Annotated in this window: 45 protein-coding genes and 3 pseudogenes (2 of these 48 running past the window's edge); 21 read left to right on the top strand and 27 right to left on the bottom strand. The window is 58.1% G+C overall.

What is annotated here, in order from left to right:
• The 6 genes from AC1DHT_RS19045 to AC1DHT_RS19020 form a co-directional block, all read right to left on the bottom strand.
• Positions 1 to 74, bottom strand: partial view of an efflux transporter outer membrane subunit gene (locus AC1DHT_RS19045; protein ID WP_427536941.1) — the beginning only. 1,420 nt of this gene lie to the left of the window's left edge; 74 of the gene's 1,494 nt are visible here — the first part of the coding sequence; its start codon is at positions 72 to 74; its stop codon lies off the left edge, out of view.
• Positions 71 to 3,178: an efflux RND transporter permease subunit gene (locus AC1DHT_RS19040; RefSeq protein ID WP_427536943.1), complete on the bottom strand. Its 3,108-nt coding sequence runs from the start codon at positions 3,176 to 3,178 to the stop codon at positions 71 to 73. Before AC1DHT_RS19040 ends, AC1DHT_RS19045 begins: the two co-directional genes overlap by 4 nt.
• Complete coding sequence (locus AC1DHT_RS19035; protein ID WP_427536945.1) at positions 3,175 to 6,279, bottom strand: MdtB/MuxB family multidrug efflux RND transporter permease subunit; 3,105 nt, start codon at positions 6,277 to 6,279, stop codon at positions 3,175 to 3,177. Before AC1DHT_RS19035 ends, AC1DHT_RS19040 begins: the two co-directional genes overlap by 4 nt.
• On the bottom strand, positions 6,276 to 7,598 hold the full coding sequence (locus AC1DHT_RS19030; RefSeq protein WP_427536947.1) for an MdtA/MuxA family multidrug efflux RND transporter periplasmic adaptor subunit: 1,323 nt from the start codon (positions 7,596 to 7,598) through the stop codon (positions 6,276 to 6,278). Before AC1DHT_RS19030 ends, AC1DHT_RS19035 begins: the two co-directional genes overlap by 4 nt.
• Positions 7,599 to 7,777: 179 nt before the next feature.
• Positions 7,778 to 8,278 (bottom strand): thiol peroxidase, encoded by a 501-nt coding sequence (tpx, locus tag AC1DHT_RS19025; protein ID WP_019690760.1) that lies wholly within the window; start codon positions 8,276 to 8,278, stop codon positions 7,778 to 7,780.
• Between the two features lie 269 nt (positions 8,279 to 8,547).
• Positions 8,548 to 8,991: an SRPBCC family protein gene (locus tag AC1DHT_RS19020; RefSeq protein ID WP_427536949.1), complete on the bottom strand. Its 444-nt coding sequence runs from the start codon at positions 8,989 to 8,991 to the stop codon at positions 8,548 to 8,550.
• A 271-nt stretch (positions 8,992 to 9,262) separates the two neighbouring features.
• Between AC1DHT_RS19020 and AC1DHT_RS19015 the strand changes: the two genes are divergently transcribed.
• Entirely contained in the window at positions 9,263 to 10,669 is a 1,407-nt protein-coding gene (locus tag AC1DHT_RS19015) for a DUF1254 domain-containing protein (RefSeq protein WP_427536951.1), read from the top strand.
• Between the two features lie 77 nt (positions 10,670 to 10,746).
• Here the strand turns inward: AC1DHT_RS19015 and AC1DHT_RS19010 are convergent, their stop codons facing one another.
• Both AC1DHT_RS19010 and AC1DHT_RS19005 read right to left on the bottom strand, forming a co-directional pair.
• Entirely contained in the window at positions 10,747 to 11,241 is a 495-nt protein-coding gene (locus AC1DHT_RS19010; protein WP_427536953.1) for a DUF934 domain-containing protein, read from the bottom strand.
• The gene (locus AC1DHT_RS19005; RefSeq protein WP_427536955.1) at positions 11,238 to 12,911 is read right to left on the bottom strand and encodes a nitrite/sulfite reductase; all 1,674 of its coding nucleotides are present in this window, start codon (positions 12,909 to 12,911) and stop codon (positions 11,238 to 11,240) included. Before AC1DHT_RS19005 ends, AC1DHT_RS19010 begins: the two co-directional genes overlap by 4 nt.
• 318 nt (positions 12,912 to 13,229) lie before the next feature.
• Between AC1DHT_RS19005 and ccoN the strand changes: the two genes are divergently transcribed.
• The 3 genes from ccoN (at position 13,230) to AC1DHT_RS18990 (ending at position 15,639) form a co-directional block, all read left to right on the top strand.
• Positions 13,230 to 14,657, top strand: a complete 1,428-nt coding sequence (ccoN, locus tag AC1DHT_RS19000) for a cytochrome-c oxidase, cbb3-type subunit I (RefSeq protein WP_427529169.1) — start codon at positions 13,230 to 13,232, stop codon at positions 14,655 to 14,657.
• Between the two features lie 58 nt (positions 14,658 to 14,715).
• Positions 14,716 to 14,937, top strand: coding sequence for a cbb3-type cytochrome c oxidase subunit 3 (locus tag AC1DHT_RS18995; protein WP_427536957.1), 222 nt, complete (start codon positions 14,716 to 14,718; stop codon positions 14,935 to 14,937).
• 180 nt (positions 14,938 to 15,117) lie between these two features.
• Positions 15,118 to 15,639: a GNAT family N-acetyltransferase gene (locus AC1DHT_RS18990; protein ID WP_427537205.1), complete on the top strand. Its 522-nt coding sequence runs from the start codon at positions 15,118 to 15,120 to the stop codon at positions 15,637 to 15,639.
• Between the two features lie 179 nt (positions 15,640 to 15,818).
• Here AC1DHT_RS18990 and AC1DHT_RS18985 read toward each other — a convergent pair whose 3' ends face one another.
• The 7 genes and pseudogenes from AC1DHT_RS18985 to AC1DHT_RS18955 all read right to left on the bottom strand — a co-directional run bounded on the left by AC1DHT_RS18985 (position 15,819) and on the right by AC1DHT_RS18955 (position 21,693).
• Entirely contained in the window at positions 15,819 to 17,069 is a 1,251-nt protein-coding gene (locus tag AC1DHT_RS18985; RefSeq protein ID WP_427536959.1) for an ATP-grasp domain-containing protein, read from the bottom strand.
• On the bottom strand, positions 17,066 to 17,992 hold the full coding sequence (locus tag AC1DHT_RS18980; protein WP_427536961.1) for an EamA family transporter: 927 nt from the start codon (positions 17,990 to 17,992) through the stop codon (positions 17,066 to 17,068). The genes AC1DHT_RS18985 and AC1DHT_RS18980 overlap by 4 nt, the downstream gene beginning before the upstream one ends.
• Before the next feature lie 13 nt (positions 17,993 to 18,005).
• Positions 18,006 to 18,677 carry a YggS family pyridoxal phosphate-dependent enzyme gene (locus AC1DHT_RS18975; RefSeq protein WP_427536963.1) on the bottom strand — a complete coding sequence of 224 codons (672 nt, stop codon included), beginning with the start codon at positions 18,675 to 18,677 and terminating at the stop codon, positions 18,006 to 18,008.
• Complete coding sequence (locus AC1DHT_RS18970) at positions 18,677 to 19,240, bottom strand: phosphoribosyltransferase family protein (RefSeq protein WP_427536965.1); 564 nt, start codon at positions 19,238 to 19,240, stop codon at positions 18,677 to 18,679. The genes AC1DHT_RS18975 and AC1DHT_RS18970 overlap by 1 nt, the downstream gene beginning before the upstream one ends.
• A gap of 17 nt (positions 19,241 to 19,257) precedes the next feature.
• A complete protein-coding gene (locus AC1DHT_RS18965) occupies positions 19,258 to 20,208 on the bottom strand; it encodes a cysteine synthase family protein (protein ID WP_427536967.1) in 951 nt (316 codons plus the stop codon).
• Positions 20,209 to 20,572: 364 nt separating this feature from the next.
• The gene (locus AC1DHT_RS18960) at positions 20,573 to 21,067 is read right to left on the bottom strand and encodes a hypothetical protein (RefSeq protein ID WP_427536969.1); all 495 of its coding nucleotides are present in this window, start codon (positions 21,065 to 21,067) and stop codon (positions 20,573 to 20,575) included.
• A 70-nt stretch (positions 21,068 to 21,137) separates the two neighbouring features.
• Positions 21,138 to 21,693, bottom strand: a pseudogene (locus AC1DHT_RS18955) (helix-turn-helix domain-containing protein).
• A 99-nt stretch (positions 21,694 to 21,792) separates the two neighbouring features.
• On the opposite strand from AC1DHT_RS18955, the pseudogene AC1DHT_RS18950 reads away from it, so the two are divergent.
• Positions 21,793 to 22,212: pseudogene (locus tag AC1DHT_RS18950) on the top strand (aspartate/glutamate racemase family protein); the annotation flags it as partial.
• Position 22,213: 1 nt separating this feature from the next.
• Here AC1DHT_RS18950 and AC1DHT_RS18945 read toward each other — a convergent pair.
• A pseudogene (locus AC1DHT_RS18945) lies at positions 22,214 to 22,375 on the bottom strand (GNAT family N-acetyltransferase); the annotation flags it as partial.
• A gap of 181 nt (positions 22,376 to 22,556) precedes the next feature.
• Here AC1DHT_RS18945 and pdxR point away from each other — a divergent pair.
• The 3 genes from pdxR to AC1DHT_RS18930 all read left to right on the top strand — a co-directional run bounded on the left by pdxR (position 22,557) and on the right by AC1DHT_RS18930 (position 25,096).
• Complete coding sequence (pdxR, locus tag AC1DHT_RS18940) at positions 22,557 to 23,990, top strand: MocR-like pyridoxine biosynthesis transcription factor PdxR (RefSeq protein WP_427536970.1); 1,434 nt, start codon at positions 22,557 to 22,559, stop codon at positions 23,988 to 23,990.
• Between the two features lie 126 nt (positions 23,991 to 24,116).
• A complete protein-coding gene (locus AC1DHT_RS18935; protein WP_427536972.1) occupies positions 24,117 to 24,410 on the top strand; it encodes a putative quinol monooxygenase in 294 nt (97 codons plus the stop codon).
• Between the two features lie 245 nt (positions 24,411 to 24,655).
• A complete protein-coding gene (locus AC1DHT_RS18930; RefSeq protein WP_427536974.1) occupies positions 24,656 to 25,096 on the top strand; it encodes a hypothetical protein in 441 nt (146 codons plus the stop codon).
• A gap of 188 nt (positions 25,097 to 25,284) precedes the next feature.
• Here AC1DHT_RS18930 and AC1DHT_RS18925 read toward each other — a convergent pair whose 3' ends face one another.
• Entirely contained in the window at positions 25,285 to 30,186 is a 4,902-nt protein-coding gene (locus tag AC1DHT_RS18925; protein ID WP_477761430.1) for an NAD-glutamate dehydrogenase, read from the bottom strand.
• Between the two features lie 504 nt (positions 30,187 to 30,690).
• Between AC1DHT_RS18925 and AC1DHT_RS18920 the strand changes: the two genes are divergently transcribed.
• Complete coding sequence (locus tag AC1DHT_RS18920) at positions 30,691 to 31,047, top strand: hypothetical protein (RefSeq protein ID WP_216742252.1); 357 nt, start codon at positions 30,691 to 30,693, stop codon at positions 31,045 to 31,047.
• 74 nt (positions 31,048 to 31,121) lie between these two features.
• Positions 31,122 to 31,340 (top strand): DUF2970 domain-containing protein, encoded by a 219-nt coding sequence (locus AC1DHT_RS18915; RefSeq protein WP_414907169.1) that lies wholly within the window; start codon positions 31,122 to 31,124, stop codon positions 31,338 to 31,340.
• 10 nt (positions 31,341 to 31,350) lie between these two features.
• Here the strand turns inward: AC1DHT_RS18915 and AC1DHT_RS18910 are convergent, their stop codons facing one another.
• Entirely contained in the window at positions 31,351 to 32,436 is a 1,086-nt protein-coding gene (locus AC1DHT_RS18910; RefSeq protein WP_427536979.1) for an ABC transporter substrate-binding protein, read from the bottom strand.
• A gap of 521 nt (positions 32,437 to 32,957) precedes the next feature.
• Between AC1DHT_RS18910 and AC1DHT_RS18905 the strand changes: the two genes are divergently transcribed.
• The gene (locus AC1DHT_RS18905; protein WP_477761429.1) at positions 32,958 to 34,616 is read left to right on the top strand and encodes a nitrite/sulfite reductase; all 1,659 of its coding nucleotides are present in this window, start codon (positions 32,958 to 32,960) and stop codon (positions 34,614 to 34,616) included.
• Positions 34,600 to 35,094 (top strand): DUF934 domain-containing protein, encoded by a 495-nt coding sequence (locus AC1DHT_RS18900; protein WP_427529192.1) that lies wholly within the window; start codon positions 34,600 to 34,602, stop codon positions 35,092 to 35,094. Before AC1DHT_RS18905 ends, AC1DHT_RS18900 begins: the two co-directional genes overlap by 17 nt.
• 80 nt (positions 35,095 to 35,174) lie before the next feature.
• Here AC1DHT_RS18900 and AC1DHT_RS18895 read toward each other — a convergent pair whose 3' ends face one another.
• A complete protein-coding gene (locus AC1DHT_RS18895) occupies positions 35,175 to 39,008 on the bottom strand; it encodes a leucine-rich repeat domain-containing protein (RefSeq protein ID WP_427536983.1) in 3,834 nt (1,277 codons plus the stop codon).
• Between the two features lie 211 nt (positions 39,009 to 39,219).
• Positions 39,220 to 40,242: a protease SohB gene (gene sohB / locus AC1DHT_RS18890; protein WP_427533864.1), complete on the bottom strand. Its 1,023-nt coding sequence runs from the start codon at positions 40,240 to 40,242 to the stop codon at positions 39,220 to 39,222.
• 205 nt (positions 40,243 to 40,447) lie between these two features.
• On the opposite strand from sohB, the gene AC1DHT_RS18885 reads away from it, so the two are divergent.
• From AC1DHT_RS18885 to AC1DHT_RS18875, 3 genes are all read left to right on the top strand, one after another.
• Positions 40,448 to 41,158 carry a histidine phosphatase family protein gene (locus tag AC1DHT_RS18885; RefSeq protein WP_427536985.1) on the top strand — a complete coding sequence of 237 codons (711 nt, stop codon included), beginning with the start codon at positions 40,448 to 40,450 and terminating at the stop codon, positions 41,156 to 41,158.
• A gap of 50 nt (positions 41,159 to 41,208) precedes the next feature.
• A complete protein-coding gene (locus AC1DHT_RS18880) occupies positions 41,209 to 41,523 on the top strand; it encodes an SCP2 sterol-binding domain-containing protein (RefSeq protein ID WP_427536987.1) in 315 nt (104 codons plus the stop codon).
• A gap of 307 nt (positions 41,524 to 41,830) precedes the next feature.
• Positions 41,831 to 43,678 carry an amidohydrolase gene (locus AC1DHT_RS18875; protein WP_427537208.1) on the top strand — a complete coding sequence of 616 codons (1,848 nt, stop codon included), beginning with the start codon at positions 41,831 to 41,833 and terminating at the stop codon, positions 43,676 to 43,678.
• Between the two features lie 51 nt (positions 43,679 to 43,729).
• Here the strand turns inward: AC1DHT_RS18875 and AC1DHT_RS18870 are convergent, their stop codons facing one another.
• Positions 43,730 to 44,704, bottom strand: a complete 975-nt coding sequence (locus AC1DHT_RS18870; protein WP_427536989.1) for a zeta toxin family protein — start codon at positions 44,702 to 44,704, stop codon at positions 43,730 to 43,732.
• Between the two features lie 667 nt (positions 44,705 to 45,371).
• On the opposite strand from AC1DHT_RS18870, the gene AC1DHT_RS18865 reads away from it, so the two are divergent.
• Positions 45,372 to 45,737, top strand: coding sequence for a DUF6124 family protein (locus AC1DHT_RS18865; protein ID WP_401120431.1), 366 nt, complete (start codon positions 45,372 to 45,374; stop codon positions 45,735 to 45,737).
• A gap of 207 nt (positions 45,738 to 45,944) precedes the next feature.
• On the opposite strand, the gene glsB is transcribed toward AC1DHT_RS18865, so the two are convergent.
• Positions 45,945 to 46,853 (bottom strand): glutaminase B, encoded by a 909-nt coding sequence (gene glsB / locus AC1DHT_RS18860; protein WP_054597690.1) that lies wholly within the window; start codon positions 46,851 to 46,853, stop codon positions 45,945 to 45,947.
• Positions 46,854 to 47,019: 166 nt separating this feature from the next.
• On the opposite strand from glsB, the gene AC1DHT_RS18855 reads away from it, so the two are divergent.
• The gene (locus tag AC1DHT_RS18855; RefSeq protein ID WP_427536991.1) at positions 47,020 to 47,883 is read left to right on the top strand and encodes an NAD-dependent protein deacetylase; all 864 of its coding nucleotides are present in this window, start codon (positions 47,020 to 47,022) and stop codon (positions 47,881 to 47,883) included.
• Here AC1DHT_RS18855 and hcnC read toward each other — a convergent pair.
• Genes hcnC through hcnA form a run of 3 tightly spaced genes read right to left on the bottom strand, consistent with a single transcriptional unit; the run spans position 47,861 to position 50,833 of the window.
• Positions 47,861 to 49,120 carry a cyanide-forming glycine dehydrogenase subunit HcnC gene (hcnC, locus tag AC1DHT_RS18850; RefSeq protein ID WP_427536993.1) on the bottom strand — a complete coding sequence of 420 codons (1,260 nt, stop codon included), beginning with the start codon at positions 49,118 to 49,120 and terminating at the stop codon, positions 47,861 to 47,863. The genes AC1DHT_RS18855 and hcnC overlap by 23 nt on opposite strands.
• Positions 49,113 to 50,522, bottom strand: a complete 1,410-nt coding sequence (hcnB, locus tag AC1DHT_RS18845) for a cyanide-forming glycine dehydrogenase subunit HcnB (protein ID WP_477761428.1) — start codon at positions 50,520 to 50,522, stop codon at positions 49,113 to 49,115. Before hcnB ends, hcnC begins: the two co-directional genes overlap by 8 nt.
• Positions 50,519 to 50,833 carry a cyanide-forming glycine dehydrogenase subunit HcnA gene (hcnA, locus tag AC1DHT_RS18840; protein WP_427536997.1) on the bottom strand — a complete coding sequence of 105 codons (315 nt, stop codon included), beginning with the start codon at positions 50,831 to 50,833 and terminating at the stop codon, positions 50,519 to 50,521. The genes hcnB and hcnA overlap by 4 nt, the downstream gene beginning before the upstream one ends.
• Positions 50,834 to 51,152: 319 nt before the next feature.
• On the opposite strand from hcnA, the gene AC1DHT_RS18835 reads away from it, so the two are divergent.
• From AC1DHT_RS18835 to pncA, 3 genes are all read left to right on the top strand, one after another.
• Positions 51,153 to 51,836 carry a response regulator transcription factor gene (locus AC1DHT_RS18835; protein WP_427533877.1) on the top strand — a complete coding sequence of 228 codons (684 nt, stop codon included), beginning with the start codon at positions 51,153 to 51,155 and terminating at the stop codon, positions 51,834 to 51,836.
• Positions 51,814 to 53,208, top strand: coding sequence for a sensor histidine kinase (locus tag AC1DHT_RS18830; protein WP_427536999.1), 1,395 nt, complete (start codon positions 51,814 to 51,816; stop codon positions 53,206 to 53,208). Before AC1DHT_RS18835 ends, AC1DHT_RS18830 begins: the two co-directional genes overlap by 23 nt.
• A 217-nt stretch (positions 53,209 to 53,425) precedes the next feature.
• Positions 53,426 to 54,064, top strand: coding sequence for a bifunctional nicotinamidase/pyrazinamidase (gene pncA / locus AC1DHT_RS18825; RefSeq protein ID WP_427537001.1), 639 nt, complete (start codon positions 53,426 to 53,428; stop codon positions 54,062 to 54,064).
• A gap of 227 nt (positions 54,065 to 54,291) precedes the next feature.
• Here the strand turns inward: pncA and AC1DHT_RS18820 are convergent, their stop codons facing one another.
• Positions 54,292 to 55,593 (bottom strand): ATP-binding protein, encoded by a 1,302-nt coding sequence (locus AC1DHT_RS18820; RefSeq protein WP_427537003.1) that lies wholly within the window; start codon positions 55,591 to 55,593, stop codon positions 54,292 to 54,294.
• Positions 55,594 to 55,595: 2 nt separating this feature from the next.
• Positions 55,596 to 56,297, bottom strand: coding sequence for a response regulator (locus tag AC1DHT_RS18815; RefSeq protein ID WP_054597698.1), 702 nt, complete (start codon positions 56,295 to 56,297; stop codon positions 55,596 to 55,598).
• 294 nt (positions 56,298 to 56,591) lie between these two features.
• Between AC1DHT_RS18815 and AC1DHT_RS18810 the strand changes: the two genes are divergently transcribed.
• On the top strand, positions 56,592 to 57,671 hold the 5' portion of the coding sequence (locus tag AC1DHT_RS18810) for an efflux RND transporter periplasmic adaptor subunit (RefSeq protein ID WP_427537005.1). The gene runs 78 nt beyond the window's last position; only the first 1,080 of its 1,158 coding nucleotides appear in the window; the start codon lies at positions 56,592 to 56,594; its stop codon lies beyond the right edge, outside the window.

The following is a 57,671-nucleotide window of genomic DNA, read 5'->3' as shown; positions in this document are numbered from 1 at the left end:
AAACGCGAACCACGGGCCGATACCAGGCGCCGGGCCATCGGTGCGTCGAGGTTGAGTGGGCAACGGTCAGTCATAGCGGAGTTTCCAGAGAAGCATCGGTACGAACCCCACGCCAGCGGTTGACCCGATGGCGCAAACGGTCGAGGTAGAGGTAAACCACCGGGGTGGTGAAAAGCGTCAGCACCTGGCTGAAAATCAACCCGCCGATAATGGTCAGGCCCAGTGGTTGGCGCATTTCCGCGCCTTCGGCGGTGCTGAGCAACAAGGGCAAGGCGCCCAGAATCGCCGCCAGGGTGGTCATCAGAATCGGCCGCAGACGCAACAGACACGCACTGCGAATCGACTCCAGCGGTTCCATGCCCTGATGGCGTTCAAGCTGCAACGCGAGGTCGATCATCAGAATGGCGTTTTTCTTCACCACGCCGATCAGCAAAAACAGCCCGAGCAGCGAAATCAGGCTGAACTCGCCACCCAGCACATAGATCGACAGCAACGCACCGACACCTGCCGAAGGCAACGTCGAGAGGATGGTCAGCGGGTGCACGTAACTTTCGTACAGCACGCCCAGCACCAGATACACCGCCACCAGCGCACCGAGAATCATCCACGGCTGACTCTTCTGGGTCGCCGCGAAAGCGTCGGCAGTGCCGGCCATCTTGGCGATCACTTCTTCCGGCAGCCCCAGCTTGGCAATCGCCCGCTCGATGGCGGCCGAGCCTTGTTCAACGGTGACGCCTTCGGCCATATCAAAAGAGACGCTTTCGGAAGCGAACTGCCCTTCATGGCTGACCCGGTCGTTTTCCAGGCTGTTTTCATAGTGGGCAATCGCTGACAGCGGAATGCGCGCACCGGCAGCGGTAATCACCTGGACCTGATTGAGGGTGATCGGGTCCTGGGCGTATTTCGGATTGACCTCCATCACCACCTGATACTGGTTGAGGCTGTCGTAAATGGTCGAGATCTGGCGCTGGCTATAGGCGTTGTTCAGCACGGCGGTGACCATCGACATGTCGACCCCCAGGCGTTTGGCCTGGTCACGATCGACCACCAGCGTCACCTGCGCAGCACCCCGCCCTTCGCGGGCGTCGATGGCCGTCAGTTCAGGCAGCGCCTTGAGCGCAGCGACGACTTTCGGGTACCACTCGCGCAACGCCGACAAATCGCCGCTTTGCAGGATGTAGGTGTATTGCGAGGTGGTCTGTTCGCGGCCACCGCCAAACTGCAAGTCCTGGTCGGCCATCAGCATCAACTGGGCACCGGCGACCTTGGGCATTTCCTTGCGCAGCCGTTCGATGACCTTCTGCGCAGAAATATTGCGTTCCTTGATCGGCTTCAGGCGCACCAGCATGAAAGCGTTATTGGTACCGTTGGTACCGCCGATAAAACCGGCGACACTTTCCACGGCATCGTCTTTCAACACTGCACGGCGGAAGGTTTCCATTTTCGGCTGCATGACATTGAACGACAGGCCATTGTCGCCGCGGACAAAACCGATCAGTTGACCGGTGTCCTGCTGCGGCAGGAAGGTCTTTGGCACCACCACGTACAAGGCGATGTTGACGCCAATGGTGACAAACAGGCTGAGCAGCGTCAGCCGCTTGTGACGCAGCACCCAATCCAGGCCGCTGGCATAGTGCTTGACCATCCAGTCGTTGGCGCGCCGACTGGCGCGCTGCAAACGGTTTTCTTCGCCGGGTATGTGGGGTTTCAGCCAGCGGGCGCAGAGCATCGGCGTCAGGGTCAGCGAGACCACCAGCGACACCACGATTGACGCTGCAAGCGTTATCGAAAATTCACGGAACAGGCTCTCGATGATCCCGCCCATGAACAGAATCGACAGGAACACCGCCACCAGCGAGACGTTCATCGACAGCAAGGTAAAACCGACTTCCTTGGCGCCCAGGTACGCCGCCTTCATCGGCGCGATCCCTTCGTCGATGTGCCGCGAAATGTTTTCGAGCACCACGATGGCATCGTCCACCACCAGCCCCGTTGCCAGAATCAGCGCCATCAGCGACAGGTTGTTCAGCGAAAAGCCATAGAGGTACATCACCGCGAACGTACCGACCAGCGACACCGGTACCGCCAGCGTCGGGATCAACGACGCGCGGAAGTTACCGAGAAACAGGTAGACCACCAGAATCACCAGTGCCACGGCAATCAGCAGGGTCATTTCCGCTTCGTGCAAGGTCGCCTTGATCACCGGTGAACGGTCCATCGCCAGGTTCAGCTTGACGCTGGCCGGCAACACCGCCTGCAACGCCGGCAACTGCGCCTTGATATCGTTGACCGTTTTAATGATGTTGGCGCCGGCCTGGCGGTTGATCACCAACAGCACTGCCGCGTCGTCGTTGAAGAAACCGCTGTTGTAGCGGTCTTCGACGCTGTCGCGAACCTTGGCCACATCGCCCAGGCGCAATGCCGAGCCATTCTGGTAGCGAATGATCAGCGGTTCATAATCCTTGGCCTTCTCCAACTGGTCGTTGGCCTGGACCTGCCACATCCGCTGATCGTCTTCGATCGAGCCCTTGGGCCGGCGCACGTTGGCGTTGGCGATGGTGTTGCGCACATCATCCAGCGCCACGCCGTACTGGTTCAGCAGTTGCGGTTCGAGTTCGATGCGCACCGCCGGCAACGAACTGCCGCCAATCTGCACCTCGCCGACACCGGGCACCTGAGACAGGCTTTGCGAAAGGATGGTCGAGGCCAGGTCGTAGAGCTGACCTTTTTCCAGCACGTCCGAGGTCAGCGACAGCACCATGATCGGCGCCTGGGACGGGTTGACCTTCTTGTAGGTCGGCATACTGCGCATACCACTGGGCAGCAGGTTGCGCGAGGCGTTGATCGCCGCTTGCACTTCTCGCGCCGCACCATTGATATCGCGGTCCATGTCAAATTGCAGGATCACCCGGGTCGAACCCTGGCTGGATCGGCTGCTCATGGTGTTGACCCCGGCGATGGCGCCGAAGGATCGCTCCAGCGGCGTCGCCACGGTGGAGGCCATGACCTCGGGGCTAGCACCCGGCAGGCTCGCCGACACCACGATCACCGGGAAATCCATTTGCGGCAGCGGCGACACCGGCAGCAAGCCGAAACTCACACCGCCCAGCAACATGATCGCCAGGCTCAGCAGCATCGTCGCTACCGGCCGGCGAATGAAAGGTCCGGACAGGTTCATGGCTGCTCTACCGGCTCCAGACGCTCAGGCGCACGTCGCCAGCGCCGACCGAGGCGGTCGAAGTACAGATAGATCACCGGCGTGGTAAACAGCGTCAGCACCTGGCTCACCAGCAAGCCACCGACCATCACCAGACCCAATGGCTGGCGCAGCTCGGCCCCCGAGCCGGTGGCGAGCATCAACGGCACCGCGCCAAACAGCGCGGCCAGGGTGGTCATCAGGATTGGCCGGAAACGCAGCAGCGCCGCCTGATAGATCGCGGTCGCCGGGTCCATGCCCTGATTACGCTCGGCGTCGAGGGCGAAGTCGATCATCATGATCGCGTTCTTCTTGACGATGCCGATCAGCAAGATGATGCCGATGATTGCGATCATGCCCAGGTCGTTGCCGCTGAGAATCAACGCCAGCAAGGCGCCGACCGCCGCCGATGGCAATGTCGAGAGAATGGTAATCGGGTGAATGTAGCTCTCGTACAGCACGCCGAGCACGATGTACATGGTCACCACCGCCGCCAGAATCAGCAGCAAGGTGCTCGACAGCGAAGCCTCGAACGCCTGGGCCGCACCCTGGAACTGTGTCTGCACGCCAAGCGGCATGCCGATGTCCTGTTGCACCTTGTTGATCAGCTCGACGGCCTGCCCCAGCGCCACGCCGGGCGCGAGGTTGAAGGACATCATTACTGCCGGGAACTGGCCGATATGCGCAATCGCCAATTGCGCCTGGCGCTCTTCGACATGAGCCAGGCTGGACAACCGCACCTGACCGCCATTAGTGGTCTTGACGTGAATCTGTTCCAGCGCCTGCGGGCCGATCTTCTCGCCGTCCTGCGCCTGCATTACCACACGGTATTGGCTGGCCTGGGTGTAAATGGTCGAGATCTGGCGCTGGCCAAAAGCGTCGTACAGCGCGTCGGTGATGTTCGACACCGAAACCCCGATTCGCGAAGCCGCGTCACGGTCGATCACCAGATAGACCTGCAAGCCCTTGTCCTGCAAGTCGCTGGCAACGTCAGTCAGCTCGGGTTGCTTGCGCAGCGCCTCGACCAGTCGCCCGCTCCACAGGCTGAGCATCTCGGCATCCGGCGACGACATGCTGAATTGGTATTGTGTGCGGCTGACCCGGTCTTCGATGGTCAGGTCCTGCACCGGCTGCATGAACAGACGAATGCCCACCAGTTTGTCCAGCTGCGGCTGCAACCGGCTGATCACCTGGGCCGCGCTCAGATCACGCTCTTTGTGCGGCTTGAGATTGATCAGCAAGCGCCCGCTGTTGAGGGTCGCGTTGTCGCCGTCGACTCCGATATAGGACGACAGGCTTTGCACCGCCGGATCGGCCAGGATGACCTTGGCCAGCTCCTGCTGGCGCTGGCTCATGGCGGCGAAGGAAATCGACTGCGGCGCCTCGGAAATACCCTGGATTACCCCGGTGTCCTGCACCGGGAAAAAGCCCTTGGGTACAACGATGTACAGGAACACTGTCAGCCCCAGGGTAGCGATGGCCACCAGCAAGGTCAGCGGCTGATGCTTGAGCACCCACTGCAACTTGCGCCCGTAGGCGGCGATCAGCCAGTCGATCCACGCACCGCTGGCCCGGTAGAAACGGCCCTGTTCTTCTGGCTTGGGTTCACGCTTGAGCAGCCGCGCGCACATCATTGGCGTCAGGGTCAGGGAAACCACCAGGGAAATCAGGATCGCCACCGCCAGGGTAATCGCAAACTCGCGGAACAGCCGCCCCACTACATCGGCCATGAACAACAGTGGAATCAATACCGCAATCAGCGACAACGTCAGCGAGATCAGGGTGAAACCGATCTGCTTGGCGCCCTTGAGCGCCGCCTGCAACGGGCTGTCGCCCTCCTCGATGAAGCGCGAAATGTTTTCCAGCATGACGATCGCGTCGTCCACCACAAAACCGGTGGCAATGGTCAACGCCATCAAGGTCAGGTTGTTGACCGAAAAACCGGCCAGGTACATCACGCCGAAGGTGCCGATCAGCGACAATGGCACCGCGATCGACGGAATGATCGTGGCACTGGCCCGGCGCAAGAACAGGAACGTCACCATCACCACCAGGGCGATGGCGATCAACAGCTCATGCTGCACGTCGGTGACGGACGCCCGGATGGTCTGGGTGCGATCGGTCAGCACGGTAACGTCGAGGCCGGCCGGCAGGTTGTCGGTGATGCTCGGCAACAGGGCCTTGATCCGGTCGACCACCTCGATCACGTTGGCACCCGGCTGGCGCTGGATGTTCAGCAGCACGGCCTGGTTTTCATTGGCCCACGCCGCGAGACGTTCGTTTTCGGCGCCATCGACAATCTGCGCGACGTCCTTGAGTCGCAACGGCGCACCGTTCTTGTAGGCCAGAATCAGTTCGGCGTAGTCCTTGGGCGAGGTCAACTGATCGTTGGCATCGAGCATCGAGACCCGGGTCGGGCCGTCGAAGTTGCCTTTGGGCTGGTTGACGTTGGACGCGCCGATCAAGGTGCGCACGTCCGACAGGTTCAAGCCGTTGGCCGCCAAGGCTTGCGGGTTGACCTTGATCCGCACGGCCTGACGCTGGCCGCCGGCAATGCTGACCATGCCGACGCCACTGATCTGGGCGATTTTCTGCGCCATGCGCGTGTCGACCAAATCATTGAGTTTGGGCAGCAGCATGGTTTTGGAGGTGATCGCCAGGGTCAGCACCGGGGTGTCCGCCGGGTTGACCTTGTTGTACACCGGCGGTGCCGGCAAGTCCTTGGGCAACAGATTGGTCGCCGCGTTGATCGCCGCCTGCACCTGCTGCTCGGCGACGTCCATGTTGATGTCGAGGCTGAAACGCAGGGTCAGTACCGAGGCGCCGCCGGAACTGGTCGAGGCCATTTGGGTCAGGCCGGGCATTTGCCCGAACTGGCGCTCGAGTGGCGCAGTCACCGCACTGGTCATGACATCCGGACTGGCGCCCGGGTACAGGGTCATGACCCGAATGGTCGGGTAATCGACCTGAGGCAGTGCCGAGACCGGCAGCAACTTGTAGGCAATCATGCCGGCCAGAACAATGGCCAGCATGCTCAGGGTGGTCGCTACCGGGCGAAGGATAAACAGCCGCGAGATGTTCATGCGCGACCCTTGTGCGCCTTGCCGGTGGCTTTCGGATCAGTCGTGGCGCTAGTCGATGGGTCCTGGCTTTCGGTCGGGGTCGGGGTCGCGGGGGCGACATTACTACTGTCGTTGACCACCTCGACTTCACTGCCCTCCTTGAGGCGGTCAGTGCCTTCCAGAACCACGCGATCACCGGCTTTCAAGCCTTCCTGGATCACCGTGTTGTCACCATCGCTGGCACCGATCTTCAACGGGCGAATGGTGACTTTCTTGTCACCGTCCAGTACGTAGGCAAAGGTGCCGTTGGTGCCGAACTGAATGGCTGCCGAAGGCGCCAGCACCACGCCTTTGAGGGTATCGGCCAGCAGTCGGACGTTGACGAACTGATTCGGGAACAGTGCCAGATCGCGATTGTCGTAGCGCGCCTTGAACTTCAGTGTGCCGGTGGTGGTGTCGATCTGGTTGTCGAGGCTTTGCAAGACGCCGCTGGCCTGCATTTTGGTATCGCCACGATCCCAGGCTTCAGCCGGCAGTTTGGCACCGGAGTGGTAGCGGGTCAGCACGGTATCGAGGGTGTTTTCCGGCAAGGTAAAGACCACGCTGATCGGCTGGGTCTGGGTAATGACCGCCAGGGACGTGGTGTCATTGGCGGACACCAGGTTGCCAACGTCCAGCTGCCGCAGACCGACACGCCCGGTAATCGGCGCACGGATCTTGGTGAATTCCAGATTGAGTTTGGCGTCGTTGACCGCCGCCTGATTGGTCTTGACCGTGCCCTGGTACTGCCCCACCAACGCAGCGGCGGTGTCGAGGGTCTGTTTGGCGATACTGTCTTGCGCATACAAACCGCGATAGCGTTCCAGATCCACCTGCGCGTTTTTCAACTGAGCCTGGTTCTGCAACAGCGTGCCTTCGGCCTGGAGCAAGGCGTTCTGGTAAGGGCGCGGGTCGATCTCGGCGAGCAGGTCGCCAGCCTTGACCATCTGCCCTTCTTCAAACGCAATCTTCACCAGTTCACCGCCCACACGGCTGCGCACATTGATGGTGTTCAGCGCAGTGACCGTGCCCAGCGCTTTGTAGTACAGCGGGAAATCCCCCACGACAGCAGGCGCGACCCGAACCGGGACCGGTCCTGTGGCGCCGCCAAAACCGGGACGCATCCCGCCAGACTTGCCGACATGCCCGGCCGCGGCTTTTGCTACTGGCGCGGCCTTATGAGTCGCACCGCCTGGCCAGAACTTCCAGCACAGGCCAGCAATGACCAACAGGACCAGCAGGCCAAATAGCCAGCGACGGGAATGACGGGAAGCAGAGGATTGCATGGAATGATCAACCATTGGGCGCGTGTGGGCATCTTTATACGGAAGGCTGAAAGATAAGCACTGACGGCATTTAAGCAAAGCGCCTTTACCGGCAATTTACCTTCAGCCTGCTTTTGCGATTTTTTGCTAAGGCTCTGAAGCACAAATGAAAACGGCCTGGACAGAGCCAGGCCGTTAATAATTGTAAAATGTGGTTACTTCAAAACGGCCAACGCCGCTTCGTAGTTTGGTTCTTCAGCGATTTCTTTAACCAGCTCGCTGTGCAGCACGGTGTCGTTTTCATCGAGTACGACCACTGCACGGGCGGTCAGGCCTTTGAGTGGGCCGTCGGCAATGGCAACGCCGTAGTTTTCGATGAACTCACGACCGCGCAGGGTCGACAGGTTCTGTACGTTTTCCAGACCTTCAGCGCCGCAGAAACGTGCCTGGGCGAACGGCAGGTCAGCCGAGATGCACAGTACAACGGTGTTGGCCACGTCGTTGGCCTGAGCGTTGAACTTGCGTACCGAGGTAGCGCAGGTCGGAGTGTCGATGCTTGGGAAGATGTTCAGCACTTTGCGTTTGCCGGCGAAGCTTGCCAGGGTCACGTCGGACAGATTGCCGGCAACCAGGGAAAAGGCTGGTGCCTTGGAGCCGGCTTGTGGCAGTTGGCCGTTGACTTGAACCGGATTGCCTTTGAGGGTGACTTGAGCCATGAACGGAGTCCTTCTGAACGTTGTTTGGAAAATATCGAAGAGGTCGAAGTTAACCACGAAATTGTCCGACGACCTATGGCCGAACACAAATTGTCATGAGTCGTCACACAACCTGGATACAACACTAACAACCAACACAACACCCTGTGGGAGCGAGCCTGCTCCGGGCGGCGTTCCGACGATGGCGGTGTTACATCCGACATAGATGCTTGAATGTTATGGCCGCATCGCGAGCAGGCTAGCTCCCACAGGGCCGCATACACGCTGCTTCAGCCCAGCAAACGCAGCATATTGCGATGCCGCGCCTCGAAAATCCGCCGCATGTAGGCATTGACCATCAACCACTCGAAAAGTGCACCGCCAATGGCCGCATAGGTCACGCGATCGGTGTACAGCGTCCCGCCCTCCACCGCCGCGACCCGGTGCTCATGACGAAATGCCGCCATCGGCCCCTTGAGCATTTCGTCGATGAAATGGCTGTCGCTGACCTCGCGGATCGTCACGGTCCACGTCGCCGGAATACAGCCGAACATCCAATGACAAAAACTGAATTCGCGGCCTGCTGCGATACGCAAGTCGTTCACGTCGATGTTGCCTAGTGGCGTCACCCGTTCCGGGAAGATTTTCGGGAAGTTGCTGCCTTCAAGGCAAAAATCGAGAACCTGTGCGGGTGTTTGCCCTCTGATCAGCGTGGAGAGTTCCAGAACAGGCATTGACAGTGTCCTTCCTTGAGCACGAATACCGGCAGATTAGCACTCGACATTTACCGTATTACAGCGCTTTTCACATGCAAGCCTGTGAATAGGCTTATTATTTTGACGCACGGAATTTAGGTAACTGTATGCAAAAAGTGACCAGGCAATGACCCGCAATGACGTGCACCTTTGTTCGGTAACGGAAACTTGTTTCGACAAAAACCGCAAACTCGACGACATTACGCCCGTGAAATAACACCTGAATCGCGCTTATCCATAGGACTGTGCAATGACCATCGAAAAACCGACCCGCCTGTTGCTCGCCGGCCTCTCTTTGCTACTGAGCGCCAGCGCCTGGGCAGATTTCAGCGCCAGCCCCGAAGAAGCCCGGGGGATCGCCAAAGACGCGTATCTCTACGGCTTCCCGGTGGTGGAGATGTACAAGACCCTGTACACCCAGGCGGTGGACAAGAACGGTCCGAACTTCAAGGCACCGCTCAACCATATCAGCAATACGGCCAGGGCATTCACCCCCAAGGACACCGCGTTCGTTAGCCCAAACCCGGACACTCCCAGCTCAGTTCTCTGGATGGACCTGCGCGCAGAGCCTGTGGTTGTGACCCTGCCGCAGATCGCCGAAGAGCGTTACTACTCGGTACAACTGGTCGACCTCTATACCCAGAATTTTGCTTACCTGGGCACCCGCAGCACGGGCAACAAGGGCGGGACCTTCATGATTGCCGGTCCCAATTGGCAAGGTCAGCAACCGCTGAAGATCGATCGACTGGTACGTAGCGAAACCAATATTGCCTATGCGCTGTACCGTACCCAGCTGTTTGACGAAAAGGACCTGGAGAAGGTCAAGAAAATCCAGCACGGCTACAAGGTTCAGACGCTGAGCCAGTACCTGGGGCAACCGGCACCGGCCGCCGCACCAAAAATTGACTGGCCAAAGCCAACTCCGACCATGAGCGACAGCCCGGAGCTGTTCCGCTACCTGAACTTCATGCTCGGCTTCGCCCCGGCGCAAGACGTTGAAAAAGACCAACTGGCACGCTTCGCGAAAATCGGCATTGTTGCCGGCCAGCCGTACGACCTCAAAGCCCTCACCGCCGAACAGCGCAAGGCCCTCGACGACGGGATTGCCGATGCCAAGGCCGAGTACGCGGCGTTCAAGAAAGACAAGATCGATACCCATCAGGTCAGCAACGGTGACTTGTTCGGTACCCGCGACCATTTGAACAACAATTATCTGTACCGCTACGCCGGCGCCAACCTGGGGATCTTTGGCAACTCGGCCGATGAAGCAGCCAAATTCAGTTATCTGGTCGACAGCCTGGGCAAACCGGCTAATGGCGCGAGACACAGCTACACCGTGCACTTTGACAAGGATCAGTTGCCACCGGCCGACGCGTTCTGGTCGCTGACCATGTACGACGGCAAGACCAAACTGCTGGTACCCAACCACAAGAAACGCTACCTGCTCAACTCGCGCATGCTGTCCACCTTCAAGCGCGACCCGGACGGCGGCCTGACGCTTTACCTGCAGCACTCCGAGCCGCTCAAGGATCAGCGCAGCAACTGGCTGCCGGCGCCGCACGGTCCGTTCTACGCGATATTGCGCCTGTACCTGCCCCAGCCTCAGGTCGGCAACGGTCAATGGAAACTGCCGCCGCTGACGCCGATCAACCCGTAAGTTGAAGTGATACGCAAACCGTGTGCACCCACGCAACAGTGGGTGCACACATCACCCAGATCTGTTGAACGTATTGATCAGCGTCGGCGAAACAACGGTCGTGGCTCGATCACCGAACGACCGTAATGCACGCTCATCCCCACCAGCCCCTTGAGGGCATCTTCAGCGCATTTGTCTTCACGCACCGCGAACGCATCGAAACCGCATTGGCGCATATGGCTGAGCTGGTCGCGCAGCACATCGCCAATCGCCCGCAACTCCCCCGCCCAGCCCAAACGCGTGCGCAACAGGTAAGCCTGGCTGTAAGCCCGGCCATCGCGGAAACTCGGGAACTCCAGCGCGATCATGGGGATCAGCTTGAGCCACGGCTTGAGACTTTCGACATCGTCATCCGGCCCCAGCCATACCGCGTCTCGTGACGGATGATGTTCAATACGGCGCATCAGCCACAAGGCCAGCGGCAAGATCAGCGGCCCCGTTGGCAGTTCGCTTTCCAGGTCCCTGACCAGTGTCCACGGATCGTCATTGACCTTAAGCGCAACACCTTCCTCCAATCGCAGCAGATTATTCATGCGACGACCTCCAGGCTCTTGGGATAAACGCGCTCCTTGAACGGCTCCAGACCGATGCGCTGCAAGGTATCGACAAACAGTTCTTCACTCTCGCGGTAGCGGACAAAGGTCGCGATGATCCGCTCGATCACCTGCGGTACTTCGGCGGCGCTGAACGACGGGCCGATGACCTTGCCCAACGCGCTGTTCTTGCCCTGTGATCCGCCGAGGGTGATCTGGTACCACTCGCTGCCATTCTTATCGACGCCGAGAATGCCGATATTACCGATGTGGTGATGACCACAGGCATTCATGCAGCCAGAGATGTTGAGGCTGATGTCGCCCAGGTCGTGAAGGTAATCCAGGTCATCGAAGCGTGCCTGGATCGCTTGGGCGATGGGGATCGACTTGGCATTGGCCAGCGCGCAGAAATCGCCGCCGGGGCAGGCAATGATGTCGGTCAGCAAACCGACGTTGGCGCAGCCCAGTCCGTGCTCGCAGGCAAGGCGCCACAATGCGTACAAGTCAGCCTTGGGTACATCCGGCAGGACAATGTTCTGTTCATGGGCAATACGGATTTCACCGAAACCGAACTGCTCGGACCAGTCGGCCACTGCGTCCATCTGCACGCCAGTGACATCACCTGGCGGTGAGGCCATGCCGGGTTTGGTCGACAGCACCACGCTGGTGTAGCCCGGTACTTTGTGCGGCTGCACGTTACGCGCAACCCAACGTGCGAACGCCGGGTTCTCGGTCAGGCGAGTACCGAAGTCCAGGTCGGTGTCGGCCAGTGGCTCATAGGCAGGCGGTACGAACGCGCTGGCGACGCGCTGGTATTCGACGTCGGTCAATTGCGCCGGGCCATCCTTGAGGTGTTGCCACTCCTGTTCGACTTCCTGGGCGAAGGCCTCGATGCCCAGCGCCTTGACCAGAATCTTGATCCGCGCCTTGTACTTGTTGTCACGCCGGCCATGGCGGTTATACACCCGCAACACCGCCTCGACATAAGACAACAAGTGCTGCCACGGCAACCCTTCACGGATCTGCAAGCCGAGGATCGGTGTGCGCCCCAGGCCGCCGCCGACGATCACTCGCAGCAGCATCTGCCCGGCCGCGTCGCGGTAAAGGTAGAGGCCGATGTCATGCATCATGATTGCTGCGCGGTCGTGTTCCGCCGAGCAGATGGCGATCTTGAATTTGCGCGGCAAAAACAGGAATTCGGGGTTGATGGTCGACCACTGCCGGAGGATTTCCGCCAGGGGCCGTGGGTCGATCAGCTCATCCGCCGCCACCCCGGCAAAGGCTTCGGTGGTGATGTTGCGCACGCAGTTGCCGGAGGTCTGGATCGCATGCATTTCGACCTGGGCGAGGCGCTCGAGGATGTCCGGCACCTGGGCCAGTTCGATCCAGTTGAACTGCATGTTCTGCCGGGTGGTGAAGTGCCCGTAACCCCGATCGTAATCCCGGGCGATGCTCGCCAGCGTACGCATCTGCCGGGCACTCAGGGTGCCGTAGGGAATGGCCACTCGCAGCATGTAGGCGTGCTTTTGCATGTACAGGCCGTTCTGCAGGCGCAATGGCAAAAACTCTTCCTCACTCAAGGCTCCAGCCATGAACCGCTCGACCTGATCGCGAAACTGTGCAACCCGTTCAAAGACCAGGGCCCGGTCATAGTCATCGTATTGATACATGGTCCTACCTCATCAGTGCTGACCCCAAACCCACAGAACACGTAGCAGCTGCCGAGCCCGCGAGGCTGCTGCTACGGGTGGGTAACCAGGGTTCTTGTGTGGTGGTGACTATGCAGTAGCGGCTCAGGTGGTTACAGATTCAGCTAAAGACTAAAAAACCATATCAGGGCGCGGCAGATCACCGCAGGCAGGCCCTGCATCTGATCCGTATTAATGCAGTTTTTCTGAGTCTGTTTTGTTTCGACCAGGGTTTCTACAGTTGACCGCATGCCAGACCGGGTGGCCTGGCAAGACTTTGCAACCGTGGAAGCATTGACCATGAGCACAGCAGCAATCGGACAGGCCTATAACTACAAGGTCGTCCGCCAATTCGTCGTGGCAACAGTGGTATGGGGTGTTATCGGGATGGCGATGGGCGTGTGGATCGCCTCGCAACTGGTGTGGCCGGAGGCGAACCTCGATTTGCCCTGGACCACCTTTGGCCGCTTGCGTCCGTTGCACACCAGCCTGGTGATTTTCGGTTTTGCCGGCAGCGCACAATTTGCCGCCAGTTACTACGCGGTGCAGCGCACCTGCCAGGTGCGACTGTACAGCGACAAACTCGCCGCCTTCACCTTCTGGGGCTGGCAATCGGTGATCGTCAGCATGCTGATCACCCTCCCCCTGGGCTACACCACCACCAAGGAATACGCCGAGATCGAATTCTCCGGCGCGGTGTGGATGACGGTGGTCTGGGTCGCCTACGCCATCGTGTTTTTCACCACCGTGGTGCAGCGCAAGACCAAGCACATCTATGTCGGCAACTGGTTCTTCGGTGCGTTCATTGTGGTGATCGCCATGCTGCACGTAGTCAATCACCTGTCGATTCCAGTGGGCTGGTTCAAGTCCTATCCGGTGTATTCCGGAGCTACCGATGCGATGGTGCAGTGGTGGTATGGGCACAACGCGGTGGGCTTCTTCCTCACCACCGGCTTCCTCGGGATGATGTATTACTTCGTGCCGAAACAGGTCGGCCGGCCGGTGTATTCCTATCGGTTGTCGATCGTGCATTTCTGGGCGCTGATCACCCTGTACATCTGGGCCGGCCCGCACCACTTGCACTACACCGCACTGCCGGACTGGGCGCAATCACTGGGCATGGCGATGTCGCTGATCCTGCTGGCGCCGAGCTGGGGCGGCATGATCAACGGCATGATGACGCTCTCGGGCGCCTGGCATAAGCTGCGCACTGACCCGATTCTGCGGTTTTTGGTGCTGTCGCTGGCGTTCTACGGCATGTCGACCTTCGAAGGGCCGATGATGGCGATCAAAACAGTCAATGCCCTCTCCCACTACACCGACTGGACCATCGGCCACGTACACGCCGGTGCACTCGGCTGGGTGGCGATGATCACCTTCGGTTCGCTGTACCACATGATCCCGAAAGTCTTCGGCCGCGAGCAGATGTACAGCATCGGCCTGATCAACACGCACTTTTGGCTCGCCACCATCGGCACCGTGCTCTACATCGCCTCGATGTGGGTCAACGGCATTACCCAGGGCCTGATGTGGCGCGCCATCAACGACGATGGCACGCTGACCTATTCCTTCGTCGAGACTCTGGTGGCCAGCCATCCTGGCTTCATCGTGCGTTTCGTCGGCGGTGTGTTCTTCCTCAGCGGCATGTTGCTGATGGCTTACAACACCTGGCGCACCGTGCGGGTCGCCGACCTGAAAATCGCTGAGCAAGAAGCACAGATCGCTTGATCCGGCCCATGACGCAAGCCGCACCGGCTTGCGTCTCTCACCTCAGGAATTGTTCGTCATGATCGAAGTCATGTTGGATCTGTTGGGCGTGGCGTGCCTGTATTTATCGGTGGAGTACTGCTTGCGGCACCAGTCGGCCGAGAGCCTGGACGATGCCAGCCTGATCCCGTTTGCCGATGACCCGGAAGTGGCACGGCGGGTGGAGTTGGCGACGGGCAAGACGGTGAAAGCCGTTGCGCCGGAGGAGGCGAAGGAAGGTTGGGGGAATGTCGAGATTTGAGACTCGCCACAGTGCAGGTTTTGGGATAGAGAGGGATTAATAACCGGATCACCGCCCCCTGATCGAAAGCTGGCTATGCTGTAATTTCGATTGTGGGATCGACCCAATGCCAAACCTCAGTACGGATGGACGAAGCGCATGGCTCTGGTTAATGATCCTCTACAGCTTGTAGGGAAGAATATGATCAACATTCGTGAGGCCACCAAGACCGACCTTGATACTCTACGTAGAATTGGCTGCGAGACCTACCGAGAGCATTTTTCGGCCATCTGGTCTCTTGCCGGCCTGCAGAACTTCCTCAATCAGGACTTTTCGCCCAGTTCACTAGGTAAATCACTCGAATCATCCACTAACCATATGTGGCTTATAGCCTCGGATGACAGCGGCAGGGATGTAGGCTTCTCGAAAATAAACTGGTCAACGCCTGCACCTTTAACGGGTGAAGTGGGCGCAGAGCTTCAAAAAATCTACTTACTCAAATCCGAAGCAGGACGAGGTTATGGAAATCAGCTTTTGCGCTTCATTTGCAACCGTGCGATAGAGCGTGCAGAGCCCTTGCTCTGGCTAGACGTGCTCAAGACCAACGCCAATGCGCGGCGCTTCTATGAGGGCTTCGGCTTCCAGGAAGTCGGTGAGATCCCTTTCAAAACTGACATAGCCGAAATTGGGATGCTGGTAATGGTATACGGACTTTCCCGATAGGAGCGTTCGGTTCCCTCCCTTCGAGGGTCATATCTGCAGCTAATGAGGGTCTGCCACGGCTGCGAAATCTTGATCCAGGCATCGGTGCCTACGAGTCCGACGCCTGGCAAGACATCAATTTTTTGCCTAATGCGTATCGATGTCATACGTCGAACTCGAAGACCCAGCGCGCCGGCTACTCAATTCTGCGTCAGGTAGATAGACTCAGATTCCATTGCGCGAATTTTATGATAGTCAGATTTAATCACTTCAAGATCAGGGTGAACCAGATACACGGTGCCCGGCTGACTAAAGACATCCTTTGTAATTGCTATCTGCTGTCCGTTTTCGGCATAAAAAACAGCTTCAAAAAAAGACTCCAGCTTGTCAAGCTCACTTAAAAACAAGTCTTTATTGAAAGTACCCGCCGAGCGATTTATCAAGCACACATTGTAAGAGTTCTGAAAAAGCTCATAATCGACACCTGACTCTATGAGTTGCTCAAAAGCTGCAGGTTCAGTAATAGCCATAGCGGCCGCTTTAATCTGCCCGAACCTTGTTGTTTGCGCGGAGACAGTATCTCTAAGTATTCCATCGGTTCTCGCCGCAATCTCCACGAGTTTAGGACCGTCAGTGGTAAGCATTACTTCAGCGTGGCTTGGGCCATTTTTAATACCCAAACACAAAACCACCTTCCGGGTATAGTCGACAAGACTTTTATAGACGCTCGACCTCGCGTCAATCATCTCATCAATATCATAAATAATGCTACCCGTATCCAGCAGCAGCTTCTTATACCTGACAACTTCAGTTACTAATTGTTTCCCATTCAAAGAAACCATATTGACGACATATTCAGTGCCGGCAAGATATTCTTGTATCAGAACATGCACATTATCAATATTTAGCTTGTTCTTTGTTCCAAATATTTGAGTAAATGCGACTTCAGCCTCTTTCAGATCATTACAAATGTAGACTCCGTCGGCACCTGCGCTCTCAAGAGGCTTCAGCACTACTGGAAATTTATCATGTACCTCTATCCAGGCCCGAGCCGAACTCCATGCATCAACAATTGTCTGTTTGGCTGCTGGCAAACCCGCGTCAGCAATACGCTTGATCATTTCATATTTATTTCTACGAGCTATCGTTTTATCGAACTCGTTACTGTACGAAAGCCCAACTCTGTCATTGAGCACATCAGCTAAAAGCACGCCGCTTTCGGCGCCTGCAATAATGACGTCTGGATTAAAGTCTTTTACCAAGGAGACCGTAGAGACCAGATCTTCGTTTGTGACCGCATCTTCATAAATAGAAAAATCGAAGCCGACATAGTAATAATCATCAATATTCCGACTAGAAGCCACATGCAATAAAACACAGCCATCCGTGTGTAATTTTTTCGCCAGAAACTTACCAGAGGAAAACCCGTCGACAACAACAATCCTGATCATTTCAAACCTCGCCTTGCTGCGTTAATTTTATGAAGCGCCAACACACCCAACAGCAACACTATAATCACTATCGCAGCGATACTCGGGGCCGAAAACTCGACCCTGGAGTCTAAATACTGCAATATCAACGTAAACACTGGAAGGGTTAGGAGCACGAGAGAAACGTGTATTGAACTCAGATGAAATATAGTCTTCTGAATTAAATAGATTGGGAGCAAGTGCCCCACAACGACAAGAATCATCATGGGGACTACCAGGTTGCTTGTCACGCCGAATGAGGCGCCGCTGCTGAGTACAAAGAAAACACACAACACGATCATTACTATGTTTCTAGTTGCAAGTATCTCGGAAACAGCCCACGCTCGGGAAAACAGTTTTTTTGAAACTATCGTATACAGTACTGTGCCCAGCGCGCAAAGCACGACGCTAATTATCCCCAACGTCCGTTGTTCTTTTGTGGTGGAGGAAATACCGCTATCACCAATAAATGAGTTGTATAGCATGACACCTACTGACAACAACACCAGATAGGAAATCACTGTTTCTATCCTGCCTGTCTTTCCACTCTCTTTATCAAACGCAGAAATAATCAGAGTGAGTGCGGGCCCGCAGGCAACTGACGCGACCCCAACGACTGCAGGTTCTAAGTAGCGAAGAGCGTAAAACAGCCCTCCCCAGTTGAACAAAACAGAAACGTTCGCCAGGATGACGAAAGCAAAGTCTCTTTTAAGCTTGAACAGCAATGACGTTTTGTTCTTGAGCAAGGCGTAAGCTAAAAACAGCGTCGCCGAGGAAATAAAGCAGTAGAAGATCACGACCATTGTACTGATGGTCTGAGTCAGGAATGCGACATATACGTCGAATGCCGCACTAATAAAACAGAATAGCAGGCCAAGTAATACGCCGTGATTCTTCAAAGTCATACCGTTAGCCTATTCATTCTTTGTGGGAGTTTCGTTCGCCGAATATCATGCTGCCTACTCGAAGCATGGTACTGCCGTTTTCGAGAGCGACCCGATAGTCAGCACTCATGCCCATGCTTAGATTGCCCACGCCATAGATTTCTTTCAGCTTTACCATTTCCTTGAAGAAAACAGCTGGGGGCTCATTATTTGGAGGGATGCACATGAATCCACTTACCCTACCCGGGAGCCTCTCATTTAATTTCTGATAAAGATCGCCTAGATCCTCAATCTGCACACCGGATTTTTGATCTTCTTTACCGATATTTACCTGTATAAGACATTCAATCGGTTTTTGGGTCGCTTCGATTTCATCTGCAATTTTTTCAGCCACAGACAACCTGTCAACTGATTGTATTACGTCAAAAAAAGATACTATCTTTTTTATTTTTTTCGATTGAATTCCACCAATAAAGTGTAACCGAACGTCAGGATACTCCTCTTTCAAGGTCGTCCATTTTTCCACAGCCTCTTCAACCCGGCTTTCAGCAAAAGATCGATGACCTTTTTCCAACAAGATCTTTATCTTCTCTACCGGTTGAAACTTTGAAACCGCTATGAATTCGACACGATCAGCGTTGCCGCTCTCATTAATGGCACTGACAATGTCCGTGTAGTTCATGTCAATATCTAACAGGGCCGTCATTACTCGACCACCTCAACCTTTTCCTTACTTACAAAAATCTTCATTATTGTTTTTACGTTGATACCGGTCTTCTTGAAGACGTTATTCAATCCGTCATTCTGAACTTTTTCTACGGCACAAATAACGTCTACCACCTCGCCACCACTGGCCTTGATGGACTCGACTAAAGAAATGACCGCCCCACCCGTACTTAGCGTGTCATCAATAATTGCTATTCGATCTCCACGACTTATACCGTTGAGATACATTTTCCCTTCGAAATATTCGGAGCTGATATTGACGACATTTGCATTCAACTCATCCAAACTATACGGGTACCATCTTGCCATTGCCATAGGTATACCTGTCAGTATGGAGACTGCGGTAGCCAGTGGAGCGCCTTTGTCCTCCTCGGTGACGATTTTATCGACAGTAAGGTCCATCAACTTTATTACTTTGTACGCAACCTCGAGAAGAACTTCAGGCCTCAAGGCAGGCAGTTGGTCAGTAAACTCATTAACGGTAGTAAGGGCTTTACCGGAATTAACAACCTTGGCACTCTGATACACTTTCTTAAGCAACATTATTCAACATCCATGTATTATTTAACTTCCATGTATTCCGGATAAACACCATCCCACCGGCTCTTGTACTTCCATGAACTATCAAAAAATAGCGTGACAATGTTTTTATTGTCGAACGAACGGCTTATCTGCTCGCAGATGACCAAATTTGCTCCACACGTAGGTCCTATGCCCAAATCATTCTCAGACACAAACTTCTTCATTCTATTCCAGGAGTCATCGCCATCCACAACCATCACTTCGTCAACCAGGTCAGGTACGGTATTGATTGATAACACGCCTGCGCCCAACCCCATCAAATTATGGTGGTGGTGTTCAAACTTCAAACCTTTTCTTGATGCGTACAGCGGGGCGGAACTGTTGACCTCAATGCCAATGGTTTTTATATCTTTATATTCGCGCTTTAAAATTTCTGCAATGCCGGAGAATGTACCTCCAGTGCCAATAGAGCAGATGAAAAAATCTGGCACCACCCCCTTCGCCTTTAGCTCTTCAACTATTTCTTCACCGCAAGAATGCCAGGCTTCTTTATTCAGCAATGTATTGGACTGGTCCAGAAAGTACGTATTCTCGTCATTGTTACTTTCCATATATTCTTTAGCTTTACTGACCGCCCCATTCAAAAACGTTTCTTTGGGCGTCTCTACTATCTCAGCCCCAAAAGAACGAATTTGCTCTTTTCGTTCATCTGTCATTCCTTCCGGCATGAAAATTTTGATTGTGTAGCCTTTTTCTTTACCTATCCATGCGAGCGCTGCACCACCATTGCCTGTAGAGCAGTCGATGAGCGTCATTCCCTTTCTAATGACACCCGTGCTTTCAAGCGTGTTGACTATATTTAGATACGTTCTATCTTTATGACTTCCCGTTGGATTCATGAACTCGCATTTTGAAAAAATACGATTTCCATTATTAGCCAATCTTTCGATTTCCAGGAGGGGGGTATTGCCGATATCACTCAGTTTCATTACCAGTCCTTTTGGTAGCAAGCATTGCGCTTGACGGGTGCCGAAGCTATCAGGTTTTTTTTTAGGAATAAATAGCGCTACTGATTATTTTCAGCATTTGTCCATCGCGCCTTCATCGCAGTGGAATTCTAATTGTCCATGCTCGAACGGAAAAACATTGTGGGAAAATCACCCGGCAGGAAGAACGAATACGTGAAGCCATAAATGCTGTTACTCGCGCCAGATCAAACAGATGCCGACGCGATACCTGCTCTGCATATTTGAAAAACACCTTCTGCGAATATTTGAAAAACCCATTAAATATCAGCTAGTTAAGCCTCTGCGACGAAAATATTTATTTCGCTACTGCAGCGTGCCAATCCCCTCAACCTCGATCCCGCGGTATCAGGCTCTGCAACTGCTGCGCCAGAAAATTCGCGTCGAAAGCAAAGGTGTCCGGGTCTTTCAGGCCGTTGGTCTTGCGCCACTGCCAGTCAGTCGAAGGCGGCTGACACACCAGCGACACACTGCCGTAACGCGCGGCGGTCAAACCCATGACTGCCAGCGAAATCAGCCCACCGGTACCCATCACTTCGGGCACGATTTCCACCGGTTTGCCGGCAATCAGAATGCTCAGTTTTTCGGTCTTGAAGGTCGAGCTCTCAACCGGCACATTCGCCCCGAACGCCACATAGGCTTCGCGGCTCACCTCCAGCAAATGCGGGGCCTTGACCGGTTCCAGCCACTGTTCGATCTGCCCGAACAACTCGCCAATACGCGTCGCCCACACCGCCGATTGGCTTTCAAACAGCTGCTTCTTGTGCGCTTCGCTTTCTGCGTAGTGGCGAAGCATCTCACCCAATTGCTGTACGTTGTCCATTGCTGTGTTCCTTTGGCTGAAGCAGTACTGCGGACTTTGAGCATGGCAGATGCACGCTGCCGGCGTACGACTAAAAGCGTGAGCGGTATTGGCTGGGCGTCATCCCCAGCAATTTGCGAAAGGCACTGCCCATGTGCGACTGGTGGGCGAACCCACTGTCCTGAGCGATTACAGCCAATGGCAGCGAGCTGCGCTCGATCAGCCGCCGCGCTGCCTGCACCCGGACTTCGACCAGGTAGGCGTGAGGCGTGAGGATCGAGCAGCAAACGCCGGGCTTCGCGCCCCAGTGTCAACGCCTGAGCATGGCCGCCAGACTGAACCCGATGAGTGAACAGGGAGCTCGGCTCATCAGCCAACGGTTCGCTCCAGCGCGCCAACAGGTATTCGCCTCCCGCTGCCGATTCGGAAAACACTTCAACGCCTGCCGGGGTGTAGGCCAGCACGCCGGGCCAGGTGTCAAAATCCACCCGACGATCCGAATCGATAGCGTGTACACCCTGCTGACGCTCCAGCGTCACACCGAGGGTTTGCCCGGTTGCCGGATCACGAGCATTGTAGGGCGCACGCGGCAGGAGTTGCAGGCCGAGCTTGCCGCCCAGCAGTTTCTGACTCAGTGGGTCTGGCATGTGAAATTTCCTGATAGATCGAGCCAATGCACCACGGGAAACTCGCTTGTACAGAAGTCAGCCATCACTGGAGCACACCATGCGCACCATTGGTCTTAACAGATTCAGACGGCGATTACCGTGCCGTTTCTACACATTGCCGACCCGGCAGGCCAGGCTGCCCTGGATGCCGGGGCGATGACCGTTGGCTTGCTCGGCACGGCCTTCACCATGGAACAGGACTTCCTTAAGGATCGGCTCAGGGCCAAGGGTTTGACCGTACTGGTCCCGGATGCCGCCGAACGGCAGGCCGTGCACCGGGTCATCTACGACGAACTCTGTGTCGGGGTGATCAGCGACGCCTCACGCAAGATTTACCAGCAGGTCATTGGCGGGCTGACAGCGCGCGGCGCCCAGGCAATCATCCTCGGCTGCACGGAAATCAGCCTGCTGATCAAACCCGAACACAGCGAGCTGCCACTGCTCGACACCACCGGGCTGCATGCGCAAGCAGCGGTGGCGTTCGCCCTGGGCGACTGACTCAGCCAGCCTTGAGCAGACGGCGCAAGCGCACCATGCTCAGGGCATCCACCAGCGCGCCATCGCGTACTGCATACTCGCGAAACAAGCCTTCGGTATCGAAACCAAACTTGCGGTACAGCCCGATCGCCGCTTCGTTATCCGCATACACCGACATGGTGATTCCTCCTTGAAAGCGGCATGGCCATCGAGTCTAAACGGATCATCACCCGGGTGACGACAGCAACAGTGCGACGAGGCGCGAATAGGGATGCGCTGCAACTTCTTCCCGACACCGCAATACGGGTAATCTGGCGCCATGCACGTCTTCCCAATACACCAACTGCCGCAGGAGCCTCGCGGGTATGGAACTACATGTTGTGATCAACGGCCGCAAGGACCTCGCAGGTCAGCTGTATCAGCAACTGCGCAGCGCCATCGAGTCGGGTCGCCTGGCCGCCGGGACACAGCTACCGCCGAGCCGCTTGCTCGCCGAACAATTGGGTATCTCACGCAAGACCATTTCCGATACCTACGCGCAGTTGACCTACGAGAACTTCCTCACCGGAAGGATCGGCAAAGGCACCTACGTCAATGCCCGCCCCTCGGCAATCGTCCGCAAACAGAGCCACTCTGAACTCGCGAGCGCCGACACCCTCGAGCGTTGGCGCAACATGCCGTCGTTCCTGCGCCACCCCACCCTGGAAGGTTCGCTGCGTTACGAGTTCATTGGCGGCGCCACCAGCAAGAGCCAGTTTCCTCAGGATGACTGGCGCCGCTGCACCGCCCATGCACTGCGACAGATTGCCGGTTCCAAGGGTTTTTACAGCGAGCCGGAAGGCCTGCCGGCGCTGCGCAACGCGATCGCCCGGCATATCGCCTTTTCTCGTGGGGTCAATTGCCAGGACGACGATGTGGTGGTGTGCAACGGCGCGCAGCAAGCGCTGGACCTGATCTCCCGCGTACTGACCGAGCCCGGTAGCCTCGTCGCGATGGAAGATCCCGGCTACCCGCCAGCCCGCCTGTTGTTCGCCTCCCACGGTGCCGAAGTGGTCGGAGTGCCGGTGGATGAACAAGGTATTCAGGTCGCGCTGATTCCCGATGGAACCCGGCTGATCTATGTCACGCCCTCGCACCAGTTCCCGCTCGGCATGCCGATGAGCCAGGCACGGCGTGAAGCTCTGCTGGCAAGCGCACATGAGCTGGGCGCGATCATTATCGAGGACGACTACGACAGTGAATTTCGCTACGAGGGCCGACCCACCGACACCCTGCAGAGCATGGATGAGCGCGGGATAGTTGCCTACGTCGGGACTTTTTCGAAAACCCTGCTGCCGGAGTTGCGCCTGGGTTACGCGATTCTGCCGCCGGCCATTCTCGAAGCGGTGATCCGCGCCAAGCAACTGACCGACGTGCACACCTCGACCCTGCCGCAATGGGCGCTGGCCAAATTCATTGCCGAAGGCTGCCTGCTAAAGCACATCCGCCGCTGTCATGCGGTCTATGCCGGGCGGCGCGAGCGCATCCTCGCACGCGTCGCAGGGGACCTTTCGCCCTGGCTCGAAGCGGTGCCAACCTCTGCCGGTTTTCACATGGCGTTGCTGTGTAAAGTCGAGGTGGATGTCCCGCGGGTCATCGCACTGGCGAAAAAACTCGACGTCGGTCTGTATGGCCTGAACGGTTTTTACTATCAGCAAACACCACGGGCCGGGCTGTTCATGGGCTTCGGAGCCATCGAAACCCTGGACATCGATGTAGCCCTGGACCGTTTGCGCGATATTTTGCAGCAAGTCTGTTGAGGTCTATTGGTATGGCGCTTTTACTGCCAATTGGCTGTTGGCCGCTACCGGGCACAGGCCTATCCTGCACATGCGTTATCCCAACCATGAGCGAGCCTCGTCCGGCTTGATACAGGAGCGTGTGCGATGCCCAACGAAATAATCAATACGGTCCAGGTACAGGCCGCCGCTGGCCGCTCGGATGAACTGGGCAAGCAATTGCAGAAGATCGTCGAAACATTGCGTGAGCTCCCAGGCTGCGATTCCTACATGGTTGACCGCTGCCCGGAGGACGACAATCGATGGACGGTCAGTGCCCGCTGGCAGTCCGAAACTGCCATGCAATCACACTTCTACAGCCCGCAAGTTCAAGGTTTCATCAGCCTGATCGACAGCCGACTGGCCAGCAGCGTCGACTTCAACAGTTTCCCCATCGTTTAACGCGTCGATACGATGAACTACTGACGCTATTGAAAAACCAATACCCGCGCTTCCAGCCATAAGTAACAGGGMCTGAACTTTATATTCAGGCCCTGTTTATTTCCTTAAGAAATCAACTACGTACTTTAAAACCCTCCTAAATCAGCCCTCCGACCAGTGGAACTATTGGCTATTTAATTTCTAGCCCACAGGTACTGATTCTGGCAACCAGCGTAAGCCTCACTGCCTTATTAACCGGTTGTTCGGTGCCCACCGCACCAGAAGAACAAGCCACACTGAGCAACTACTTCACGGCACCGGTCATGCACTCCAGCGCCACTCATGTCACCAGCGGTCCGGACGTGTCACTGGGTATTGTCTACAGTCAGAATACCCAGAACAGCCGTGCCTACCTCAAGGACTACCAGGCCAACGCCGGCACCGGTTTCGGCCAGAGCCTGCTGGTGCAGCCGATCCATGACACCAGTCTCAATTACATCGGGACTGCTCAGGGCCATGATGCAAAAAACCTGAGTCCGGTGTGGGCTGATTTTAAACCTGCCACCGAGATAGTTGCCGATATCAATGAACAGCAGAACATTCAAGTTCGCGCTTTGCAACAGTTTGACCAGTCGCTCAGCAATTTACTAAGCAGACCATCAGATAAACTTTCGATGAGTAACGACACGCCCGTCATCGTTCGGTAGGCGCTACCGCAGGCGGCGATCATTTGATCTAGATATTTAAACTTATGTCGCAAGGCAGTTGACGCTGAAAGATCACAGGCTTCGCCTGTTCCTACATCGCCCCCCTGTCGGAGCCCGCATTCTTTAACGTTTAAATTGAAAAAGCCCCGCCTCTCTCGAGACGGGGCTTTTTATTCAGCGCCTGATGATCAGGCTGCAGGCTCCAGCTCAGCGATTGCAGCGGCCGTGACAGGCACCACCGCTTGACCGCTCAACGCCAGGTCCAGCAGTTCACGGTTGGCGACCGCGTACATGGCGTAGTCCGTGCCGCTGGCGGCACGAATGTCCACCAGCATGGCGCGCCAGCGCTCGACCATGTTCTCGTTCTGGTCCATCCACAAGGCCAGACGCGTTTCCACGTCCTGCTCGCCGTTGCCCATTTGCAGGACCGAGATGGTGATCGCCCGTTGCTGCCAGTCGATGTCATCGCGGAACGCTTCACGGGCCAGCGCTTGCCAGTTGTTTTCCACCGGCAGAGCACTGATCTGTTGCAGGTACCAGGTCAGGTCCAGCGCACTGCCCACGGCGAAGTAGGCCTTGGCCACGTCCGCCGCATTCTGGCCAGTCACGTCCGCTGCCTCGATGATTGGCAACAAGGTGTACAGGTGACTGGTGCCTGCAACCATGCGCGCCAGCAACTCAGGTACGCCAGCGGCGACGTAGGCCTGATAGCGGGTCTGCCAGCCTTCGCGGGTCGGGCCTTCCAGCAGTTCGTCGAGCTTGAGGCCCAGCGCTGCCAGATGTGGACCGAAATGCGCGACGTCTCGCGCTGCGTTCTGTTCGTTGCGACGGCTGCGCAGGAACCAGCGAGTGGCACGACGGCCCAGACGCATCAGTTCATCCATCAGTTCCAGCTGTACGTCGGCCGACACCTGGTAATCCAGCGCCTCGATCTGACGGAACCAGTGCGGGAGATGGAAGATGTCACGCACGATCACATAAGCGCCGGCCACGTTCGCCGGGCTCATGCCGGTCGACTCTTTGAGTCGCTGAACGAAGGTGATGCCCATGTGGTTGACCAGGTCGTTGGCGATCTGGGTGCTGACGATCTCACGCTTCAGACGGTGACGACGCATGGCCTCGGAGAACTTGCTGACCAGCATCGGCGGGAAAGCGGTTTCCATGTCGCGGGTCAGGTAATCGTCGTCCGGCACCAGGGAGTTGAGCAACTGCTCCTTGAGGTCGATCTTGCTGTAGGAGATCAATACCGACAGCTCGGCACGGGTCAGGCCCTGGCCTGCCGCAACGCGCTCGTTCAGTTGATCTTCCGTCGGCAGGAACTCGATGGCACGGTCCAGCTTGCCACGACCTTCCAGGTCGTTCATCAGACGCTTGTATTCGGCAATTCGCACGTAGGCACGACGGGCTGCCAGGGACAGGGCCTGGGTCTGCTTGTAGTTGTTGCCGAGAACCAGACCGCCGACTTCATCCGTCATGCTGCCGAGCAACTGGTTACGTTGCTTCTCGGTCATGTCGCCAGCCTGCACCACTTCGTTGAGCAGGATCTTGATGTTCACTTCGTGGTCGGAGCAGTCCACGCCACCGGCGTTGTCGATGAAGTCGGTGTTGGAGCCGCCGCCATTGAGACCGAATTCGACACGACCCAGTTGGGTCATACCGAGGTTACCGCCCTCGCCCACGACTTTGCAGCGCAGTTCGTTGCCGTTCACGCGCAGCGCATCGTTGGCCTTGTCGCCGACATCGGCGTGGCTTTCGCTGCTGGCTTTGACGTAGGTACCGATACCGCCGTTCCACAACAGATCCACTGGCGCCTTGAGCAAGGCGTTCAGCAGTTCGGTCGGGGTCAGCTTGTCGGCCTGAATGTCGAAGCRCTCTTTCATCTGCGGGGAAATCGCGATGCTCTTCGCGCTACGGGAGAAGATCCCGCCGCCTTCAGACATGATGCTGGTGTCGTAATCCGACCACGCCGAACGCGGCAGGTCGAACAGACGCTGACGCTCGGCGAAGCTGTTGGCAGGCTCAGGGTTCGGGTCGATGAAGATGTGCAGGTGGTTGAACGCGGCAACCAGTTGCAGCTTGTCGGACATCAGCAAGCCATTACCGAACACGTCACCGGCCATGTCACCAACGCCGACCACTGTGATGCTGTCTTTCTGGACGTTGATGCCGCGCTCGCGGAAGTGACGTTGGACGCCAACCCACGCGCCTTTGGCGGTGATGCCCATTTTCTTGTGGTCATAACCGGCCGAGCCGCCCGACGCGAAGGCGTCACCGAGCCAGAAGCCGTAGTCGATCGCAATACCGTTGGCGATGTCGGAGAAGGTCGCAGTGCCCTTGTCCGCTGCCACTACCAGGTACGGGTCATCGTCGTCATGACGCACGACGTTGGCCGGCGGTACCAGCGCGCCGTCTTTCAGGTTGTCGGTGATGTCCAACAGACCGGAAATGAAGATGCGGTAGCAGGCGATGCCTTCTGCTGCGATCTCATCACGGCTACCGCCCAGTGGCAGGCGACGCGGCAGGAAGCCGCCTTTGGCGCCCACTGGCACGATGACCGAGTTCTTCACTTGCTGGGCTTTTACCAGGCCCAGGACTTCGGTACGGAAATCTTCTTCACGGTCGGACCAGCGCAGACCACCACGAGCCACGTTGCCGAAGCGCAGGTGCACGCCTTCGACGCGCGGCGAGTAAACGAAGATTTCGAACTTCGGTACCGGCTTCGGCAGCTCTGGAATAGCGTGCGGGTTGAACTTGAAGCTGAAGTAGGACTTGTTCTGACCGTTGGCATCGGTCTGGTAGAAGTTGGTCCGCAGGGTTGCCTTGATCAGGTCCAGGTAGCGACGCAGGATGCGGTCTTCGTTCAACACTTGAACGTCGTCCAGAGCACTCAGGATCGCTTGTTCCAGGCGCAGCTGCTTGTCGTCGAGGTCGTCGCTGGTCAGCTTGCGCGCCAGGTAGAAACGGGTCTTGAACAACCGGGTCAACTCGCGAGCGATGTCGGTGTGGTTGTTCAGGGTGCTGGCGATGTAGCCCAGGTCGAAGCCCAGACGAATCTGCTTCAGGTAACGGGCGTAAGCGCGCAGCAGCGCCACGTCGCGCCACGGCAGGCCGGCGGTCAGTACCAGACGGTTGAATGCATCGTTTTCGGCGTCGCCGCGAACGATGTGGACGAAGGCGTCCTGCAGGGTGTCGTTGAGCTGCTGGATATCGAGTTCCAGGCCTTCAGCGGCGGTGAACGCGAAGTCATGAATCCAGAACTCGCGACCGTTGCTGTGACGCAGGCGATACGGGAACTCGCCCAGCACGCGCAGGCCGAGGTTTTCCAGAATTGGCAAGACGTCGGACAGCGCCAGCGGGGTATCGGCGTGGTACAGCTTGCAGTGCAGCTCGCGCTGACCGGACACCTGACCCAGTGGCTGATAGAAGCTCATGACCAGTGGATTCTTTTCGCTCAGGCTCAGCAGGTGCTGCATGTCGACCACGGCCGAATGCGCGGCGAAACGCTCACGGTAGCCGGCCGGGAAGCCTTTCGGGAAGTCGGACAGCACATTGGTGCCCTGGGCTTCGCCGAAGCTTTCGACCACCAGGCTTGCGTAGTCGTCCTGCCAGCTGCGGCAGGCCTGGACCACTTCTTTTTCCAGCAGCAGCGGGTCGATGTCCAGACGGTTCTTCGGGTCGACCCGCAGAATCAGTTGTACACGGGCCAGCACGGACTCGGAGAAGAAGGTCCAGAATTCGCAATCGGTCGCTTTCAGGCGATCCATCAGCACTTGCTGGATCTTCTGACGCACTTCAGTGGAATAGATGTCGCGTGGCACGTAGGCCAGGCAGTAGCAGAAGCGACCATACGGGTCTTTGCGCAGGAACACGCGAATCTTGTTGCGCTCCTGGATCTGCACGATCGACATCACGGTGCTGAACAGTTCGTCGACCGGAGTCTGGAACAGATCGTCACGCGGCAGTACTTCGAGTACCTGGGCCAGTTCCTTGCCCAGGTGCGCCTTGGACTGGAAGCCGGAGCGCTGTTCGATGACATCGACCTTGCGGCGGATGTACGGAATGACCCGCACGCTTTCGCCATACACCGACGAGGTGTACAGGCCCATGAAGCGGCATTCCTTGATGACTTTACCGCTGGCATCGATCTGACGGATCGATACGTAATCCGGGTAAGCCGGACGGTGCACACGGCTTGGGTGCGCAGCCTTGGCGAACGACAGCGGCGTCGGTTCGCGCAGGTAGTTCACGGCGTAGTCTTCGATACGCAGGTCGTCAGCCGTCAGGCCGGCACGCAGCAATCGGGTCAGGCCCAGGAACGAGCTCTGGTCGTACTCGATATGGCCGCCATCCTTGTCGTCGCGAACCACGAACTCTTCGTAACCGAGGAACGTGAAGTGGTTGCCCACCAGCCACTCGAGGAAGCCTTTGATCTCGCTCTTTTCTTCGGCATCGACGGCAAACTTGCTTTTGTCGATGCCTTCGATCAGCTCCTGGACCTTGGCTTTCATCGGTTCGAAATCGGCGACCGCAACGCGGACCTCACCGAGAACCTGCTCCAGCTCCTTGCTCAATACATTGAGCTCGGCGGTATGGGCGCAACGATCGATCTCAAGGTACATCAGCGATTCTTGCAGAATGCCTTCGCCCTGGGTGCCTTTCGGCAGGATTTCCAGCAGTTCGCCCTTGGCGCCGCGACGCACGCTCAGCACCGTGGTTTGCAAGGTATGGATGCTGTAGCCGCGACGGTTCAGCTCGGTGCGCACCGAGTCGACGAGAAATGGCAAGTCATGGTGCAGCACTTCGACCGCTGTGTGGGTCGACTGCCAGCCGTGACGTTCGTAATCGGGGTTGTAAACGCGCACCTGTGGTTGCGCGTGATCAAAGCGCTCAAGCAGGCGCCAGGCAGAAAGGGTGCAGCCGGCGAGGTCGGACAACCGGCGCTGGGTCAGCTCATCGAGGGAAATAATGCCGAAGAATTGTTCAGCGAACAGCGCCACTTGTGGCAGTGACTGTTCACTGATGTGCTGCGCCAGTGCCGCTTGCAGTTGTTGCTGGAAGTCGGCTTTGCTGGCTGCGGTGAAGAACGCCATCTGTGGTACTCCGCTTGGGCTTGTTATTGATGGAAGCGTCGCGTGCAAAACCCCTGTCGGGGCAATCCGTCACCCTGTTCCTGAATCTCGGGCAGAGGTTAACAGGGTGACAGGTGGGTGAAGCTGGACGAGACACTCAGGTCACATTCACCTTCCATAAATGGGCATCTGTAAAAACGACTACCGGGTAGACAAGTAATGTCTTTAGAGGTGCCCATTGGTTGCGCAGCTTATCGGGTGCGACAACCTGCCTGCTTGCGATGCTGCGACATATTCGGTCATAGGCACGTAACTCATCGGCAGCGCATCGAACAACACTAGCAGTTGCGTGAAAAAAAGACGGTTTTGTGCCCGGATTCACGGCACCTGCGTACTAGAAATGACCGATAATCCCTCCGGTGTTCACAACACATTTTCTGACACACAGCCGAGCAGAAATCCCCTCGGGCTGGCAGAATCGGATTTTGTTGTCTTTATAACGCTCGTTGAGCCAGGAATCACCCCATGCAACTGACCACCGCCCACCTGATCGCCAACCCGTGCGATGACGAAGAAGACAACATGGCCATGCTCTGCTGCCACAGCAATCAGGGCGAGATGTTCTTGATGACTCGCTACCCGGACGAAGATGAACTGGAGATCACCCTTGATGGTGAGCCGTCGACCCTCGATGGCGTGAAAGTCACCCTCAGCCCTACCCGCCTGCTGATCGAAATAGCCGCCGCTGACGCCGATGCGCTGAATGGCGACGATCATCTGGAAATCCACCACAGCACCGCGCCGGCGGATCTGGCTGAAGTGGAAGAAACGTTGCAGAACATTCTCAAGGGCACGGGCACTTATGTGAGCCAGTTGAGCTGACCCGAGCGGGTGGCCTCACGGCCCCCGGGAAGATTGACTATGCTTGCCTCATACACTCCGGTGACGAGGGATTTATGGACGATCCAGTCGACAACAAGCCACCCAGCTTCTGGCAAATGCTGCAGAGCGTGATGGCGGCGGCGTTCGGCGTGCAGAGCGGGAAGAACCGCGCCCGCGATTTCACGCACGGCAAACCCAGTCATTTCGTGATATTAGGCATTCTGTTCACCGCGGTCTTTGCGCTGACGCTGTTCGGTATCGTGAAACTGGTCCTGCATCTGGCCGGGGTTTAGTAGCCGAGCGTCAGTGCATGAGTGTTTGCAGGCTGAACGGGTAGCGATAACCCAGGGGACGATCCTTGGCCGACAGGCTGCGGAAGTTCACGCCGTAGTTCTGCGTGGCTCCCATGGCCAACAATTGCCTGGCCTGCTCCCGATCAATCAACTGCAACAACGGGATCTGCCGATCACGGCCGCCATATCGTTCGACATGGACGCCCTGATCATAGTCATGCAATTGCACCAGCGCCCAGCCGCCCAGACTGAAGTGCCCGCCCACCAATACGCTAAGACGACCATCCAGCAGCGCCTGCAAGGCTGACGGCGAGGTATTCACGGCGCTGAACAGCGCGCCCTTGCCCGGTGTGCCGCCCGCTTCTTCATAGGCCTGCATCGCGCCAAACGCCATTTCATCGTTGGCCGACCAGATCAGCGAGGTCTTCGGATAGCGCTTGAACAGCAACGTCGCCTGCTCATGAACGCGCTGACGGTTCCAGGCGCCGTACACCACTTGCTGCAAATGCACCTCGGGGTGCTCGCGCAACGCCCGCATCATGCCCTGTTCACGCAACTGCGAGGCCGGTGTGATTTTCAAACCGGCAAACGCCAGCAACTCAAGTTTCTGACCGGAGGCAACCGGAGGATGCAGGCGGATCAACTCCTTGAGCATCAGGTAACCGCCCTCCTCATCGTTGGGCACCAGGCTACCGAGCAAAGCGGGATATTTTTTCTCGCGATTACCGAGCAACGCCAGTTGATCGGCGTTTAGCGCGCTATTGACGATAAACAGCTTCACGCCGCTGCCCTCGGACAGTCGCAAGATTTCCGGCGCGACATATTGCTCGTTGGCGAACACCAGATAGTCCGGGCGTTTTGGCCCTTGCAGGGCTTCACGGGCCTGTTTGATCGTGGTTTCAGGCTCGCGCTCGCAATACTGTATCTGCAGGTCCATGCCCAGATCCCGGGCGGCGGCCTGCATGAATTGCGAATAGCTCAGCCAAAAAGTTTCCGCAGAAGTGCCGGGGCTCAGAAACAGCACCGACGCCGCTTGTGTAGCCGGCCCATAGACCGAGCAAACCGCCAGCAATACCCCACAGAAAAACTTGAACATTGAATATCCGAGCCCCAGCCATTAGCCACGCATTATAGCCAGCGAAATGCTGGTAAATCGCGATTAATCGCCGTTTTGTCCGACAATCGTCAGAACAGGGCCCGGACACGCTTAGCTATTGATGGCTGACCCAGAACACCGCAGTGCCCACTACCAGGATGATCAGAAACAGTATTGCCCATGCATCGACGGTGCTATCACTTTTCCGTGCTTTGGTTGGGTTGCTCATTGCATCGCCTCTTGTCGGTTTTATCGGTGATTGCAGAAAGACTCGAGCACAGTTAAGTAGAGGATTGCCCGCACCACAAATGTGGGTAAGACAATAACCAGTCTCATTAGTCGATTTGGTTCTTTACATATACTCAAACATCACTTTTGCGCATAAACGCAAACTGGTATCTTGCCTCGGCTCCGTGGGGAGTGCGCGGCCGTGCGCGCAGAATTGCCAAGGCAGTATCGGAATCAAGCGAGCGAAAATCGCAGCTGTTCCTGATTGGCCCAAGCCTGAGAACAGGACCTATATGTACGTATACGACGAGTACGATCAGCGGATCATCGAGGACCGCGTCAAGCAGTTCCGTGATCAGACCCGACGCTATCTGGCAGGCGAGCTGAGCGAAGAAGAATTCCGCCCCCTGCGCCTGCAAAATGGCCTTTACATCCAGCGCTTCGCCCCGATGCTGCGGGTTGCCGTGCCTTATGGCCAACTGACTTCGCGCCAGACGCGAATGATGGCCAAGATCGCCCGCGACTACGACAAGGGCTATGCCCACATCAGTACCCGGCAGAACGTACAGTTCAACTGGCCGGCGCTGGAAGACATCCCGGACATCCTGGCTGAGCTGGCGACCGTGCAGATGCACGCGATCCAGACCAGCGGCAACTGCCTGCGCAACGTCACCACCGATCAGTTCGCCGGTGTCGCTGCCGACGAGTTGATCGATCCGCGTCCGTGGTGCGAAATCGTCCGTCAGTGGACCACCTTCCACCCGGAATTCGCCTACCTGCCGCGCAAGTTCAAGATCGCCATCAACGGGTCGACGTCGGACCGCGCAGCCATTGAAGTCCATGACATCGGCCTTGAGCCGGTGCACAACGCCGCAGGCGAACTGGGTTTCCGCGTGCTGGTCGGTGGCGGCCTCGGTCGTACGCCCGTCGTTGGCGCGTTCATCAATGAGTTCCTGCCGTGGCAAGACCTGTTGAGCTACCTCGATGCCATTCTGCGTGTGTACAACCGCTATGGTCGTCGCGACAACAAGTACAAGGCGCGGATCAAGATTCTGGTCAAGGCCCTGACGCCTGAAGTCTTCGCACAAAAAGTCGACGCGGAAATGGAATACCTTCGCGGTGGCCAGACCACGCTGACCGAGGCCGAAGTGCATCGCGTCGCCAAGCACTTTGTCGATCCGGACTACAAAGCCCTGAACGATCAGGCGGCTGAGCTGGCTGAACTCGACAAGCAATACCCGGGCTTTGCTCGCTGGCGCACCCGCAACACTCTGGCTCACAAGAAGCCGGGTTATGTCGCCRTGACCCTGTCGCTCAAGCCGACCGGCGTTGCGCCGGGCGACCTGACCGACAAGCAGCTCGATGGCGTTGCCGACCTGGCCGACCGCTACAGCTTTGGCCAACTGCGCACCTCCCACGAGCAGAACATCATTCTGGCTGACGTCGAGCAGAGCCAACTGTTCACCCTGTGGGGTGAATTGCGCGAGCAAGGTTTCGCTACGCCGAACATCGGCCTGCTGACCGACATCATCTGCTGCCCGGGTGGCGACTTCTGCTCCCTGGCCAACGCCAAGTCGATCCCGATCGCCGAAGCCATCCAGCGCCGTTTCGATGACCTGGACTACCTGTTCGACATCGGCGAACTGGACCTGAACATCTCCGGCTGCATGAACGCCTGTGGTCACCACCACGTCGGGCACATCGGCATCCTCGGAGTGGACAAGAAGGGTGAAGAGTTCTACCAGGTCTCGCTCGGCGGCAGCGCCAGCCGTGACGCCAGCCTGGGCAAGATCCTCGGCCCGTCCTTTGCACAGGACGACATGCCTGACGTGATCTCGAAGCTGATCGACGTGTACGTGGAACAACGTACCGAAGACGAACGCTTCATCGACACCTATCAACGTATCGGCATCGACCTCTTCAAGGAACGCGTCTATGCAGCGAATAATTAAGAACAACGAAGTCATCGACGAAACCTGGCACTTGTTGCCCAAGGACGCGACTTTCGACGGTATTTCCAACTGCGACGACCTGATCGTGCCGCTGGCCCTGTGGCGCGATCACGCACATGCGCTCAAGGCGCGTGATGGCGGTTTGGGTGTGTGGCTGGATGCCGATGAAGAAGCCGAGGAAATCGGTGACGACGTTGATCAGTTCCAGGTCATTGCCTTGAACTTCCCGGCCTTCACCGACGGGCGCAACTACTCCAACGCGCGCCTGCTGCGTGACCGCTACGGCTTCAAGGGCGAACTGCGGGCGATCGGTGATGTGCTGCGCGACCAGTTGTTCTACCTGCACCGCTGCGGTTTCGACGCGTATGCATTGCGCGCCGACAAAGACCCGTACGAAGCCCTTGAAAGCCTCAAGGACTTCTCGGTGACCTACCAGGCCGCCACCGACGAACCGCTACCGCTGTTCCGTCGCCGCTGATCGACAAAAAAACCTTGAGCCCGGCACCTGTGTGCCGGGACTCAAGGTTTTTCATTGTGGCTACAGACTCCCCGCCCCACCTATGACGCTTGAGACGTCTCGCTATCGAGACCGGCTTTTTTCAGAGGCGGCTCCTTGAATAACGTGATTCTGTCTTCCAGTCGCACAAAACCGGCAAACGGGTCATCCCCATCGAGAGGCGACCATTCCACACCCTCGAACAGGTGTTGGTAAAGTTCCTGCGAAGCATCCATCTCCTCAAGCATCCGCCACACTCGCTGCTGCAACGGTGCGTAGTCCACCAGGAAATCAGCCGTGCGCGTCAGCGCTTCCAAAGTACCGAAGAAACGATCACCCCCCTCTTTTGCCAACACACGTTCCCAACGTGCGGTCTGTTGTGCCGTCTGCCCAGGGAGAAGCCCGGTCAACCACGCGTTTGGACTGGCAACATCGTGTACCGCTGACCCCATCCATAAATTGATCCCTGTCTGCTTTCGATGGGCTACAACCCATTGCAGACTGTCTACGTCGGTTAGCGGATTGCCTGAAAGCAAGACATTGCCCTCGACCACCGACTGCTTTCGTACCGATTCAGGCACTCGGGCAATCTGGTTATCACGCAGATCCAACCGCTCCAGACCATGAAAATCGAGAGTAAAGACCGGGCACGACCGAAGCTCTGCCCTTCTCAAATTGAGTTGACGCAATTCGGACATATCAAACACTGCCGGCGAGAGACCGAGCGGATTTTCGCTTAGATCGAGTTCCTGAAGTCGGGTGAGCTCGGCGAGTTGGCCTACGGTTCCCTCCGTCAGGACCAGCCGGGTCGCTTTCAGATTAAGGACCTCAAGCCGAGACATCTGGCCGATAGCAGGCGGCAATCGACCAACCGCTATGCCATTCTGATCAAGGAGGCGTAGATCAACGCCTTGCATATTCAACGAGCGAAGATTGGGAAAACACTCAAGAAATCCGTTAAGGCTGCCGCGCTGCGTTAACTTGAAATTCGGCATGGTGAGAGAGACCACGTCATTCAACTTTACGTTGAGCTGCGGGAGGTAGTGCATCTGCTCGAAGTCCATATCCAGGTGAAAGCCGAGAAACTGACCGTCACGATAAACCCTGCTGTCTGGCCCACTACGTTTTTGCCAAATCGCGACCAACTCCTCGGCCAGCTCATATCGGGTATCGCGCTCAATCTCCATCCACTCCTCTATGCGCGCGTCGTTCTCCTCCTCGATCTCGGCGTTACTCATCTCCTCGGTGCCCTCATCGCCCGCGAGCAGAATATCTATATCCAACTCTTCGATATCATCGGTGATGTCTTCGATCCAACCGGTGATATCGAAACGTAGTTGCTCTGACTGCAACCTCAGCCGATAAAGATCAGCCTGAGCCTGTGCCCCCGCATTCAACAGAAACTCATCCGCTTGTTCAGTCGTAAACGCAGGATAAATCTCTTTAACCTGAAGCCTCATGATCTCTATGGACAGCTCACCGGACTGCGCGGTGTTCGGGAATCCACCGCCGTGCAACCCGAAACGCTGAAAGGACAACCCGGAGTCCACTCTGTGTAGCCCGAGCATCAATTCGGAGCGCGACAGGGCGTTCTCCCGAATTTTGAACTGCAAGTCCTGCCATTCATGGCCTGGACGCAAACCGAGGGCCGCACGCTGTTCTTGCGGCAGAAACCCGAGCAGCGCTTGATCAAAGTCAGCCGTACCGACCCGCCCGTAGAGCGCCTCGACTCGAGTCGCGCGCGACCAGCCCGGCAGCCGTTCCAGCGTCTGCAAAGCGAGCACATCGCTGTCGGCGTTCTCGACCGACTTCAGATAGAGCCCCTCATAGGCGCGGCACAGGCGTACATGCTGCTCGTACTGCCGCGCCTTGCCGCTCAACTGCCCGAGCACTCGCTTGATATCAGCCAGTGTGTGGGGCGCAGCAATGTCCACTCCCGACCTGTCGAGCATTTGCTCCACCGCACTTTTTGGCAAACCCGGGTATTGATGCCGGAACAACCTGACCCAGTCATTATCCGATTGCTGTAGCGCGTCGTAGCGCTGCCTGAACTGTTCGACTCGCGTGTTTTTTAGCTGCTCGGCCTGCGCCGAGCCTTCGGGGAACGCGTCAATGGCACGCTGCAGATCCTGATCGAGCGTGAAACGACTGATGGTATCCGCCAGCATCGGAGCCGGCGACCGCCGCCCGGTGTGCATCAGGCGTAATACATCATCATCCACCGGGCTGACATGAGCTATCTGGACCAGAACCTCATCGCTGAATGCCTGAACACTCGGCCCGATACCTCGCATCAGTTGTAGCCGTTCAGCGCCTGGAGCGGGAGGTGCAACCTCTGCGGCCACGATCGAGGACTCGCCGGACAAGGGCTCGTCCACAATTGCGGGGGCAGGCCCTGGTTCAGAGCCGATGCCGACGGAATGTTCTTCGGCCTTGATGGCCGCCCCTTGCGCGACCAGTGGCAAGGCATTGAGCAAACCGAATATGGTGCGTGTGACACCTGCCGAGCGCTCTTCTGGGGTCTTGCCATCAACCGCCTGAGCCAGCCCATAACCGGCATCGATCAGCCCGGCCAATGCCAATAAACCTTCACCCCCCGGAACGAACAACGCCAAGGGACCAAATTTGTTGATCCATTGCACGATGGGCTCGACCACCGCACTCAAATCATCCCGATTGACCTGGGCATCGTCACGAATCGTTTCAATGCTGGTCAGGGCCGCTTGCTTCATCACCAACACCCACTGCGCGAAGGGATCGGTTGGAGACGTTGCGACCTCGAAGTGAATGTAATCGGCAGGATCCCAGTAACCATCATCGTTGAAAAAACCATGGCCTTTCTTCAAATGATGTTGTTCGGGGTAAATCGCCATGCCATCCAACGCGGTCGACACGCCCGCGTGGAACGTGCCGTCCTGCCGGTCATCTTCAGAAAAATGCGCAGCCAGAGCCTCCTTCCGGGCAACGTCCCCACCCACCTCCGCCACCCATTTATACAAGGCCTTTTGATCGGCAAATTCGTGGAACGGAGAAGAGTTACTCGGGACATACAGCAAAATCCGTTCACTGGATTTCTCCCGAAAGCTCCAGATATCGTTCGATACATAACGGTAAATGACCAGACGCGCAGCCTCTATGGAAGACTCGGTCGTCGCCCAGGCCTGCAATTGCTCAACCGTCAGTTGCCCCCACGTTTGCTGCGGATCAAACCCGGCAGCCCGCAGTGCCAGTTTGAGTCCGTCCTGGGTCAGGCTGTTTTCCCGGTGTTGCAAATAAGCCGCCATGACAAAGGCCGTCTTGACCGAAGTGCGCAGCGGATAACCTTGGGGGGCAAGACAAACCTCGTCGGAAGGCCACGCAGCGTGCACATAAGCGGTGTATTTGTCCTTGAACTCCAGCTCCCACACCCACTTCTTGAACTCTGCCGGCTGCAGCGTCAACTGAGTGCCGGGGCCGTAGCGCTGAGGGTCGGTCTGACGATAGATGCCCTCGTAGTCCTGGAACCCACCGTCTGGATTTATAGACTCATCAATCTCGACAATTCGGACTTCCGGCCCCACGGCAGGAGGCGTGTACAGGCCGAATGCCGTTTCCCCGAAGCGACCCGCGCCCACCGTCTGATAGTTGGACAGCAAGGCCTGTACCAGGCTTTGTGATTTTCTGACCCGGCCTTGCTGCACGTCCTGTTGTGCAGGGTAACCATAAAAATGGTAATTGAGGTCAACCAGACGAGCAGCCAATAACTCTGCCCCCCAACGCTCCTCGATCAGCTTCGCGGCATACTGGGTCGGGGTCGAGGGCAATACGGCGTCCAGTGCAAGGCTCGACAGGGGGTGTTTTTTCTGAGCAGATAACCGGCTGGTGACAGACTGGTGTTGAGTCTCTAGCGCCATCATTTGCAATCCTTTGCAGTTGATTCGGGAGCCAAGAGCTTATGCATCGCCTGCCGCAAAAAAAGCAGGAAATGTCCTCAATTCGATGGGAAAACGCGACGGACTTGAAAGACCTGAAATGCGGTGGGGTAAACACTCGAAACTGAACCTGTACAGCATCGAGCATTGCACTCGACGCGGTAAAAACGGGCCCGCATTGGCGAGCCCGTGCTCCCTACCAAAAGCGCTGCTGGGTCAGACGGCTCCACCAGGTCAACAAGACCCGATCAATCGAACCACTGGCCGCCAGGCCAACGCGTTCCTGCAGGCTCTTGCGTTCGGCATAATGCAGGTGAAACAGTTCTGCGCCCTTGGCCCGTTCGGCAAGGTATTCATCGCTGGTTTTCAGCTCATCGACCAGTCGTTTTTCCAGTGCGGCAACACCCAGCCAGACTTCACCGGTGGCCACTTCATTGATCGCCAGTTGCGGCCGGTAGCGTGAGACGAAGTTCTTGAACAGTTCGTGGGTCACATCCAGGTCTTCCTGGAACTTCTCCCGGCCCTTCTCGGTGTTTTCGCCAAACACTGTCAGCGTGCGCTTGTACTCACCCGCCGTCAGGACTTCAAAGTCGATGTCGTGTTTTTTCAGCAGGCGATTGACGTTAGGCAACTGCGCCACCACCCCGATCGAACCCAGAATGGCAAACGGCGCGCTGATGATCTTCTCGCCGATGCACGCCATCATGTAACCGCCGCTGGCCGCGACCTTGTCGATACATACGGTCAATGGCACACCGGCCTGACGAATGCGCGCCAGTTGCGAGGACGCCAGACCGTAGCTGTGAACCATGCCTCCGCCGCTTTCCAGGCGCAGCACGACTTCATCCTTTGGTGTGGCCAAAGACAACAACGCGGTGATTTCATGGCGCAGGCTTTCAGTCGCCGAAGCCCTGATATCGCCATCGAAATCCAGCACGAACACCCGGGGTTTGGCTTCCGGCTTTTTCTTCTGTTGTTTCTCGGACTTGGCTTCGGATTTACGCAAGGCCTTGAGCTGGTCCTTGTCGAGCAGTGTCTGCTCCAGGCGCTCACGCAGCTCCTTGTAGAAATCATTGAGTTTACTGACCTGCAGCTGGCCCGCGAACTTGCGCCGGCCTTTGCTGCGCAACGCCGCAAAGCTGGCCAGGACCACCAGAATAGCGATCACCAGGGTAACGGTTTTAGCCAGAAAACTTGCGTACTCGGCAAGAAAATCCACATTGACTCCTTAACGACAGTGCGCCGCTGAACACGCGGACGCGTATACATCCAGCATACCCATGCAGCCGCGTTGCGACCAGTCGTGAAACCTTCTGTGACAGGCCTCCAACGAGCATTTCAAACAAGCGTATGTTTTTTCATTGACAGCTCATCGCCATCCTCATAACCTCGCAAAACCTTCAACGTACCCGGATGACGCGGACGTGGGCAGCATCTATTTGATTCGACATGGCCAGGCCTCTTTCGGTGCAGACGACTACGACGTGCTGTCGCCGACCGGTATTCGTCAGGCAGAAGTGCTCGGCAGTCACCTGGCTGAACTGGGGTTGAGTTTCGATCGCTGCCTGTCGGGCGACCTGCGTCGCCAGCAACACACCGCCAACAGTGCCCTGGCACAATTCGGCGCTGTCGGCCTGCCGGTACCGCCCCTGGAAATCGATTCGGCCTTCAACGAGTTCGACGCCGACGCGGTGATCCGCGCTCTGCTTCCAGACCTGCTGCCCGAAGAACCCGAAGCCCTGAACATCCTGCGCAATGCCGCGCAGAATCGCGGCGAGTTTCAGCGAATCTTTGCCCTGATCATCGAACGTTGGCTGGCCGGTACTTACGACCCACCCGGGCTGGAAAGCTGGCCATGCTTCGTCGAACGGGTCCAGGCCGGTTTGCAGCGTATTCTCGAACAGGCCGACAACACCCAGAAAATCGCCGTATTCACCTCCGGCGGGACCATCACTGCCCTGCTCCACCTGATTACCCAAATGCCGGCAAAGCAGGCCTTTGAACTGAATTGGCAAATCGTCAACACCTCGCTCAACCAACTGAAGTTCCGTGGTCGCGAGGTGGCGCTGGCTTCCTTCAACAGTCATGCACATTTGCAGCTGCTGAAGGCCCCGGAACTCATCACTTTCCGTTGAGTCCGGATCACTGTGACCCCTGTGTAACACTTCATGAAAAGGATCGAACCATGACTTCCGTAGATGACGCCGTACAAGCCATGAAAGCCAAGTTCAACCCAGCCGCTGCTGCCGGTCTGGACCTGGTTTTCGGTTTCCGCATCGACGACACCAAGAACTTCTCTCTGATCGTCAAAGACAGCGCGTGCGAACTGAAAGAAGGCGAGAACCCGGACGCTCAAGTGACTCTGGTCATGGACGGCGAAACCCTGCAAGGCATCGTCGACGGTTCGACCGACGGCATGCAAGCGTTCATGGGCGGCAAACTGCGCGCTGAAGGCGACATGATGCTGGCCATGAAACTGTCCGAGCTGTTCCCAGGCTAAGACGGCGGCTCCCGCCCTCGGGAACCCTCTGGCTATCTGCGAATCCCGCCTTTATGGCGGGATTCGTCGTTTCTGCCGGTCGTAAATGTACCCGTCCGACACATCGACTGCGAATTTGCCGTCTATATTCTCTGCTGGCCGTATGGCTCGCGCATTCGGCTGCTCGCTCGACCGGACACCTGCGGAGAACGGCGCCATGAGCCCACCTGATGAACACGACGACTTCAACCACCGCCGCGTACTGCAAGGCCTTTCGGCAGGCACCGTCAGTGCCTGGACCAGTCCTCTATTTGCGCAGAGTGCCAGCATGGCCAGCTCCCCAGCCGATCTCATCCTGTTCAACGGTCGCATGCACACGGTTGACCGGGAGAAGCCCCTTGCGAGCGCGGTCGCCATCAAGGATGGGCGGTTTATTGCCGTCGGCAATGATGCAGACGTCATGCCCCTGCGCGGCGCCAGCACGCAAATCATCGATCTGCAAAAGCGTACGGTGATCCCCGGCCTCAACGACTCGCACCTGCACCTGATCCGTGGTGGCCTGAACTACAACCTCGAACTGCGCTGGGAAGGCGTGCCGTCATTGGTCGACGCCTTGCGCCTGCTCAAGGATCAGGCCGACCGCACGCCTGCACCGCAATGGGTGCGCGTGGTCGGTGGCTGGACTGAGTTCCAGTTCGCCGAAAAGCGCCTGCCAACGATTGAAGAGCTGAACAAGGCTGCACCTGACACCCCAGTGTTCGTCCTGCACCTGTATGACCGCGCCCTGCTCAACCGCGCGGCGCTGAAAGTGGTGGGCTACGACCGCAATACCCCGAACCCGCCGGGTGGCGAAATCCAGCGCGATGCCAATGGCGACCCCACGGGCATGCTGATCGCCCGTCCGAACGCGATGATTCTGTACTCGACGCTGGCCAAGGGGCCGAAGTTGCCGCTGGACTATCAGGTCAACTCGACCCGGCAGTTCATGCGCGAACTCAATCGCCTCGGTGTCACCAGCGCCATCGATGCCGGTGGCGGTTTTCAGAATTATCCGGACGACTATCAGGTCATCCAGCAGTTGGCGAAAGACCGGCAACTGAGCGTGCGCATCGCCTACAACCTGTTCACCCAAAAACCCAAGGAAGAGCTGACTGACTTCAAGAACTGGACCAGCACCTCGCACTACGGCCAGGGTGACGATTTCCTGCGGCACAACGGCGCTGGCGAAATGCTGGTGTTCTCCGCCGCCGACTTTGAAGACTTCCTCGAACCACGCCCCGATCTGCCGCAAACCATGGAGCAGGAACTGGAACCGGTGGTGCGCCATCTGGTGGAGCAGCGCTGGCCATTTCGCCTGCACGCCACCTACAACGAATCGATAAGCCGAATGCTCGACGTGTTCGAAAAGGTCAACCGCGATATCCCGTTCGACGGGCTGCCGTGGTTCTTCGATCACGCCGAAACCATCACCCCGCAGAACATCGAACGGGTTCGTGCACTGGGCGGCGGCGTTGCGATTCAGGACCGCATGGCCTTTCAGGGTGAGTATTTTGTCGACCGTTACGGCGCCAAGGCTGCCGAGCACACCCCACCGATCCAGCGCATGCTCGCCGAAGGCATCCCGGTCGGTGCCGGCACCGACGCCACGCGGGTTTCCAGCTACAACCCGTGGACGTCGCTCTACTGGCTGGTCAGCGGTCGCACCGTCGGCGGCCTGGAGTTGTACCCGCAAGGTCTGAGCCGCGACACGGCGCTGGAACTCTACACCCATGGCAGCGCCTGGTTCTCCTCCGAGCAAGGCTCAAAAGGTCAGATCAAGGTCGGGCAACTGGCCGATCTGGTGGCGTTGTCTGCCGACTACTTCAGCGTCGACGACGAAGCGATCAAATGGATTGAATCGGTGCTGACCGTGGTCGACGGCAAGGTGGTGTACGGCAGCCTCGAATTCGAAAAACTCGGCCCGCCGCGTTTGCCGGTCATGCCCGACTGGTCACCGGTGGTAAACGTGCCGGGGCACTGGAAACCCTTGGCACCGCTCACCGCCCGGATGCATCAATGCGCAGGCGCCTGCGCGGTGCATGCCCACAGCCATGAGCGGGCGCGTTTGTCGAACGCCCCCGTCAGTGACTTCCAGGGGTTCTGGGGCGCGTTTGGTTGTTCGTGTTTTGCGTTTTGACTCAAGGGGTTTGGCAGGAAGCCCGCCGACGGCGGGCTACTTGTCGGTTGATCAGTGATGCAAATGCTTGAACACGTAACCCACCAGATCAGTGTTGACGAATGCGGGGACCTGATTATTCAGGCGTAGCGCCTCCAGCAGCGCGAGTTGGCAATCCCACACCATCTCCCGTCGATCACGCCGCAGGCTCACCTCGGCGCTCACGATGTGGTTATAAGCTGTGTAACAGGAGCGTGAGGTTTTTCCGGGGGCTCGCTCGATGGCGACCGGGTTGTCAGCGACAGCCACTGTCGCCCCCTTATGATCGACCACCGATTGCGCGGTCAACTGACCGACCGTGTCGCACCGGCTGCGACAGACGGCCTTTCGGTTTTTAAGTTCACCGAACCCGCGCTCATACAGGGTGATCTGAGAACCGACCTTCTGCACGCAAGCCTCTTCAAAAGCGTTAAGCACTTTCTCAGCATTGCCCAGGCTTGTCTCAAGCTCCGAGAGTTTCAGGAAGCGCTCCAATTGCTTGTTTTGAAGGCTCTTCAAGCCACGGGTGATGGTCGACAAATGGGTGAACTCTTTTTTGCAGGCCACCACGTGAACTTCAAACTGATAGCCGGCTGACACGGCCAGCGGCGGGAAGGCAGCGAAGTCTGCCGAGTCCAGCGCCGACTCCATGATGATGCTGTACTTCTCGGCAAAGGCCTTCTTGAAGATTTCTGCACACACCGCCCGCACAAAGGCCTCGGTGTGCTCATATACGTGCAGCACGCCGTGGGGTTCCATCTGCGAATACTGCGGATGCTTTTTGCGGTACTCAGGTAGATACAGCCTGATGTAGTTCGAGTAGTTGTCGGTTTTCAGTAGTGACTCTTCCAGCAACCAGGTTTTCCCCGAGCCCTGGATACCCGCCACGATCAGCATTTGCGGGTTGGAGGTACTAATGGCCTTGTCTTTGAACAGACTGGCGCTGATGTCTGAAAACGCCGCTTTCACCTGTTCGTTCGTGTATGAGTATTCATTGCTGTTTGGCACGTTGATTAATTCCCTTTAAGTGGATGTCCGGTCTTCTTGCCTGAAGATCAGGGGGCACTTTATGTCTTGGCCATCCACGTAAGGCCTTACATAGATAACACCTGCGTGTGTACCGAATCGGCCTTGCAAGGTATAGAGCCCGCGCCTGTAGCAGCTGTCGAGCCCGCGAGGCTGCGTTCGGTCTGGGCCGCATCCGGACGGATGCGGTCGTAAAATCATGCAACACGTTCTGTCAGGTAAACCGCGTATGCAGGGTTGGCGAGGACTCTGTCCGAACGCGGCCCGCCTCTAACGCAGCCTCGCGGGCTCGGCAGCTGCTACGACGGGTGTTTAAGCTTGCCTACGCAGTGCCCATCAGAGGCTACAGCGCCTTGCGTAGCGACCTACACCTGCGCCAGAATCCGCCGGCTTGTGCGCTTTGGTCCTCGCCTCTATCGTTTCCGTGTCGCTGATTATCAGCGATCGGGTTTGGTAGCCCGGACACACGGCGCACAGCGTCACCTTATGCAGGTGCTTTTTGTCGGCATTTGTTTTTATGGTGGCCATGCGCAGGGCGCCCTCGGGCGCGCCGGTTTCCAAGTGTCCGGTCTACCAACCCGCGTATGGCCACCACCCTTCGTTTGGTAGCGAGGGTGATGGTTCCTCTACTTACATTTGGAGCATCACCATGTTCAAAGCCACACCGAATCCCCCCGAAACCGATCCGGTTTCCCCCTACGCTTCCCTCGACTCAAAAGAACTCCACGCCGCCGCACACCGTGCGCTCGATCATTACCTGGTGCTACCCGAGACCAAGGCATTGTTAGCCGACCGACGCCCCGGCTGCATCTTCGTCATCGCCCCCGACGTCGACTCTGAAACCCTGCTGGCCCACGCTTGCGAAACCCTCGCCTCGGCCAATGTCATGGCCAGCGATCTGGCGTTCGACCTCGAAGGTCCCAAGCGCAATACCGCGCTGGCGATTCAACAGATGATTTCCCTGGCCGAGTTGGCAGTGAATCGCGCCCTGGATCACCTCGACCCACCGGAGTAACAGCGCCCGTAGCAGCTGTCGAGCCTGCGAGGCTGCGTTCGAGGACGCAGTCCTCGCCAATCTTGCGTACGCGGTTTACCTGAACGAACGTGTTACCTGACTTTACGACCGCTGCGCGGCCGAACGCAGCCTCGCAGGCTCGGCAGCTGCTACGGTTCGAGTAACGTTTTGCGCTCGCGTAACGGCTTGACTGACATGCCCTAATGTCTAGAACACCGACCAGCCAATACGCTGGCTCAGCAACTCCAGCGCTGCCATGCCGGCCAGCGAGTTACCTGCCGGGTTCAGTTCCGGTGACCAGACGCACACGGTAAAGCGCCCCGGCACCACGGCCACGATGCCACCGCCCACGCCACTCTTGCCCGGTAGACCAACGCGATAAGCGAAATTGCCAGCCTCGTCATACAGACCGCTGGTGGCCATGATCGAGTTGACCTGTTTGGTCTGGCGCGCCGTGAGGATCTGTTCGCCGCTGTGCTTGCAGAACCCGTCATTGGCCAGGAAACAGAAAGCACGGGCCAGATCGACACAGCTCATGCGCAGCGCACAATGGCTGAAGTAGCTGCGCAGCACGGCTTCCACATCGTTATGGAAGTTGCCGAACGACTGCATCAGATAGGCCATGGCCGCGTTGCGCGCACGGTGTTGGTACTCCGACTCGGCGACTTTGCTGTCGACCATCACCTGCGGGTTGCCGGACAACCGCCGCACAAAATCGCGCATCGACAGCGCGGGTGCGGCAAAGCGTGACTGGTTGATGTCACAGATCACCAGCGCCCCGGCATTGATGAACGGATTACGCGGCCGACCGCGCTCAAACTCCAGTTGCACCAGCGAATTGAACGGCTGACCGGAAGGCTCGTGACCGAGTCGCTCCCAGATCGCCTCGCCGGAATGCTCGATGGCCTGCACCAGGCTGAACACCTTGGAAATACTCTGCACCGAAAACAGCGTGTGGGCATCGCCGGCGCAATACAGCTCGCCGTCATTGCCATACACCGCAATGCCCAACTGATCGGCCGGCACACTGCCCAGCGCAGGAATGTAATTAGCCACCTTGCCCTGTCCGATCAGGGGGCGAACCGTGTCAAGAATCTCGTTCAACAACGCTTGCATGCCGGCTTCCGAATTCACGCCCCGTACCACCGCGGGGACACAGACGCTAGACGCCACAAACGCACGTCAGAGCACAGTTTTTCGATCAACTGCCAACCCCGCGCAGTAGACCGGATAACAACTATCCTGCATCGTGTTGTGAAACCCGGCAACCGGAGCACTGACCATGTTCGAAAGCCCCATTCGCGAACAGATCGACCACCTTCAGAACCTGATGGTCGAGCAGCCGTTGCTGGTGCTCACGGGGGCCGGTATCAGCACGGCGTCGGGCATTCCCGATTACCGCGACACCGATGGGGTGCGGCGCGGTCGGCAACCGATGATGTATCAGGAGTTCCTGAAAGCACCCGAATCGCGCCAGCGTTACTGGGCACGGGCGATGCTCGGCTGGCCACGGGTTCGGCAAGCGCGGCCGAATACCGCCCACGAAGCCTTGGCCACATTGCAAGCGCAGCGGCGGATTGCCGGGCTGATCACCCAGAATGTCGACACCTTGCACGATCAGGCTGGCAGCCCGGACGTGATCGAGTTGCATGGCAGCTTGCACCGGGTGTTGTGCCTCGATTGCGGCCAACGCAGTGACCGGGACTCGATCCAGCGCCTCATGGAAGCGCAAAACCCCTATCTGGCGGGTGTCGATGCGGTACAGGCACCCGATGGTGACACCCTGCTCGACCCGGCCTTCGAGTCGCACTTTCAAGTCCCCCGTTGCCCAAACTGCGAGGGTGAGCGAATGAAACCGGATGTGGTGTTTTTCGGTGAAAACGTCGCGCACGCCACCGCCGCCAAAGCCATGGCCGCTGCCGAGCAGGCTGCGGGTTTGCTGGTAGTGGGGTCATCGCTGATGGCGTTTTCGGCGTTTCGCCTGTGTCGGGTGATCGCCGACCGCGGCAAACCGTTGATCGCCATCAACCTGGGCAAGACTCGCGCCGATGAGTTGCTGGACATGAAAATCGAGGCGTCCTGCGAACAGCTATTGCCGCTGCTCGCAGAACGCCTGAGCCAATTCAGGCCATTTCTGCCTGCTTGACCGCTACCGCTTTTTTCACCTCAAACCGGTCCGCCAGGAACGGTGTGATGTCCAGCGGCAACGCTTCGTTGTTCACCAGTTTGTCGAGCAACACGCCGGTGATCGCCGACGTCAGGATGCCAGTGCGGAAATGCCCGCAGGCATTGAGATAGCCTTGAACCCCTTTCATCGGCCCCAGAATCGGCAGCTCATCCGGTGAGCCCGGCCGCAACCCTGCCCAGCAGCGCTTGAGATTGATGTGTTCAAGCTCTGGGATACAGCGGATCGCGCCTTGCACCAGCCCATAAATTTCCGGGTAGGTGGTGGTCACGTCGAAGCCTTTGTCTTCGGTGGTACTACCGATCAGAATCTCGCCGTTGTCCTTCTGCGCCAGGTAGCAATCACTGGTGGTCAGGCAACCACGCAAGATCTTTGGCATGCGCTCGGTCAGCAAGATCTGGCCCTTGACCGGATTCACCGGAATACGGATGCCCGTAGCTTGCTGGCTGAGCTCCGCGGCCCAGGCACCCGCAGCGTTGATCAAGGTATCGCAACGGAACTCGCCGGCCTCGGCAGTCTGCACACCAACAACCCGCGAACCCTGGCGCAACACCTCAGTGACGTTGGTGTTGAAATACAGGTCGACGCCATTCTGCCGGGCGCCTTCGGTGTAGGCGTCCGCCAGGCGGAACGGGCTGACCTGATGGTCGCAGAGAAACTCCAGCGCCCCGCGCGCTTCATGGCTGACGCTCGGCTCGGCCTCGCGTAGTGCGGCCTGGTCGAGCCAGCGCACCTGATCGGCCAGGTGTGGAATGCAGGCGACGATGTGCTCGGCGTACAAGCGGTCCTCATCGTCGTAGATCACGAACTTCAGCCCGGTTTTTTCGAACTTGAAATCCATGCCGTGCTTTTCCTGCAACTCGCGGTGCAGGTCCGGGTACAGCGCATTCGATTGCAGGGCAAAGTCAAAGAACGAATCCGGCAGGATATGCGGCGTGCTGGAGTCGACCGCCACCGCCGCGCCCTGAGCTTCGCGCTTACGATTGGCCGACATCATGCGAAAGAAGATCACCCCGCAGCCCAGCCCCACCGACTCGCCAATCGCCCACAGGCCGCCGGCCGACGCACGGGTCGCGTTGCCAGGGCGCTTGGCGTCGATCAGCGCGACTCTCAGATTCTTGCGTTTCGACAGTTGATAGGCGCAAGAAGCCCCGATCACACCGCCACCGGCAATCACCACATCGTAGAACTTACTCATGATTCAACGCATCCGTGCCGAGGTTCTGGAAAGCCGAAAAAGGGATCGGCTCGATGGGAAAACGCGGGCGCAACCAGCCTACATCCTGGCGCCCGGTGGCTTCGCGCAAGCGGTCGCTGCAATAACCGACACACATCCGCCCCTGACAATCACCCATGCTCACCCGCGTGCGCATTTTCAGGCTGGCCATGTCTTGAACGCCTTGGGACAGCGCCCGATCGATGTCTGCACGGGTGGCGTTTTCACAGCGGCAGATCAGCGTATCGGCAGCCGGCAACGCGGTCTGTCCGGCACCGCGTTCGGTGTAGCGATCCACCGCCGCGCGAAAGCGCACGATGGACTTGAGTTTCGCCAGATAGCGCTCACGCAAGTGCAGCGCCTTTTCGCTGCTCAGCACATCGCGCTGCACAAGGATCGACAACGCAGCGATTCGACCGCTGAGCATCGCTGCCTCACCACCGCGAATCCCGCCCATGTCACCGGCCAGGTGAATGTGCGGCTCGCTGCTTTGCTGCCAGATATTGGCTGTGGCGCGCAGATAACCGTCATCGCTGAAGCCATGTTCCAGGCCCATTTGCTGACTGAGCTGAGTCCGCGGAATAAAGCCGTAGCCCACCGCCAGGGTCTGCGCCGGCACCTGCTCGGCGCGACTCAGGTCTGGCTGCCAGTTGCTGGAATACGGTGCGACGGTCACGCTGCGCAACTCGCCCTCGCCTTGCGCCTCGACCACACCCCAACCGTAGCGCATCGCGATTCGGTGCAGTTTCAGATAAGCGAGCATGCTCAGCCCATCGAGGAACAGCTGCGGTTTGTTCAGCAGGGCCAGGCTTTCCTTGGCGATCTTGCCGAACGCGCAGGCCTCGAACACACCGGCAACCGTCACCCCGCTGGCATGCAATTGACAGGCAACCAGCGGCAACAACGGACCGGTGCCGGCGATCACCACCGGGCTTTGCGGCTTGACCACGCCACTCTTGATTTGCAGTTGCAGACCGCCCAGCAGTATCACGCCCGGCAACGTCCAGCCGGGAAACGGCACGCTGCGCTCATGGCATCCGGCGGCGAGCAACAATTGCGGGTAGGTGATTTCCTGCACGCGTTCGTCAGCGTCCAGCATGACCAACGCCCGAGTCCATTCGGCACCGACAACCCGCGTGTTCAAACACACATCGATCAGCGCACAACGGTCCATAAAGTCGCCATGCAGTTTGGCCAGGGACTCGGCGTAACGCGGCCCCAGATAGTCCAGCTGTACGCCGTCGCGCAACGGCCCGCGAAACACCACCCCGCCCAGCCGCGAAGCTTCTTCGAGCAAGGTGCAGTGCACGCCGTGTCTGGCCAGTTCAATGGCCGCCGCCATACCCGCCGGGCCACCGCCGACGATTACCGGATGCAGGCTCATAGTGCCTCCTGCTCGGCAATGCGGTTGACCGCCGTTTCAACCTGCATGCCCGGCTGCACCAGCGTCTGACAGGCGCGGCGCTTGTGTCGACCGTTGATTTTCACCAGACAGCATTGGCACACGCCCATACCGCAATAGGCCCCGCTGATCTGATCGTGATCGTTACGTGCGACCTGACGCACACCGAGGGATTGAATGACCGTCAACACAGTTTCGCCTATCGCGGCGCTGACCGGCTGGCCATTGAGTTCGATGGTCATATCTGCCCGCACAAGCGGCTGGATATCAAAGGTACGGTATAGGCGTTGCATGGCATGTTTCATCCGTGAAAAGTCATTAAGGGAGTCAGTCAGCATCACGTTGCAGGGGTGCAATGACGCGACATCGCTGCGCCAAGACAATGTAGCTGACGGTGCTACAAGGCCCTGAAACCTTTACGTTACGTGATATGCCAAAGCAAAATATTGATCCAGGCCAGTGAACCGTGCCGCGCCTCCTTCTGTCACACGCGACGAAAAGTCGTGTCTGTCTGGAGACGATTTACCTTGTATGAAAGTTTTTTTAGAACCCTTGCCGACATTTCTTGGCACACTGCCACCCGTGTATTTCACTTATTCTCAGGCAAGCCCCATGACCCGAATCCTGACCATTGAAGACGACGCCGTCACTGCACGGGAGATCGTTGCCGAGCTGAGCAGCCATGGCCTGCAGGTGGACTGGGTCGCTAATGGTCGAGAAGGCTTGGCGCGGGCAGTCAGCGGTGACTACGACCTGATCACCCTTGACCGCATGCTGCCGGAGCTCGATGGCCTGGCGATTGTCACTACCTTGCGAACCATGGGCGTGTCGACGCCGATTCTGATGATCAGCGCCCTGTCCGACGTCGATGAGCGTGTTCGCGGCTTGCGCGCCGGCGGCGACGATTACCTGACCAAACCCTTTGCCACCGACGAAATGGCCGCCCGCGTCGAAGTCCTGCTACGCCGCCAGAACACCGTCAAGGACTATACAACGACGCTGCGCGTGGCTGACCTGGAGCTCAACCTGATCAGCCGCGAAGCCAGCCGCGGCGGACAGGTGCTGAGCCTGCTGCCGACCGAATACAAACTGCTGGAGTTCCTGTTGCGCAATACCGGGCAGATCCTCACGCGGATGATGATTTTCGAAGAGGTCTGGGGTTATCACTTCGACCCCGGCACCAACCTGATCGATGTGCACATCGGACGTCTGCGCAAAAAAATCGACCTACCGGGCCAACTACCGCTGATACGGACTGTGCGAGGCTCGGGCTATGTCATTGCTGAACCCGTCTAAAGGCTGGCGCTCCTCCAGCAGCCGCTTGCTGGCGCTCTACAGTGCGCTGTTCGTGGTCTGGAGCTGTCTGCTCATGGGGGTGATGTATTACGAGGTTTCCAGCTACCTGGAGAACCTTGCCAAACATTCGCTGATGCAACGCCAGCACCTGTTTTCACGCTTCCACGGTGATCAGCTGGATGAGGCGCTGATTGCCAGCATCACCTTCGACCAGCGCGGTATCGACGCCTACGGGCTGTTCGACGAACAGCATCGGCCTCTGCACGGGCTGATTCGCAAGATCCCCGCCAGCCTGCCACTGGACGGCAAGATTCATTCACTGGGCGACTGCGCCGATCCGGATGACGCCAGCCTGCCATCCGACAGTTGCGACGCGGTGGTGACCCACACACTGGATGGCCGCTGGCTGGTCCTGGTGCGTGACAACGGTTCGTTGTTTGCGGTCACACGGATCATCCTGCATGCACTGTTCTGGGGAGTCTCGCTGACCATCATCCCCGGCATCGCCGGTTGGCACTTGTTGCGTCGTCGGCCGTTGCGGCGAATTCGCGCCTTGCAGGCGAGCGCCGAAGCCATCGTCGCCGGCAACCTCAACCACCGTTTGCCGCTGTCCAGCCGCCGCGATGAGCTGGACATGCTCGCAGCCATCGTCAACGCCATGCTCGAACGCATCGAGCGCCTGGTGAACGAGGTCAAGGGGGTTTGTGACAACATCGCCCACGACCTGCGCACCCCGCTCACCCGGCTACGCGCGCAGCTTTACCGCATTCAACAGCAAGCCGTCGAAGGTTCCGCCGAGGCGTTGCAACTGGATCAGGTGATTGCCGAGACCGACACCCTGATGGCGCGCTTTCGCGGGCTGCTGCGGATTTCCGAACTGGAGGATCAACAGCGGCGTTCGGGCTTTGTGGTGTTCGATCCGTTGCCATTGCTGCAGGAACTGTACGATTTTTACCTGCCGCTGGCCGAAGAAGGTCAACTGAATTTAAACCTGCAAACACCGCAGACCTTGCCGGCGCTGACCGGCGACCGGGCGTTGTTGTTTGAAGCTCTGTCGAACTTGCTGAGCAACTCGATCAAATTCACCCCGGCGGGCGGTCAGGTGATTGTGCGGGCAGTCGACGATGCTGGCAGCACACGTATTGAAGTACTCGACTCCGGCCCCGGCATCCCGGCGGACAAACGCACGGCGGTGTTTCAACGGTTCTATCGCGTCGACGACAACGCCAAGAACGGTGGCTTCGGCCTCGGCTTATCGATTGTCGCGGCCATCGTGAACCTGCACGGGTTCACCCTGGACGTCGGCAGCAGCGAACTCGGCGGCGCCCGCCTGACACTCGATTGCCGCCAGCGTTTACTGCCCGCCGACTAGTAGCAGCTGCCGAGCCCGCGAGGCTGCGTTCGGCTGCGAAGCGGCCGTAAATCCTGCCTCCACGGTGAACCTGATAAAACGTGGTGCCTGATTTTACGACTGCTGCGCAGCCGAACGCAGGCTGCGCCAGCTGCTACGAGGGGGACGCTGTTCAGCGTTTGAAGAGTCTGAACCTGACGCTATGCTTGCGTTTCCACTTCCAGGGAGGTAACCGGCCATGACGTCCACATCTGCTCAAACACACTGCGCCCTATTGGTCATTGATGTACAAAACGACTTCACTCCCGGTGGCCGCCTGGCGGTCCCCGAGGGCGACCGGATCATTCCCTTGATCAATCGCCTTGCCGGTCAGTTCACCCAGGTGATCATCGCCCAGGACTGGCATCCGGCCGGGCACGCCTCGTTCGCGTCCAGCCATCCCGGACGCCAACCCTATGACGTGATTGAACTGCCTTACGGCGCCCAGACCCTGTGGCCCGAGCACTGTGTGCAAGCCACCCACGGCGCCGAACTGCACGCCGAACTGAACCTGCCTCACGCCCAGTTGATCATCCGCAAAGGCTGTAACCCGGACATCGACAGTTATTCGGCGTTTCTGGAGGCGGATCGCACCACCCCCACCGGCTTGGCCGGATACCTGCGGGAACGCGGAATCGATACGGTGTTCATGGTCGGACTTGCGCTGGATTTCTGCGTGATGTTCTCGGCGCTGGACGCCCGCGCAGCCGGGTTCAATGCCACGGTGGTGCTGGACGCCTGCCGGGCGATCGACCTGAATGGCTCGCTGGCCTCGGCCATGGAACGGATGGACCGGGCTGGGGTGGGGTTGATCACGGCTGCCGAAGTCATACTTTGATCGTTACCTGCCGAACCCCGTAGCAGCTGTCGAGCCCGCGAGGCTGCGTTCGAGGACGAAGTCCTCGCAAATCCTCTGCACTTGGTTTTCCTGGGAGAACGCGTTGCCTGACTTTACGACTGCTTCGCAGCCGAACGCAGCCTCGCGGGCTCGGCAGCTGCTACGGATCGCGTGACGGCTTCATGCCAAGCTCCGTTACGGCAACAACGATCATCGGTGGCGCGAGATCAAACCGGGGTCGGCAGCCACAACCGGAACCGAGCCCCGCCCAACGGTGAGGTTTCGGCCGTCAGTGTGCCGGCCTGGGCTTCCAGGGCTCGGCGGCTGATCGCCAGCCCCAGGCCAAACCCGCCCGTGGCGCGGTCGCGGCTGCGGTCCAGGCGATAGAACGGTTCGAAGATCCGCTCGCGTTCGTCTTCTGGAATGCCGATGCCGTCATCGTCGACCCAGATTTCACAACCTTTGGGGCAAACCTGCACGCCGATCTGAATGCGTTTTTCGCAGTAGCGCATGGCGTTGCGCAGCAGGTTCTGGATGGCTCGGGCGGTCAGGCGCGGGTCGAGGCTGAAGCGTTCGAGCTGGCCGTGCAGCAAGACGTCGATGACGATGTCCGGCGACTCCAGTTCTTCATCGACACTGCCCAGAATACTGTCGATAAACTCATCCAGCGACACGTCCACCTGCTCCGGCACCCGTGCCGGATTCTGCAGACGGCTGTAGGAGAGCAATTCCAGCACCAGCTCGTCCAGTTCGCGAATGTGTGCAACCAGGCCCTGCAAACGTTCGCGGCTGGCGGCCGGCAAGTCGTCGGACAAGGCCAGTGCCAGGCCAAAGTCCAGTCGGGTCAGCGGCGTGCGCAATTCGTGGGACACCGCATTGAGCAAATCACGCTGCTGGTTCAGGAGGTTTTCGATATCGCCGGCCATGGTGTCGAAAACGTTGGCCAGGCTGCCAATGTTAGAACTCGGCGGGATCTGTGTGCGCTCGCTCAAGTGGCCCTTGCCAAAGCGCTCGGCAGTATTTTTCAGGCGTTCCAGATCGCGCCAGTGCGGCCGCAGCCAGATCAACAGGCACGCCAGCAACGCGCCGCCGATCAGTACGTTGATGCTCCAGTACAACAAATTGACGTCCAGCGGATCCGGTGGCACCACCAGTTTCACCGACAGTTGCTGATCCAGCGGCGAGACCGCCAGCGTGCGCCAGCCCCAGTCGCCCATGCGGATGACGTTTTCACCGCGCTCCAGACGCTCACGTTCGTAGGGTGTGAAATCCGCGTCGTCATTGCGCACCAGTGCCACATGCAATGGGCTGAAGTCCTGGTCCAACTGCGCGGCCAGATGGGTCCATTGCTCGGTCGGCACTCCGTGAAACTGTTTAGTGATCAGCTTCTGCAAGCCTCGGGAGTGATCAAGGTTGTAATTCACGAATCGCTCGTGAAACACCTTGATCACCAGATCCGGGATGAAATAAATCGCCGCGCTGAAAGTGACGATGGTGATCAGGTAGAGACGGATCAGAATGCGCAGCATGTTCAGCATTCCCACTCGGAGCGACTGAACAGATAACCCTTGCCCCACACAGTCTTGATCTTGCGCGCTTCGCCGGCATGGTCGTCGAACTTGCGCCGCAGCTTGGAAATCGCCACGTCCACCGAGCGGTCGGTGCCGTTGAATTCGATGCCGCGCAGGCGTTGCAGGATCTGGTCGCGACTGAGCACTTCGCCGGCGTGGCGAGCCAGCACCACCAACAGGTTGTATTCGCCGCTGGACAGTTCGACCAGTTGCTCGCGCCAGGTCACGGTGCGCTCCGACAGATCGATGCAGAGGTTGCCCATGAGGATTCGGTCGCTGGCGGTCTGCGGCTCGTTCAGGCTGCTGCGCCGCAGCAAGGTACGCACCCGCGCCAGCAATACCCGTGGCTCGCACGGCTTGGTGACGTAATCGTCGGCGCCCATCTCCAGGCCCAGCACCTGGTCATGACTGTCGTCGCGGGCGGTCAGCATCAGAATCGGCAGAGCCGCCGAATCGGCGCGCAGCAAGCGACAGACCTGCAGACCGTCGAGGCCCGGCAGCATCAGGTCGAGGATCACCAGATCCGGCGGATCGACCCGCGCCCGTTCGCGCACATGGTCGCCACGGCTGATCACGCTGACCTGATAGCCATTGCGTTCAAGGTAGCTGGCAATCAATTCAGAGAGTGCGGAATCGTCTTCGACCAGGAGGATGTTGGGCATGGGTGTTTCCAGAAAGTGCGGTGGCGTCCGATAAACCGCCATCGCGAGCAGGCTCGCTCTCACAGGGATTTGATGTGAACACATATGTTGTGAACATCCCTGATCAACTGTGGGAGCGAGCCTGCTCGCGATAGCAATCGACCAAGCGCAATAGAAATCAAGCGTCCAAGGATATACGCCCTCACGCACCCGTGAGTAAAACCCTTACACAATTTCACACAGCACCTACAAAGCTTCACCGCTACGCTCGTCCCCTCCCCGTAGGATGCTGGGGGTCATTATTGGGGTATTTACATGTCAAAGAACCTGTTTGCGAAGCTCGGCCTGATTGCCTTGGCAATGACGCTGAGTGCGTGCGACAAGTCCTCCACTGCCGAAGAAACAGCGCCGCTGGCCACGGTCCGGATCGAAACCATCGAAGCCCGGCCACTGTCGATCAGCAGCGAACTGAGTGGGCGGATCGCCGCGCCGCGAATCGCCGAAGTCCGCGCCCGGGTGGCCGGAGTAGTCCTGCAACGGACCTTCCGCGAAGGCAGCGACGTCAAACAGGGCGATGTGCTGTTTCGCATCGATCCGGCACCGTTCAAGGCTGATCTGGACAGCGCCCAGGCGGCGCTGCGCAAAGCCGAGGCCAATGCCTATCAGGCGCGCTTGCAAGAGCAGCGTTACGCGCAGTTGATCGAAGGCAACGCCATCAGCGGCCAGGATTACGACAACGCCCGCGCCGCCGTCCGGCAGACCGCCGCCGATGTCGCGGCCAATCAGGCCGCTGTGCAACGGGCGAAACTGAACCTCGGTTACGCCACCGTCACCGCACCGATTTCCGGGCGGGTTGGCCGTGCACTGGTCACCGAAGGCGCGCTGGTCGGGCAGAACGAAAGCACGCCATTGGCACTGATCCAGCAGCTGGACCCGATCCACGCCGACCTGACCCAGTCGACCCGCGAACTCAACGAGTTGCGCCGGGCGTTTCGTGCCGGGCAGATGCAGCAGGTCGGCCAGGATCAGGCCAAAGCCACGCTGATTCAGGATGACGGCAGTCTCTACCCATTGCCCGGCAAGCTGCTGTTCGCCGACATCAGTGTCGACCCGGGCACTGGCCAGATCATTCTGCGCAGCGAGTTCCCCAACCCGGACCTCGATTTGCTGCCAGGCAGTTTCATCCGCGTGCGCCTGGAGCAAGCGGTGAATCAGCAAGGCATCAGCGTGCCGCAACGGGCGGTCCTGCGTGACAGCGCCGGTATTGCTCAGGTGCTGTTGCTCGATGCCGACGCCCGTGTCAGCCAGCAACCGGTGCAGCTGGGCCAGGTGCAGAAGGATCGCTGGATCGTCACCGGCGGCCTCAAGCCCGGCGACCGCATTGTCATCGAAGGC

Source organism: Pseudomonas sp. 05N432 (assembly GCF_056396945.1).
Note: the sequence above shows the minus strand (reverse complement) of the source record. Positions and strands in the feature narration are given on the sequence as shown.

Bases quoted from the DNA above. Each gene is read 5' to 3' on its own strand.
- tpx (WP_019690760.1), bottom strand. From the start codon at position 8,278: ATGGCTCAAGTCACCCTCAAAGGCAATCCGGTTCAAGTCAACGGCCAA.
- AC1DHT_RS19040 (WP_427536943.1), bottom strand. From the start codon at position 3,178: ATGAACCTGTCCGGACCTTTCATTCGCCGGCCGGTAGCGACGATGCTG.
- AC1DHT_RS18815 (WP_054597698.1), bottom strand. From the start codon at position 56,297: ATGCCCAACATCCTCCTGGTCGAAGACGATTCCGCACTCTCTGAATTG.
- AC1DHT_RS18995 (WP_427536957.1), top strand. From the start codon at position 14,716: ATGATCGAAGTCATGTTGGATCTGTTGGGCGTGGCGTGCCTGTATTTA.
- AC1DHT_RS18965 (WP_427536967.1), bottom strand. From the start codon at position 20,208: ATGAAACTGAGTGATATCGGCAATACCCCCCTCCTGGAAATCGAAAGA.
- AC1DHT_RS18920 (WP_216742252.1), top strand. From the start codon at position 30,691: ATGCAACTGACCACCGCCCACCTGATCGCCAACCCGTGCGATGACGAA.
- AC1DHT_RS18970 (WP_427536965.1), bottom strand. From the start codon at position 19,240: ATGTTGCTTAAGAAAGTGTATCAGAGTGCCAAGGTTGTTAATTCCGGT.
- AC1DHT_RS18935 (WP_427536972.1), top strand. From the start codon at position 24,117: ATGCCCAACGAAATAATCAATACGGTCCAGGTACAGGCCGCCGCTGGC.
- AC1DHT_RS18880 (WP_427536987.1), top strand. From the start codon at position 41,209: ATGACTTCCGTAGATGACGCCGTACAAGCCATGAAAGCCAAGTTCAAC.
- AC1DHT_RS19020 (WP_427536949.1), bottom strand. From the start codon at position 8,991: ATGCCTGTTCTGGAACTCTCCACGCTGATCAGAGGGCAAACACCCGCA.
- AC1DHT_RS19030 (WP_427536947.1), bottom strand. From the start codon at position 7,598: ATGGTTGATCATTCCATGCAATCCTCTGCTTCCCGTCATTCCCGTCGC.
- pncA (WP_427537001.1), top strand. From the start codon at position 53,426: ATGACGTCCACATCTGCTCAAACACACTGCGCCCTATTGGTCATTGAT.
- hcnB (WP_477761428.1), bottom strand. From the start codon at position 50,522: ATGAGCCTGCATCCGGTAATCGTCGGCGGTGGCCCGGCGGGTATGGCG.
- AC1DHT_RS18980 (WP_427536961.1), bottom strand. From the start codon at position 17,992: ATGACTTTGAAGAATCACGGCGTATTACTTGGCCTGCTATTCTGTTTT.
- AC1DHT_RS18915 (WP_414907169.1), top strand. From the start codon at position 31,122: ATGGACGATCCAGTCGACAACAAGCCACCCAGCTTCTGGCAAATGCTG.
- AC1DHT_RS18960 (WP_427536969.1), bottom strand. From the start codon at position 21,067: ATGGACAACGTACAGCAATTGGGTGAGATGCTTCGCCACTACGCAGAA.
- AC1DHT_RS18985 (WP_427536959.1), bottom strand. From the start codon at position 17,069: ATGATCAGGATTGTTGTTGTCGACGGGTTTTCCTCTGGTAAGTTTCTG.
- glsB (WP_054597690.1), bottom strand. From the start codon at position 46,853: ATGCAAGCGTTGTTGAACGAGATTCTTGACACGGTTCGCCCCCTGATC.
- AC1DHT_RS18990 (WP_427537205.1), top strand. From the start codon at position 15,118: ATGATCAACATTCGTGAGGCCACCAAGACCGACCTTGATACTCTACGT.
- AC1DHT_RS18855 (WP_427536991.1), top strand. From the start codon at position 47,020: ATGTTCGAAAGCCCCATTCGCGAACAGATCGACCACCTTCAGAACCTG.
- AC1DHT_RS18830 (WP_427536999.1), top strand. From the start codon at position 51,814: ATGTCATTGCTGAACCCGTCTAAAGGCTGGCGCTCCTCCAGCAGCCGC.
- AC1DHT_RS18910 (WP_427536979.1), bottom strand. From the start codon at position 32,436: ATGTTCAAGTTTTTCTGTGGGGTATTGCTGGCGGTTTGCTCGGTCTAT.
- ccoN (WP_427529169.1), top strand. From the start codon at position 13,230: ATGAGCACAGCAGCAATCGGACAGGCCTATAACTACAAGGTCGTCCGC.
- AC1DHT_RS18875 (WP_427537208.1), top strand. From the start codon at position 41,831: ATGGCCAGCTCCCCAGCCGATCTCATCCTGTTCAACGGTCGCATGCAC.
- hcnC (WP_427536993.1), bottom strand. From the start codon at position 49,120: ATGAGTAAGTTCTACGATGTGGTGATTGCCGGTGGCGGTGTGATCGGG.
- AC1DHT_RS18895 (WP_427536983.1), bottom strand. From the start codon at position 39,008: ATGATGGCGCTAGAGACTCAACACCAGTCTGTCACCAGCCGGTTATCT.
- hcnA (WP_427536997.1), bottom strand. From the start codon at position 50,833: ATGCAACGCCTATACCGTACCTTTGATATCCAGCCGCTTGTGCGGGCA.
- AC1DHT_RS18820 (WP_427537003.1), bottom strand. From the start codon at position 55,593: ATGCTGCGCATTCTGATCCGTCTCTACCTGATCACCATCGTCACTTTC.
- AC1DHT_RS18900 (WP_427529192.1), top strand. From the start codon at position 34,600: ATGCAGCGAATAATTAAGAACAACGAAGTCATCGACGAAACCTGGCAC.
- AC1DHT_RS19015 (WP_427536951.1), top strand. From the start codon at position 9,263: ATGACCATCGAAAAACCGACCCGCCTGTTGCTCGCCGGCCTCTCTTTG.
- AC1DHT_RS19035 (WP_427536945.1), bottom strand. From the start codon at position 6,279: ATGAACATCTCGCGGCTGTTTATCCTTCGCCCGGTAGCGACCACCCTG.
- AC1DHT_RS18835 (WP_427533877.1), top strand. From the start codon at position 51,153: ATGACCCGAATCCTGACCATTGAAGACGACGCCGTCACTGCACGGGAG.
- AC1DHT_RS19005 (WP_427536955.1), bottom strand. From the start codon at position 12,911: ATGTATCAATACGATGACTATGACCGGGCCCTGGTCTTTGAACGGGTT.
- AC1DHT_RS19010 (WP_427536953.1), bottom strand. From the start codon at position 11,241: ATGAATAATCTGCTGCGATTGGAGGAAGGTGTTGCGCTTAAGGTCAAT.
- pdxR (WP_427536970.1), top strand. From the start codon at position 22,557: ATGGAACTACATGTTGTGATCAACGGCCGCAAGGACCTCGCAGGTCAG.
- AC1DHT_RS18975 (WP_427536963.1), bottom strand. From the start codon at position 18,677: ATGACGGCCCTGTTAGATATTGACATGAACTACACGGACATTGTCAGT.
- AC1DHT_RS18865 (WP_401120431.1), top strand. From the start codon at position 45,372: ATGTTCAAAGCCACACCGAATCCCCCCGAAACCGATCCGGTTTCCCCC.